We start from the raw sequence: 56,397 nt of genomic DNA on the forward strand, positions 1-56,397 counted from the left end.
GGGTGCCGTTGCCGGTGCGGCGGGCGAGGCCTGTCCGGCAGGGCCGGTGGACGGGGCGACGGCCCCTGTCACCGAGGCCGACCGGGCCGCGCCGCGGCCCGTCGCCGCGAACTCCTCCACCCGGCGCAGCAGTTCCTCCGTGCGGGACGCCGCCTGTTCGCGGTCGTAGGCCAGCAACAGGCGGCAGTCCTGGCCGTGGCCCGGGCGGACGTGCGGGAGCCAGCCCAGCCAGGACCACTCGGCCGTCCGCTCCTCCTCGGGACGGCTGCGGTCCGCGCTGATCAGCACGATCTCCAACAGGTCGGGGGAGTGCAGTGCGGCCAGCTGGGCCAGCACCGCGCGAGCCAGCCCGGACAGCCGGGGGCGCGGACCGGCCAGGCCCAGCGCACCCGCCTCGCGCAGCGCGGCGGTCACCGGTACGGCGGGCAGCACGCCCGAGCCGTCCGGTGCGCTCCGGTCGGCCGTGCCCAGCCGCACGGTCAGCGCCTCCGGGTGTCCCGGCTCCCGCTCCCACAGCCGGGGCCCGGGACCCAGCGCCGTCAGCAGCAGCGCGGCGGGATCCGGCCAGGTCTCCGGCAGCTGCCGGACATCGGCCGCCTGCACGCCGCCCGCACCGGCCTCCGTGGCGCCGTACGCCTCCGGCCGGGCATCGGGCTGTTCCCCGCGTCCACCGGCCAGCCGTCGCGCCCAGGCACCGATTCCGCCACGGCGGCGGCCGCCCTCGGGGGCGTCGGTGCCCCGGAGCGGGGTGTCCTTGCGGCCGCGGCCCTCCGCCGCGCCGGTGCGGGAAGAGGCGCTGTCCGACGCCGGGCCGCGGCTCGTCGTACCGTCGTGGGCGGCTCCGGTCAGGCCGCCCGGGCCGCCGACGCCGTACCGCCCCGCGTGGGTGTCCCCGCCACGGGAGATGGAACCGGATATGCCGGGCGCGCCGATTTCACCGCCCGGTCCGCCGGCCTCGTAGCGGCCTGCGGCCGTGTCCCCGGCGCCGGTGGTCGCGCCGGGCATCCCGGGTGCCGGGCGTTCGCCGCTCGGTCCGCCGGCCCCGAAGCCGTCGGCCCCGTCGACGGAAGCCCTGCCGGGAGCCGAACCCGGCTCCCCTGCGTCCCCGTCGCGCGTCTCGATGCTCGGTGCCCCGCCCTGGCCCGGTACCGCCGGCTGTTCGCCGCGCCGGTGCTCCCGAACCCCCGCGCCTGCGCCCGGGGCAGCCCAACTTGCCGTGCCGTACGCGTGATGGGTCGGTCCTGAGGGGCCGCCGGCGGCCGGGCCCGAGGTGGGCTCCACGCGCGCGTGCCCGGCGGCGCCCGCCGCACCCGGATCACCGGCCTCGCCGGCCGGTCCCGGGGCGAAGCGCACGCAACCCTCCCCGTCCGGCACCGTCCGTACCCGCGCCCCGGGGCCGCCGGACGGGGTGAGCCGCAGGGCGGACTCGCCGATCCTCAGCAGGGCCCCCGGAGCGAACCGCACCGCGCGGTCGCTCACACGGGTGCCGTCCAGGGCCGTGCCGTTGGTGGAGCCGAGGTCGGCCACCGAGACACGGCCGTCGGTGGCGACCGTGACCGCGCAGTGCAGGCGGGAGACGTCCGGGTCGTCCAGCGGGACGTCGGCGTCGGCGGAGCGGCCGACCGTGATCCGGCCACCGTGCAGCAGATGGACCCCGCCCGCGTCCGGGCCCGCGACCACGTGCAGCTGGGTCGGGGCGTCGTCCAGCTCGGGATGCGGCTCGGGGGCCGCCGGGGCGCCCAGGGACAGCACGGCGCCGTCGACCAGGGGAGGCTCGCCGAGGGTGCAGCGGCGCGGGTCCAGCCGCTCCGCGCCCGCGTACAGGACCACCGAGGCGCCGCCGGTGTCCCGGCCCGTGCCGCCGTCTCCGGTGACCGCCGTGGCCAGTGCCGACGCCACCGCGGCCAGGTCCGTGCCCGCGGGCGCCGTCACCAGCACGTCGCGGCTCGCGGCGCGGCCCCGCTGCGGGGACGGGCCCAGCGGGTCTACGACGGTCAGCCGGATCTGCATCGGCGCAGCGGTCCCTTCTGCCCGGGCGCGGACATCCCCCACCCCCGCACGAGCACGTCGGCCAGTACTGCACGCATCCTCGCACCTGTCACTGACAACACGCCCGCGGCCCGGTGCCAAGTGATCTTGATTGGTCAGCTCTGCCCCCAAAAGTGCCTGACCAGTAATCCGCCGGTGATCAGTTGAGATCGGTCACGTCCGGCACTGGGCAACCAGGAGTCCAAGGCGAGCGTCTTTCCTTCGAACATCGACGGGAACGTTTACGTAGTGCCCTCGGGGGCGGCACTACAGTGGGCCGGAACATCGGAACACAGGCGAACAGACAGCAGGGAGCGCGGAACGTGCGGCCAGTCGGCAGCAAGTACCTGCTCGAGGAGCCGCTCGGACGCGGCGCCACGGGCACCGTCTGGCGTGCCCGCCAGCGCGAGACCGCGGGCGCCGAGGCGGCCGTGGCCGGCCAGCCCGGCGAGACGGTCGCGATCAAGGTCCTCAAGGAGGAGCTGGCCGGCGACCCGGACATCGTGATGCGGTTCCTGCGGGAACGCTCCGTCCTGCTCCGGCTCACCCACCCCAACATCGTCCGGGTCCGCGACCTGGTCGTCGAGGGCGATCTGCTGGCCCTGGTCATGGACCTCGTCGACGGCCCCGACCTGCACCGCTACCTGCGCGAGAACGGCCCCTTCACGCCGGTCGCCGCCGCGCTGATGACGGCGCAGATCGCCGACGCCCTCGCCGCGAGCCACGCCGACGGCGTCGTCCACCGCGACCTGAAGCCCGCCAACGTGCTGCTCCAGCAGTTCGACGGCCGGATGCACCCGATGCTGACCGACTTCGGCATCGCCCGCCTCGCCGACTCCCCGGGCCTGACCCGCACGCACGAGTTCGTCGGCACGCCCGCGTACGTGGCGCCGGAGTCCGCCGAGGGCCGCCCGCAGACCTCCGCCGTCGACATCTACGGCGCCGGCATCCTGCTGTACGAACTGGTCACCGGCCACCCGCCGTTCTCCGGCGGCACCGCCCTGGAGGTGCTGCACCAGCACCTGAGCGCCGAGCCGCGCCGTCCCTCCACCGTCCCGGACCCGCTGTGGACGGTGATAGAGCGCTGCCTGCGCAAGAACCCCGACCAGCGGCCCAGCGCCGAGAACCTCGCGCGCGGGCTCCGGGTCGTGGCCGAGGGCGTCGGCGTGCACGCGAACGCCGCCCAGATCGCCGCCGCCGAGGGCGTCGGCGCCCTGCTGGCCCCGGACCCGGCCCCGACCGCCGTCCCGGGCGTGCCCGGCGCCGCCGACCCCACCCAGGTGCTGCCGACGAACGCGCCGCAGGGGGCGTTCGACCCGAACGCGGCGACCAGCGTGCTGCCGCACACCGGTGGCCCCGTCGGCGCGGCCGACCCCACCGCCGTCCTGCCGAACACCGGCGCGGCCGACCCGACGGCCGTCCTGCCGCCGATGCCGCAGGGCCAGCCGGGCCAGCAGCCCGATCAGCCGCACCCCTGGCAGACCCAGCTGCGCGCCGCCCGGGACCGCAACGAGCAGACGCAGATCCAGTACCTCGACCCCGACGAGGACCCGCTGCGCCGCCGCCCGCAGCGGCAGGTCGCCCGGCCGCAGCAGCAGCCGCGCCAGGCCCCCCAGGCGCGCCCGCAGCATCCGCAGCCGCGCGGTCGCCAGCAGCAGCCGCACGCCGGGTACGGCTATCCGCAGCAGCAGCCCCAGCAGTACGCCCCGCCGCAGCAGCCCCAGCGGTACGCGCCCCCCGCCCCGGAGCCGCAGCGGCCCGCGCGCGAGCCCCGGCCGGCGCGGCAGCGCAGCGCCAACCCGATGAAGATCCCCGGACTCGGCTGCCTGAAGGGCTGCCTGTTCACGATCGTCATCCTGGTCGTGGCCGGCTGGCTGATCTGGGACCTGACCCCGCTGCACACCTGGGTCGGCCAGGGCAGGGGCTACTGGCACGAGGTGAGCCACTTCGCCGGACAGGTGGGCCACTGGCTCAAGCAGCTGGGCTCCTCCACCGGCAGCGGCAACTGACCGCGAGTTTGGGGATTTGTCGACACCTGGCGGGTGATTTCCGTCTCCGCAGTGAAGGTTGGCTCGTTCGACGCGTAGCTTTGTCGGCTGGGAGTCGTCTGTCGGCTGGGGATCCGGGGGCACGCGACGGCAGCCGCTGTTGTCAGAGCCCCCGGAATGACGCAGCGTCGGCAACACGCGTCAGTAGGAGCAGTCTTGGCACGGAAGATCGGCAGCCGGTACACCGCCAACCAGATCCTGGGGCGGGGCAGCGCCGGCACGGTGTGGCTGGGCGAGGGACCCGAGGGGCCCGTCGCGATCAAGCTGCTACGTGAGGACCTCGCGTCCGACCAGGAGCTCGTCGGGCGCTTCGTCCAGGAGCGCACCGCACTGCTCGGCCTGGAGCACCCGCACATCGTCACCGTGCGCGACCTCGTGGTCGACGGGAACGACCTGGCGCTCGTCATGGACCTGGTGCGCGGCACCGATCTGCGCACCCGCCTCGAGCGTGAGCGACGGATGGCCCCCGAGGCGGCCGTGGCGATCGTCGCCGACATCGCCGACGGGCTCGCGGCGGCCCACGCGTCCGGGGTCGTGCACCGGGACGTCAAGCCCGAGAACGTCCTGCTGGACATGCAGGGCCCGCTCGGCCCGGGAGGCGCGCACCCCGCCCTGCTGACGGACTTCGGCGTCGCGAAGCTGATCGACTCGCCGAAGCGGACCCGGGCCACGAAGATCATCGGAACGCCGGACTACCTGGCCCCGGAGATCGTCGAGGGCCTGCCGCCGCGCGCCTCGGTCGACATCTACGCCCTCGCGACGGTGCTGTACGAGCTGCTGGCCGGCTTCACCCCCTTCGGGGGCGGGCACCCGGGGGCGGTGCTGCGCCGCCACGTGACGGAGACGGTCGTACCGTTGCCGGGCATCCCCGACGAGCTGTGGCAGCTGATCGTGCAGTGCCTCGCGAAGGCACCGGCGTCGCGGCTGCGGGCGTCCGAGCTGGCGTCGCGACTGCGGGAGCAGCTGCCGACCCTGGCCGGGATGCCGCCGCTGGACGTCGACGAGCCGGACGCGGAGTCGGACGAGGACGGCCCGGAGGAGGCCCCGGCCCCGGCCGCGCCCGGGGAGCCCGTACGGCGCCGGGGCGCGGTCTCCCTGGTGCCGGGGGCCAAGCCGGACTCCAACCGGGACACCCACACGTCGATGCGGGTGCCGGCGCCCGACGAGCTGGCGGGAGGAGCACGGGGCACGGCGCGAGCCCCCCGCGCGTCCGGCGCACCCCGCCCCGGCTCGGCCCGCCACCGCGCCGCCGCCCGGCGCCGCAGGATCACCCTGAGCGTCGCGGGGGTGGTCCTGGCCGCTGCCATAGGGGTCGGTGCGTGGGCGGCGACCTCCGGGGACGACGAGCCGCCGCAGGAGACCCACAGCACCTCGACGCCGTAGGCGCGAGGTGGGCAGAGAGGTGGGCGGAGAGGTACTCCTCACCGCTCGGCCCTGGCCGAGCGGCGGAGCCGTTACGCTGGAGGCGTGGCAGTCGTCGATGTATCCGAAGAGCTGAAGTCCCTCTCCTCGACCATGGAGTCGATCGAGGCCGTCCTGGACCTCGACAAGCTGAGGGCAGACATCGCCGTGCTCGAGGAGCAGGCGGCCGCGCCGTCCCTGTGGGACAACCCGGACGAGGCGCAGAAGATCACCAGCAAGCTCTCCCACCTCCAGGCCGAGGTCAGGAAGGCGGAGGCGTTGCGCGGCCGGATCGACGATCTCGCGGTCCTCTTCGAGATGGCCGAGGAGGAGGACGACCCGGACACCCGCGCCGAGGCCGAGTCCGAGCTGGCCTCCGTGCGCAGGGCGCTGGACGAGATGGAGGTCCGGACGCTGCTCAGCGGTGAGTACGACGCCCGTGAGGCGCTCGTCAACATCCGCGCCGAGGCCGGTGGCGTCGACGCCGCCGACTTCGCCGAGAAGCTGCAGCGCATGTACCTGCGCTGGGCCGAGCAGCGTGGCTACAAGACCGAGCTCATCGAGACGTCGTACGCGGAAGAGGCCGGCATCAAGTCGACCACCTTCTCCGTGCAGGCGCCGTACGCCTACGGCACCCTCTCCGTGGAGCAGGGCACCCACCGGCTCGTCCGGATCTCGCCCTACGACAACCAGGGGCGTCGCCAGACCTCCTTCGCCGGTGTCGAGATCCTCCCCGTCGTCGAGCAGTCCGACCACGTCGAGATCGACGAGAGCGAGCTGCGGATCGACGTCTACCGGTCCTCCGGTCCCGGCGGCCAGGGCGTGAACACGACCGACTCCGCGGTCCGCATCACCCACCTGCCCACCGGCATCGTGGTCTCCTGTCAGAACGAGCGGTCGCAGATCCAGAACAAGGCCACCGCGATGAACGTCCTCCAGGCCAAGCTGCTGGAGCGGCGCCGCCAGGAGGAGCAGGCCAAGATGGACGCCCTCAAGGGCGACGGCGGCAACTCCTGGGGCAACCAGATGCGTTCGTACGTGCTGCACCCGTACCAGATGGTCAAGGACCTGCGCACCGAGTACGAAGTGGGTAACCCGGAAGCCGTGTTCAACGGCGAGATCGACGGTTTCCTGGAGGCCGGCATTCGCTGGCGCAAGCAGCAGGAGAAGTAACTTTGTCGACATGACAACTGCCGCCCGAGAGGCGGCAGTTGTCTTTTGTCTGGGTTTTACATCACACTCACAGGCTCCAAGTCCCCCCAAACGCCGCCCCGTCGGACAATGCGCGCGCAATGGCCTTGACGTTGCTTTGAAAAATGGGAAGGCTGAAGCGTGGCATGCGTATCTCTGGGGCGCATGTGAACCGGGGGAATTGGCGCACATCTCGCCACGGCTACCTCCGTCGATCACGGCAAGCCCCGCACGCCGCCTCATTGACGAACAGCTACTGGGGGTAGCAACCATATGACGAAGAAGACGCGGATCCGGGTCGCGCGGATAGCCGCCGGCGCCGTGATCGCGGCCGGCGCCTCGCTGACCGCCGCAGGTGCCGCCTCGGCTCTGGACCTCGGCGTCCAGGCGGGTCCGATCACCCTGGGCGTGAGCGCCGACGGCAACGACGACGGCGGGACCGGCGGAGGCTGCGACCCCGTCGGTGTCTGTGACACCACGGGCGGCAGCTCGACCGGTGGCGACGACTCCACGGGCGGCACCACCACGGGTGGCGACGACTCCACCGGTGGCACCACGACCGGCGGCGACGACTCCACCGGTGGCACCACGACCGGCGGCGACGACAGCACCGGCGGCACCGCCAGCATCGGTGGCGTCATCGGCGGTGGCGACAGCACCGGTGGTGACAGCTCGACCGGCGGCAGCAGCACCGGTGGCAGCAGCACCGGTGGTGGCAGCTCGACCGGCGGCAGCTCGACCGGCGGCAGCAGCACCGGCGGCGACAGCTCGACCGGTGGCAGCAGCACCGGTGGCAGCAGCACCGGTGGTGGCAGCTCGACCGGCGGCAGCAGCACCGGCGGCGGCAGCTCGACCGGCGGCGGCAGCAGCACCGGCGGTGACACCGGCGGCAACGGCAACTCGGGCGGCAACGGCAACTCGGGCGGCAACAGCAGCACCGGTGGCAACGGCAACACCACCCCTGACGGCGGCAACAACAACGCGTCCCAGGAGGAGGGCTCCTCGGCCCTCACCGACACGGGTTCGGACACCTCGGCCCAGGGCGGCGACAAGCAGCTCGCCGAGACCGGTGCCGGGCAGACCGCGTTCCTGATCGTCGGCGCCGCGACCATGATCGCCGGCGGCATCGGCTTCCGCGTCCTGCCGCGTCTGGTGAACGGCCGGGGCGGCGCGGCCGCCTGAGCGTAGCCTCACGGTCACGTGCTGTAGGCACAGTGCAGGCGGAAGGGCCCGGAGCTTGGCGCTCCGGGCCCTTCCGGCGTTCCTGGGGTCTTCTTACGCGGTCTGGTGCGCCAGCAGCGCCACCGCGGCGATCAGCACCGCGAGCAGTGTGATCAGCGCCATCGGGTTCAGCCCGGCGAAGAAGCCCTCCTGCTGCTGCAGCCGCTCGCGATTGGCACGGCACACCGGGCACCGGCCCTCACTCACAGGCGACGCGCAGTTCGCGCACACCAACCGGTCGTACGTCATGCGCTCGCCCTCCTTGCACCGGCCATCACACATATAACGCACACGGGAACGAGAACGTTCCCCCTCCACTCTGCCAGGTTCCCGCGGAGCTTGCGCGGGGCGCCTGTAGAGGGGCGGATTCCGTCGTGGCGCGGCTGCGGGCCGTGGGGGCTGGGCGCGCCCCCCGCGGCGGAGCCGTATGTCGATACGGCCCGTGCCTCCGGGTGGGGAAACTCACCCTCGTCGAAAAGTCCCGTACAAAAACGCACAAGCCTCCCCCAACCCCGCCCGGACCCTGCACCCCCGCCCTCGGTTCGCGTATGGTCACGCACATCTACCCCCGGCGACCCGTGGTGCATCCGTGATCCGATTCGACAACGTCTCCAAGGTCTACCCCAAGCAGACCCGCCCCGCGCTCAGGGATGTGTCCCTGGAAGTGGAGAAGGGCGAGTTCGTCTTCCTCGTGGGGTCCTCCGGCTCCGGAAAGTCCACCTTCCTGCGGCTCGTCCTCCGCGAGGAGCGGTGCAGCCACGGCCAGGTGCACGTCCTGGGCAAGGACCTCGCGCGCGTCTCCAACTGGAAGGTGCCGCAGATCCGCCGCCAGCTCGGGACGGTGTTCCAGGACTTCCGCCTCCTGCCCAACAAGACGGTCGCGGAGAACGTGGCCTTCGCGCAGGAGGTGATCGGCAAGTCGCGCGGCGAGATCCGCAAGTCCGTGCCCCAGGTGCTCGACCTCGTCGGGCTCGGCGGCAAGGAGGAGCGGATGCCGGGCGAGCTCTCCGGTGGTGAGCAGCAGCGCGTGGCCATCGCGCGGGCCTTCGTCAACCGGCCCAAGCTCCTCATCTGCGACGAGCCCACCGGCAACCTCGACCCGCAGACCTCCGTCGGCATCATGAAGCTGCTCGACCGCATCAACCGGACGGGCACCACCGTGATCATGGCGACGCACGACCAGAACATCGTGGACCAGATGCGCAAGCGCGTCATCGAGCTGGAGAAGGGCCGCCTCGTCCGCGACCAGGCCCGCGGCGTCTACGGCTACCAGCACTGACCGCACGAGATCCACGGAAAGGCTTAACCAGACGCCATGCGCGCCCAGTTCGTCCTGTCGGAGATCGGTGTCGGTCTCCGCCGCAATCTGACGATGACCTTCGCCGTCATCGTCTCCGTCGCCCTGTCCCTGGCCCTGTTCGGCGGTTCGCTGCTGATGAGCGACCAGGTGAGCACCATGAAGGGCTACTGGTACGACAAGGTCAACGTCTCGATCTTCCTGTGCAACAAGAGTGACGCACAGTCGGACGTCAACTGCGCCAAGGGTGCGGTCACCGAGGACCAGAAGAAGCAGATCCTCAACGACCTGCACAAGATGCCGATCGTCGAGAAGGTCGCGTACGAGTCGCAGGACCAGGCGTACAAGCACTACAAGGAGCAGTTCGGCAACTCCCCGCTGGCCAGCTCGCTGACGCCGGACCAGATGCAGGAGTCGTACCGCATCAAGCTCAAGGACCCGCAGAAGTACCAGGTGGTCGCAACCGCGTTCAACGGGCGCGACGGTGTCCAGTCGGTGCAGGACCAGAAGGGCATCCTGGACAACCTCTTCCAGCTGCTGAACCTGATGAACCGGGCGGCGCTCGGCGTCATGGCGCTGATGCTGCTCGTCGCGCTGCTGCTGATCGTCAACACCGTGCGTGTTTCGGCGTTCAGCCGTAGGCGCGAGACCGGCATCATGCGCCTGGTCGGTGCCTCGGGCTTCTACATCCAGGCGCCGTTCATCATGGAGGCCGCGGTCGCCGGACTCATCGGCGGTGGCCTCGCCTGCATCTTCCTGGTGGTCGGGCGGTACTTCACCATCGACCACGGCATGGCGCTGTCCACCAAGCTCACGTTGATCAACTTCGTAGGCTGGGACGCGGTGTTGACCAAGCTTCCGCTGATCCTCGCCACCAGCGTCCTCATGCCGGCATTGGCGGCATTCTTCGCGCTGCGCAAGTACCTGAAGGTGTGACGCATGCCAAGAGGGGCCGTACGGACATCCGACCGTACGGCCCTTCGCGTTCCCCTAGACTCACGGCCATGTCAGGCCGCGACCTGTTCTGCCAGCCCCGCCGCATCCGCCGCGGGGCCGCCCTGACATTGGTGTTCGCGGGCGTCCTCGTCGCGGGCGCCGCCACCGGCTCCTTCCCGGACACCGGCCAGCCGGGCAGTGCCGGCCGCAAGGCCGCCGCGGGCGCCGCGCACACGGAGCTCGGGCACGAGGACGTGCAGCAGGCCGCCGCCGAGGCCATGGCCGACGGCAAGTCGCCGATGGAGGCCGCCGAGCGGGCTGTCAGCCGCAGCGGCGACCGCTGGGGCGCCGTCTACTCCGAGGGCGAGTACCAGGAGTTCCAGGAGGCCCTCGACGGCCAGTACACCGGCGTGGGCCTGTGGGCGCGGCGCGAGCGGGACGGTCGGATCGCGGTGACCCGGGTGCAGCCCGGCTCGCCCGCGGCCGACGCCGGGATCCGCAGGGGCGACCGGCTGCGCAGCGTCGACGGCGACACGGTCGACGGCCGGCCGGTCACCGAGGTCGTCTCCTTACTGCGCGGCGACGCGGAGGACGCGCCCGCCGGTACGACGGTCACGCTCGGCCTGCAGCGCGGCACGCGCGCGTGGACCGAGACCCTGCACCGGGCCCGCCTGTCCACTGACTCGGTGACCGTCCGCAGGCTGTCCGACGGAGTCACCGTCATCCAGATCGCCGCCTTCACCAAGGGTTCCGGCGCCGCCGTCCGGGCCGCCGTTCGGCAGGTCCCGGCCGACGCCGGCATCGTGCTCGACCTGCGCGGGAACTCCGGCGGCCTGGTCACCGAGGCGGTGGACACCGCCTCCGCCTTCCTCGACGGCGGCCTGGTCGCCACCTACGACGTCGACGGCGCCCAGCGCGCCCTGCACGCCCACACCGGCGGCGACACCACCCGGCCCCTGGTCGCCCTGGTCGACGGGGGCACCATGAGCGCGGCCGAGATGCTCACCGGCGCCCTCCAGGACCGGGGCCGCGCGGTCGTGATCGGTTCCCGCACCTTCGGCAAGGGCTCCATCCAGATGCCGACCGAGCTGCCCGACGGCTCGGTGGCCGAGCTGACCGTGGGCCACTACCGCACCCCCTCCGGCCACAAGGTGGACGGCCGGGGCATCACCCCGGACCTGGAGGCGGGGCCGGAGGCCCTGCCCCGGGCCGAGACGGTCCTCACCGGCCTCGGCGACGCCGATTAAGGGCTGGCCGCGGGACCCCTCCGTAGTGCGAAAATGGACGGCACTATGAGCAAGGGAATGTACGTACCCAAGGAGTCCCAGCCCAAGCAGGGCGGCGGGGCCGCCAAGGCCCGGGACGGCGAGAAGGGCGGCAAGCGCAAGATCGTCGCCCAGAACAAGAAAGCCCGGCACGACTACGCGATCGTCGACACCTACGAGGCCGGGCTCGTGCTCACCGGTACCGAGGTCAAGTCGCTGCGCGAGGGACGGACGTCGCTGACCGACGGCTTCGTCCAGATCGACCGGGGCGAGGCGTGGCTGCACAACGCCCACATCCCCGAGTACCACCAGGGCAGCTGGACCAACCACTCCGCGCGCCGCAAGCGCAAGCTGCTGCTGCACCGCGAGGAGATCGACAAGCTGGAGTCCAAGGCCCAGGAGACGGGTCACACCATCGTGCCGCTCTCCCTGTACTTCAGGGACGGCCGCGCGAAGGCCGAGATCGCGCTCGCGCGAGGCAAGAAGGAGTACGACAAGCGACAGACCCTGCGGGAGAAGCAGGACCGGCGTGAGTCGGACCGCGCGATCGCGGCGGCGAAGCGGAAGCAGCGGGGCGTGTAGCCCGGAATACGGTGGCATCGGCGCGGGTTGGTCACGTACGATGGCACCAACACCGGTTGAACCCGGTGTGTGCATTGAAAACACAACATGGGGATGATCGGTTTCGACAGCGGCTGTCGAAGCAGGGGAAGCGTGTCGAGGAAGCGGCAATGATCTCGTAAACCATATGTCGCAAAAAATAATCGCCAACACCAAGCGCGATTCCTTCGCCCTCGCTGCCTAAGTAGCGACTTGCGAAGTGTCAGCCCGGGGCTGTTCCCGACCCGGATCCTGGCATCAGCTAGGGAACTAAACCTTGATCCCGGTCACGGGGTGAAGAGGGAAACCAAACAGTGACTGGGCCCGTCGGCGACTTGTTCGCGTGATCGCCGGGGCCGAGAAAATCACAGCGGACTGCACACGGAGAAGCCCTGATTCCGCACCGTTGGACGCGGGTTCGATTCCCGCCATCTCCACTCATCCCATGTGGGCGAAGGCCCCGCTGCACCGGCAGCGGGGCCTTCGCCGTCGTTCGGGGCATACCCCCGTCATGCCCCGTACGCGTGGGCCAGCCGCGTGATGCGGGAGATCTCCGCGTCGCGCTCCGCCCGGGCGGCCCTGAACTCGTTCGGCCGGCCGGTGATCGCGGCGTTCTGGTACTCCGACTCGACGGCGAACCAGACGCCCACCAGGTTGGTGCTCTCCTTGCAGCCGACGTCGGCCCGGGCCTCGCCGATCTCCGTGCGGTCCGGCTCGGCCCGCTGGACCGAGGGCAGCTTCGACCCCGCCTCCATCGGGTTCGGTTCGTCGAAGCCGTGCGTCCGCATGCAGGCCGACCACCGGGCGAAGACCTTCCGCACCCGGGGATCGGCCAGGGAGCGGGCGAAGCTGTCGCTCTTGGTGGCCGCGACGATCCCGTCGGATCCGGCACCGGTGCCGAGCCGCCGGGCGGCCGCGCCCTCGCACCCGCCCTCGGGCAGCTTCCGGCCCCGGTACGTGGTCACCGGCCGGCGCTCGGCGTTCCTGGCGAACATGACCGTCTGCTCTGCGGCGGACGGCTTCAGCGCCGCGCTGTCGGTCACCGCCGACGACTTCGCGCGCGGCAGGTGGTACCCCCAGGTGGCGACGCTCGCGGGATCCGTCACGCCGTACCTGCGGTACATCACCGAATCGGCGGCGGAGGCCACGGGCTTCGATCCCACGGGGAAGTCGAGGCCGTACTTCTTCATGCAGTCCTCGACGATCCTGCCGTGCACCCAGCCGCGCCGCGCCGTCTGCTCGGGCGTGAGCATGTAGTCCTCGATCGGCAGGTGCAGGCTCATGACCTGCGCCGGGCCGGGCGTGGGCGTGGGAACGGGCGTGGCCGCGGCGGCCGACGGCGGGTCCTGCCGGCCCGCGCAGCCCACCGCGGTGGTGAGCGCGAGCAGCAGCGTTCCCGCCTTCAGGCCTCGCCGAAGGGTGCGTGCGGCGATCATGTTCTGTTCCTCGTCCGGATCAGACGTCGGGGCACTGGTCGTACGAGTCGTGTCCCCCGTACAGACCATCGATCGCGATGGAGGCCTCGTTGTTCCGCAGCCGCGAGGTCAGGTTGCCGCCGTAGCCGCCGATGACGTAGTTCGAGTCACCCACGTAGTTGGGGTAGACCCAGGTGCGCACGTCGCAGTACACGGGGTTCTCCATGGACGCGGCGTCGTTGCGGATGACGTGGCCGTCGCTGAAGTTGCCGGAGATCGTGGGGACCTGGATGTCGTAGTAGCCCTTCATGCCGCCCGCGTGGTTCGGCGAGTAGTAGAGGCAGAAGAAGTAGCCCTGGTCGTTGCATCGCGAGCTCGTGGGCCACGAGGAGACGCCGGTGTCCGTCGCACTCGCCTGCCCTGCGGACACGCCCAGTGCCAGCGCGGCACTCGCCGCAGCGACGCCCGCACGCCGGCCGAACTTGCTCAGAAACATGCACTTCTCCTTTGTCGAGGGGACATCCGTTGCCGCGGCGGATTGAATTCTGCATGCCGGGCGACCTCAACGCAGGCTGAAATAGGGTGGTTTGTCGCGCCCCGCAGTCGTCCCACGCCTCTGACCTGCGGTTTGGGACGCGTCCCTGAGACGGGGCGGGGCATCGGGGCAGGCGTCAACCGGTTCGACGGGAACTGCGGTTGGCGGTTCAGCGTGACGAACGCACAGCCGCAGCGATCGAGTTGATGAGCGCGGCCACGCCGGCCGCCGCGGCCGGGGCGGCGAAGGCGAGGGCGGGGGAGAGGTGGTCCGCCGCCCAGCCGCCGACTGCCGAACCGCACGCGATACCGGTGAGCAGGCCGGTGACGACGAGGCTCATGCCCTCGTTGAGCCGGTCCGCCGGGGTGCGCTCCTGCACCTGGGTCATCGCGGTCACCATCGTCGGCGCGGTCGCCATGCCGGCCAGGAGCAGCGCGCCCGCGAGGACCGTGAGCGAACCTGCGGTGGCGGCCGCCAGCCAGGGCAGGGTCATCAGCCCGGCCATCGCGAGCAGGCACCGGGAGAGGCTGAGGCCGGCCGGCTTCAGCGCCCCGTACAGCAGGCCCGCCGCGCAGGAGCCGGCCGCCTGCAGGGCGAGGACCGCACCGGCCGCCGCGCGATGCCCCTGGGCGTCGGCGTAGGCGATCGTGACGACCTCCATCGAACCGAACACCGCACCCGTCGCCACGAAGCAGGCCAGCAGCGGCGGCATCCCCGGGCTCCGCAGCGGCGACGGCGCCTTCGAACGGGCCTGCGGCGGCGGCTCGGTCGCCCGTTGCGCGGTGAACAGCAGCATGCCGGCCAGCAGCAGGACGGCCCCGGCGAGTGTGCCCGCCTCCGGGAAGAACGTTCCGGTCAGGAAGGACGCCAGCACCGGGCCGAGCATGAAGCACAGCTCGTCGGCCGCCTGCTCGAAGGAGTTCGCGGTGTGCAGCGCGCCGGGGTCGTCGCGCAGCAGATGGGCCCAGCGGGCGCGGGACAGGCCGCCGATGTTCGGGGTGGCCGCGGTGGCGGCGTACGCGGCGAACAGGGTCCAGTCGGGGGCGTCGTAGCGCACGCACAGCAGCAGCGCGAGGCTGCCGAGCACGGCCGTGAGCGTGGCCGGTACGGCGACCCGGGCCTGTCCGTGCCGGTCGACGAGCCGGGCGATCCAGGGCCCGGCCAGCCCGGTCGCCGCGAGCCCGGTGGCCGTGACGGCACCGGCGAGGGCGTACGAACCCCGGGACCCGGCGATCATCACGACCGCGCTCACACCGAACATGCCCATGGGGAGGCGGGCGATCAGGTTGCCGGCGGTGAAGGCGCGGGCGCCGGGGAGGGAGAAGAGGCGGCGGTATCCGGTGGGTTGTACTGGTCTGTTGGGTATTCGGGTGTCTTCGGCGGTCTGGTGCGGCATGGCTCTACGTTCACCCGGAGCGGATCACCGGGTCCAACACCTTCTCGGTGCCGATTCACGCAGCCGCGTTGTAAATTGCCCGTCATGCCCGCCGCCGTAGAGCCCCGCCTCCTGCGTGCCTTCCTCGCCGTTGCCGAGGAACTGCACTTCACCCGCGCCGCGGCCCGCCTGTACGTCGCCCAGCAGGCGCTCAGCCGGGATGTGCGGAGGCTGGAGCGGGAGTTGGGTGCCGAGCTGTTCGTGCGGACCACCCGGCAGGTGACGTTGACCGCGGACGGCGAGCGGCTGCTGCCGCACGCCCGGCGGGTCCTCGCCGCCCAGGACGACCTGCTCGCCGCCTTCGGCCAGGCCCGGCCGCTGCTGGTCGACCTCAACTCCGCGGGCCTGGCCACCGGCCGCCGCGTGCTGCACCGGGCCCGGGAACTCGCCCCGGACTGCGAGCTGATGGCCCGCTACGAGAGTGGCCTCACCGGAGCGGCGGCCGATCTGCTCGCCGGCCGTCTCGACGCCTCCTTCGGGCGCTTCGCCGGCCTGGACCCGGCCCTGCGCTCCGGTCTGGAGCAGCAGCCCGTGCGCCACGAGCCGATGGCCGTGGTGCTGCCCGAGGACCACCCGCTGGCCGCCCGGCCGGCGGTGCCGCTGGCGGCGCTGGCCGGGGAGACGGTGTACGCCGGTGCCGGGAACCCGCGCACCCGGGAATGGACCGACCTGGCCCTTCGTCTCTTCGAGGGGCGCGGCATCCGGCTCGCGCCTCCTCTTCCGCTGGCGGTCGGGGACGAGGAGTTCGAGCGGATCATGTCCAAGACCCGCAACCCGATCCTGGCCGTCGTGGACTTCCCGGTCATGCCCCGCACGGTGCTGCGGCCGCTCGTCGACCCCGTTCCGCTCTCGCCCGTCTCGCTCGTCTGGCGCAGGGGTCTGGTCCATCCCGCGCTGGACGCGCTCCGGAGGGCCGCGGCCGAGATCGCGAAGGCCGAGGGCTGGCTGCGACAGCCCGTCGACCGATGGATTCCGGCCATCGATGACGCTGTGATGAACCTCCACGACTGACGTACCGCTGCTCCTCCACGTCAGCTCTTCCCGGACGGAGCGGCCCCGGTGGGTGCGCGCTGTACCCGCACTTCTCCTGGCTGCCGGAGAGCTCCTGGCCGGCCCTCGCGATCACCGGGGTGTTCATCGGCAGCTGCGTCGTCCGGTTCGGCCGGCCCGAGCCACCGGGTCCCGGCCGGTCCGGGGCCCGCTCACTCGTCGAACCACACCACCAGCCGCACACCGTCGTCGCCGTGGACGCCGGCCAGGGCACCCATGACCGTCCACACCGGGTGCCAGCTGCCGTCGGGCGGGACGGCGTCGCGGCGGCGGGAGCGTTCGACCCGGAAGACCGAGGTACCGGACTCCCACTCCGTCCCCTCCGGCCACAGGCCGGCCAGGGCGGACGGGTCCGTGGTCAGGGTGTTGATCCCGGCCGCGCGGGCGAAGGCCCGGCTCCAGACCCAGGGGCTGCGAAGCCGGAGCGTGCCGTCGTGGGAGCGGTGGTACTGGGCGACGTGAGTGGCGCGGGGGAGCGCCGGTTCGTCCCAGTCGACGGACCGGGCATCGGCCCAGGACAGCCAGGTGGTGCCGAAGGCGGCCCCGCCCCAGGACTCCAGCCCGGCCCGCACCGGTTCCGACACGTCGGGCGGCAGGCCCCGGCCGGCGGCCACATGGCGCCAGCGGGCGTCGAAGTCCCGTACCCCGAAGAGGCAGGCGAAGGCCTCGTAGTCCCGGTGCACCCCGAGCATCGCGAGGTCGAGGGCCGGGCACCAGGCCGTCTCGCCGGGGGCCAGGCCCTCCCGCCAGGTTCGGCACTCGACCCAGCCGTGGATGTCCGTGCCCATGGCCGCCGATTCTTCCCTCACCGACGGCTCACCGCGCGAGTGAGAGCAACGTTCCCTTCCGGTCACCCACAGCCACAGGCAGGAAACGCGCCCTCCCTACCTTCGGGACTCATCACCGCTCATCACCCCGTACCACCCGAGCCCCGGAGCACCGTGGAGGCGTCATGACAGCCCCGAGTACAGCCCCCGCCCCGAGCAGCAGCAGGGGAGGCCGCTGGATCGAGCACTGGGATCCGGAGGACGAGACGTTCTGGAACGCGACCGGCGAGAAGGTCGCCCGCCGGAACCTGATCTTCTCCGTCCTCTCCGAGCACATCGGATTCTCGATCTGGACCATGTGGTCCGTGCTGGTGCTCTTCATGGGCCCGGAGTACGGGCTGACCCCCGCGGACAAGTTCCTGCTGACCTCGATGGTCACGCTGGTCGGCGCCGTCGTCCGCGTCCCCTACACCTTCGCCGTCGCGATCTTCGGCGGGCGGAACTGGACCATCATCTCGGCCGGTCTGCTGCTCGTGCCGACCGTCGCCGCGTTCACGGTGATGAAGCCGGGGACGTCCTTCGACACCTTCCTCCTCGTCGGCCTCCTCGCGGGCATCGGCGGCGGGAACTTCGCCTCCTCCATGACCAACATCAACGCCTTCTTCCCGTTGAAGAAGAAGGGGTGGGCCCTCGGGCTCAACGCCGGCGGCGGGAACATCGGCGTCCCGGTCATCCAGCTGGTCGCCCTCGCGATCATCGGGGCGAGCGGAGGGCCGCGCGTGCTGCTCGGGATCTACATCCCGCTGATCGTCGTCGCCGCCGTCCTCGCCGCGGTGTTCATGGACAACCTCGCCTCCGTGAAGAACGACACCGGCGCCGCCAAGGACGCGGCGAAGGACGCCCACACCTGGATCATGTCCTTCCTCTACATCGGGACGTTCGGATCCTTCATCGGCTACAGCTTCGCCTTCGGGCAGGTCCTGACGAACCAGTTCGGGCGCACCCCGCTGCAGGCCGCCTACCTCACCTTCATCGGCCCGCTGCTCGGCTCCCTCATCCGGCCCGTCGGCGGCTGGCTCGCCGACCGCTACGGCGGGGCCCGCATCACCCTCTGGAACTACGTCGGCATGGCCGCCGCGACCGCCGTGCTCGTCGTCGCCAGCATGCAGAAGTCGCTGCCGCTGTTCGTGTCGGTCTTCGTCGTGCTGTTCGTGCTGAGCGGGCTCGGCAACGGGTCGACGTACAAGATGATCCCCGGCATCTTCCAGACGAAGGCCCTGGCCAAGGGCCTCACCGGTGAGGAGGCGGCCTCGTACGGCCGGCGCCTCTCCGGCGCCTCCATGGGACTCATCGGAGCCGTCGGCGCACTCGGCGGTGTCGGCATCAACCTGGCCTTCCGCCAGTCCTTCCTCTCCTACGGCTCCGGCACCGGCGCGTTCGTCGCCTTCCTCGCCTTCTACGGCGTCTGCTTCGTGGTCACCTGGGCCGTATACCTTCGCCGCCCGGCCACGCAGCCCCAGGCCACGGCTGCCGCCGAGGCGAAGTCGCAGCTCAGCTACGCCGAGGTGTGACGTAACACCGGCGACATCGAGCCGAACCGAGCCTGTCACGAGCCGTTGACAGGCTCGTTCGGCATGCGGGCCAGGTAGGAGAGCCATGTACGACCAGAAGCAGCACCCCGAGCAGGGACCCCTCGCCGGGTTCACCGTGGGAGTGACCGCCGCGCGCCGCGCCGACGAGCTGGGCGCGCTGCTCCAGCGGCGCGGAGCCGCCGTGCTGCACGCGCCCGCCCTGCGTATCGTGCCCCTTGCCGACGACGGCGAACTGCTCGCCGCCACCAAGGAGATCATCGACCAGTCGCCGGACGTGGTGGTGGCGACCACCGCCATCGGGTTCCGGGGCTGGGTCGAGGCCGCCGACGGCTGGGGGTTCGGCGAGCAGCTGCTGGAGCGGCTGCGCGGGGTGGAGTTGCTGGCCCGCGGGCCCAAGGTGAAGGGGGCCATCCGGGCCGCCGGGCTCACCGAGGAGTGGTCGCCGTCCAGCGAGTCCATGGCCGAGGTGCTCGACCGGCTGCTGGAGGAGGGCGTCGACGGGCGCCGGGTCGCCGTGCAGCTGCACGGGGAGCCGTTGCCCGGGTTCGTCGAGGCGCTGCGGGCCGGGGGAGCGGAGGTGCTTCCGGTACCGGTGTACCGCTGGATGCCGCCGGAGGACATCGGTCTCGTCGACCGGCTGCTGGACGCCGTCGTCTCGCGCGGGGTGGACGCGCTCACCTTCACCAGCGCGCCGGCCGCCGCGTCCCTGCTGTCGCGGGCCGAGAAGCGGGGGCTGCTCGCCGAGCTCCTGGCCGCGCTGAGCCACGACGTCCTGCCCGCCTGCGTGGGCCCCGTCACCGCGCTGCCGCTGCAGGCCCGGGGCGTGGACACCGTGCAGCCGGAGCGGTTCCGGCTCGGACCGCTCGTGCAGCTGCTCTGCCAGGAACTGCCCGCGCGGGCACGGTCCTTGCCGGTCGCCGGGCACCGGGTGGAGATCAGGGGCCACGCGGTGCTGGTGGACGGCGAGCTGAAGCCGGTGCCGCCGGCGGGCATGTCCCTGCTGCGGGCGCTGTCCCGGCGCCCGGGTTGGGTGGTCGCCCGCGCCGAGCTGCTGCGCGCGCTGCCGGGCGCCGGCCGCGACGAGCACGCGGTGGAGACGGCGATGGCCCGGCTGCGCACGGCACTCGGGGCGCCGAAGCTGATCCAGACGGTGGTGAAGCGGGGGTACCGGCTGGCGCTGGATCCGGCGGCGGACGCGAAGTACGCGGACGCGTGAGAGGCCGCTCGGTGCGGTAGTTGCCGTTGAGCCGGGTGGAGCGGGGGCTTCTTCGCGCGCCCCCTCGGCTCTCGGGGGGGCGGGCCGAGCCTCCCCTTCGGCATCGGCACTCACCGCTGCCCGGGCGCCCGACTGGCCGAACCGGAGCGACGGGGCGTGAGCGGCGCGGACGGCTGCGATGTGCCGCTCGGGTTCCGCCCGGAGCGCCCGTGCACCAGCAGCGCCCGTGTCAGGAGTGCCACCGCCGCCGTCGACCCCACCGCCCGGGCCACGTTCCACGCCACCCACGGCCCTTCGAAGTGCCCGCGGAGGGCGGACGGATCCCCCTTCGCCGCGAGGGCGTTGTTCAGGGGGATGTTGAAGGCCACCGTAATGAGGAAGACCAGGGCGTAGGCCGCCAGGGCCGCCCAGGTCCAGCGGGCGGCGGGTGTGGCGCGGAGCTGCCACGCCGACCATCCCGTCAGCGCCAGCGCCCCCATGAAGCTCAGGAAGAACACCGGGTTCTGGATCACGTCGTTGATGTTGCGCATGACCTCGACGTACGTGCGGTCGTCGCTGCGGGCCAGGGCAGGCATGACCGCGCAGGCGAAGATGTAGAAGACCCCGGCGATCAGGCCCATCGCGACCGTGGCCGCGCTCAGGACGACCTTGCTGGTCCGTGTTTCCCTCGTATGCGTCATGCCTTCCAGCCAACCGGAGCAGCCCCCGACCCGGACATGGCCGAAGCGCGCACCCGCATACGCGGGCGTCCAGCTACGCCGACGCCTGCACGGCCGTACGACGTTCCGGGTACCGGGTCACCGGCAACGGGCCTGGCGGTGCAGGCAGGCCGTGCGGCGGAGGGCGCTCGGCTCACGCCGTGCGACCACGCGTGCTCCGGGTTGCCGGGCGTGCGCTCTGCCGGATGTTTTCGGCCGGGCGTCAGGCTGACGCGGGACTGTGGTGGGGAGGAGCCGCACCCGGAGACGGCGCGGCGGGCACTCGGGGGGACGAGGATGACACGCTGGCAGCCGCTGCCGGATTCGCTGCCGCGAGAGGCACGGCACCTGGTCGAGCAGATGCGCGTCCTGAAGGGCCGTACCGGACTCAGCCTTGCCGAACTGGCCCGGCGCACCGCGTACAGCAAGTCGTCCTGGCAGCGGTATCTCAGCGGGGCCAAACCGCCGCCGAGGGGAGCGGCGCAGGTGCTCGGCCGGCTGGCCGGGGCTGACCAGGCGCGGCTGCTGGCGCTGTGGGAGCTGGCCGAACAGGCATGGCAGCCCGGCGGGCCGGAGCCCTCCGGGCCGCTGCAGGATGTCGCCGCAGCCGCAGCCGCAGCCGCAGCCGCAGCCGCAGCCGCAGCCGATGCCGTGGGCGGTGCCGGGGCCGGGCCGGAGCCGGCCGGCGGCGCGTACGGGCGGTGGCGGACGGCGGCGCTGGCCGCGTTCGCCGTCATCGTGCTGCTGGTCGCGGGGCTGCTGTGGGCGCTGCCCCGCAGGGCGGGCGACCGAACGGGCGCCCGCCCTCGGGGTGTTCTCAGCCGAGCTGGTCGTAGTAGGCGAGCTTCCAGGGGCCGGTGCCCTTGATGCGCACCCGGTACTTGCCGCTGACGCGCTTGAGGGTGACGTTCCGTGCGTCACCCAGGTACGTCACGGTGCCGCCCGAGGTCGGGCCGCTGAGCCAGCGCTGGGCGAACTCCCAGCTCGGGTCGGTGACGACGCCGTCGTTCTCCGCGATGTTGTAGTGCTCCTGCCACCACTGGGTGGCCGACTCGGTCTCGGGGCCGAAGGTGCCGTCGATCTGGTTCTTCTTGAAGGTGTGGGTGTCGCCGTCCTCGTCCTGCCACTGGGCGCCGTCCGCGTACAGGACGGTCTGCCAGAGGGCCGTGGCGTTGCTCTCCGCGTAGTTGTCGACGCCGAGGTCCTCCTCGTCCTGGAAGTCGTCGGCGACGGCTCCGTTGCCGTCGATGCCGTGGTACGAGGCGGCACTCGCGCCGGGTGCCAGGGCGATGCCGGTCGCTCCGGCGCCCAGCAGCGCGGCCGTCGCCATCGCGACGACCCGGGTGCGCATGCTCATGAACGTTTCCTTTCTGAACCGCCGTCCCCCGCGGTTCCCCCTGGGGCGGCTCCGGTGCTTTCGCAGGACACAGCGTCATGGCCGCGGGCAGGGGCCACGAGCCCTGCCCGGGTTTCTGGACCGGAAGGGGCCGACCCGTGCTCCGGGCTCCGGCATCCCCGCCGGGGACGGGCCGGGCGGGGAACGCCGTGGGCCGGACGGGACGGCGCGGCGAAAGGCGGGTGTGCCACCGGCGGTACGAGGGGTTCCGCAGTCGTGTGCGGGCAGGCACTGTGAAGGGGAGCGACGGAACGTTCCCCTGTCCTAGGCGGTGACAGGCACATGGCACTGGGTACGGCCACGGTCCCGTACGAGCTGCGGTTCGACGCCGGGCGGATCTGTCTGGATCTCCTCGCGACCACCCACCCGGTCGAACGGCTGGACGCCGTAGAGCCGTTGCGTGCCTGGATCGGCGGGTCGGGGCTGGTGCCGCCGGGCACCCCGCTGGTCCACGCCGATGTCTCCTGGCTGGCGGGGTTCCGGGAACTGCGCGGGTGCATCGGCCAGTTGGTGCGCACCGCGCCACCGGCGGACTCGCGGCCGTACGAGCGCGCTCTCGTCCGGCTCAACGAGGTCGCCGCCCGTTCCGCAACCCCGGTCCCGTGTGCGGTGCGCGGCGAGGACGGCACGCTGGTGCGGAAGTTGGCGCAGGCGCCCGGGTGCGCGGGGCTGCTCGCGGTCGTCGCGCGGGACGCCGTCGAGCTGCTCACCGATCCGATGGCGCGGGCGGCCGTGCGCGAGTGCGAGGGGGACAACTGCCCCATCGTGTACCTCGACACGTCCCGGGGGCGCAGGAGGCGATGGTGCTCCAGTGAGGTCTGCGGGAACCGTGAACGGGTTGCCCGGCACCGACGGCGGGCAGCTCTCGCGCAGGCCTGAGTGTCCGGTACGGTCCTTCTGTCGCATTGCGCCCTTGCGGTGACCGGAGTGATTTCCGCAACACCGCGCGGCGCCTGGTTTGTTGACGGTCCGGCGCGGGCAGCTCCGCCACCTCCGGCGATGTGTCGGAAATGTAAAGATCACGCGGTGGGAATGTGTGTGCATGTCCCGCTCGTCACGCCCCTCTCGAGAAAAATCCCAGCTCGCTTTGAACATCACGTCGCACCTGTCCGTACAGGTGGGCGAGCGACCGACTGGGGGAACCCCCGGACACCGGAGGTGGGCGTGCGCAAGGATGCGGCCGTGGCCAATGAACGTGGAACGAGGGCCCGACATCGCATGTCCTCACAGCCCTCGGAACCGGATGAGGAGCTGATGCGTGCGCTGTATCGCGAGCACGCCGGACCTCTGCTTGCGTATGTCCTCAGGCTGGTCGCCGGAGACCGGCAGCGCGCCGAGGACGTCGTGCAGGAAACGCTCATCCGTGCCTGGAAGAACGCCGGTCAGCTCAATCGGGCGACCGGTTCGGTACGCCCCTGGCTGGTGACGGTCGCGCGCCGCATCGTCATCGACGGCCACCGCAGCCGGCAGGCCCGGCCGCAGGAGGTCGATCCGTCGCCGCTGGAGGTCATCCCCGCGGAGGACGAGATCGACAAGGCGCTGTGGCTGATGACGCTGTCTGACGCGCTCGACGACCTGACCCCGGCCCACCGGGAAGTGCTCGTCGAGACGTACTTCAAGGGGCGTACCGTCAACGAGGCGGCCGAAACCCTGGGCATACCCAGTGGAACCGTCCGTTCTCGGGTTTTCTACGCCCTTCGGTCGATGAAGCTGGCACTGGAGGAGCGGGGGGTGACGGCGTGATGAGCATGTACGGGGGGTTCGGCACGGGTGGTTCGGGTATGTCTGGGTCCATGCAGGGATCACAGGCTCCGAACGAGCACGAAACCGTCGGCGCCTACGCCCTCGGGATCCTCGACGACGCCGAGGCAACCGCTTTCGAGGCCCACCTCGCGGGCTGTGAGTGGTGCGCCCAGCAGCTGGACGAGCTGGCCGGGATGGAGCCGATGCTGGCCGCCCTCGCGGACCTGCCCGGCTCCGGCAGCACGCCCGCGATCGGCGAGTCGCTGTCCGCCAAGCCGAGCCCAAGACTGGTCGAGAAGCTGGTCGACGAGGTCTCCGAGCGCCGTGCGCTGAAGCGGCGCAAGGGCTTCTACCTGGTCGCGGCCGCTGCCGCGCTGATCATCGCGGGCCCCGTGGCCGTCATGGCGACGAGCGGCGGAGGCGACTCGGGGCAGACCGCCACGCCGCTGGCGGCCACGGCCCAGACGACCTTCAACCAGCTGCCAGACAAGGTCTCGGGCACGGACAGCACGACCGGCGCCAGCGCGACCGTCGCCATGGGCGAGAAGAACTGGGGCACCTCGACGGTCCTCGAGCTCAAGGGCATCAAGGGGCCGCTCAAGTGCTCCCTGGTCGCCGTCGCCAAGAACGGCGAGCGCCAGACGCTGGGCTCCTGGTCCGTCCCGAAGTGGGGCTACGGCATTCCGGACGCCAAGACGCCGGAGGCCAAGAACCCGCTCTACATCGGCGGTGGCACGGCCCTCAAGCCGAACGAGATCGACCACTTCGAGGTCGTGACGTTCGACGGGAAGAAGCTCGTCCAGGTGGACGCGTAGCCTCTGTGGGCCCCCTTCGCGTACGGTTGACGGCTGCCCAGCACGTCAGAAGGGGGCCCGGTGGCCGCTCAGGCTCAGCAGGAAACCGCGCTCGACTCGGTCCGGGACCGGGAGATCAGCGTCGAACAGGAACACCTCGACCGGGTGTACCGACGCCTCGAGGAAAAGATCCACGAGGCGGAGTTCCTCATGAACGACGCGGCCAAGCGCGGCCAGGTCGGCACACCCGGAGCGCTCGCCGAGCGGGACGCCCAGGTCTTCCGGGCCGGTATCCACCTGAACCGGCTCAACAACGAGTTCGAGGACTTCCTCTTCGGCCGGATCGACCTGCTGCTCGGCAGGGACGGCAAGAAGGGCCCCGACGGGGCGTACACGGCGGTGGAGCCGGCCGAGGGCGCGGTCCGGCCCGACAACACCGCCGACATCGCCGAGACCCTGCACATCGGCCGGATCGGCGTGCTCGACGAGGACTACTCGCCGCTGGTCATCGACTGGCGGGCACCGGCTGCCGCGCCCTTCTACCGGTCCACCCCGAAGGACCCCGGCCGGGTCGTCCGGCGCCGGGTCATCCGTTCCAAGGGCCGCCGGGTCCTCGGGGTCGAGGACGACCTGATGCGCCCGGAGCTGACGGCGTTCCTCGGCGACCGCGAGCTGCCCGTCATCGGCGACGGCGCCCTGATGGCCGCCCTCGGTCAGGCCCGCAGTCACACCATGCGGGACATCGTCTCCTCCATCCAGGCCGAGCAGGACCTGGTCATCCGCGCGCCCGCCGCCTCCGTCACGTACGTCGAGGGCGGCCCGGGCACCGGCAAGACCGCGGTCGCCCTGCACCGCGCGGCCTACCTGCTCTACCAGGACCGCAGACGCTACGCGGGCGGCATCCTGATCGTCTCGCCGACCCCGCTGCTGGTCGCCTACACGGAGGGCGTGCTGCCCTCGCTCGGCGAGGAGGGCCAGGTCGCCATCCGCGCGATCGGCTCCCTCGTCGACGGCGTGGAGGCCGCGCTGTACGACTCCCCGTCCGCGGCCCGTGCCAAGGGCTCCTACCGGATGCTGAAGGTGCTGCGGAAGGCCGCCCGGGGCGCGCTGGAGCTGGGGCCGGCCGCTCCGGTGGGACAGCTCGCCCTCGACGAGGACAACGAACAGCAGGCCTTCGACGGCCCCCCGTCCCGCCTCCGCGTCGTCGCCTTCGGGCGCCGCCTCGAACTGGAGGCCGCCGAGCTGGAACGTATCCGCCGCACCGCCCTGGGCGGCACCGCGCCGGTCAACCTGCTCCGCCCGCGCGCCCGCAAGCTGCTCCTGGACGCCCTGTGGGCGAAGTCCGGCGCGGCCGGCCGGCACTCCGACCCGGAGCTGGCCGCCGAGCTGCGCTCCTCCTTCGACGAGGACGTCGCCGGCGAGGACGTCTTCATCGCCTTCCTCGACGCCTGGTGGCCCGAGCTGACCCCGAAGGGGGTCCTCGCCGCCATGGCCGACGAGCGGCGGCTCGGCCGCTGGGCCCGCCGGATCCTCAACCCCGGCGAGGTCCGCAGGGTCGCCCGCTCGCTGAAGCGGGACGGGTACACCGTCCACGACATCGCCATGCTCGACGAGCTCCAGGCGATCCTCGGCGCCCCGCCCCGGCCTAAGAAGAGGCGCGACCTCGATCCGCTGGACCAGCTCACCGGCCTGGAGGAGCTGATGCCGGTGCGCGAGGAGACCCAGCGCGAGAGAGCCGAGCGTCTCGCGCAGGAGCGCACCGAGTACGCACACGTCATCGTGGACGAGGCGCAGGACCTCACGCCGATGCAGTGGCGCATGGTCGGCCGCCGCGGCCGGCACGCCACCTGGACGGTCGTCGGCGACCCGGCGCAGTCCTCCTGGTCCGACCCGGACGAGGCGGGCGAGGCCCGTGACGAGGCCCTCGGCACCCGCCCCCGGCGCCGCTTCCAGCTCACCGTGAACTACCGCAACCCGGCCGAGATCGCCGAGCTGGCCGCCAGGGTGCTCGCCCTCGCCATGCCCGGCTCCGAGGCGCCGTCCGCCGTACGGTCCACCGGGGTCGAGCCTCGCTTCACCGTCGTACGGGACTCCCTGGAGAAGACCGTGCGCGCGGCGGCCGAGCGGCTCCTCGGCCTGGTGGACGGTACGGTCGGCGTGGTCGTCGCGATGAACCGGCGCGAGGAGGCCCGGCGCTGGCTGGCCGGGCTCGGCGACCGGGTGGTGGCGCTCGGCAGCCTGGAGGCCAAGGGCCTGGAGTACGACGCGACGGTCGTCGTGTCCCCGGCGGAGATCGCCGACGAGTCCCCGGCCGGCCTGCGGGTGCTGTACGTGGCGCTGACCCGGGCCACCCAGCAGCTGACGGTGGTCTCGGGAGAGCGGGACGAACCGGACGCGGCGGGGGTGCCCGACCTGCTGCGGGACTGAAAGCTGTGAAGTCGGCCGACGGGAATGGCCTTACGGGATCCGTTTGTTAGCCTTGGTGTGGCACCGGCCCGATCCAAGCCCCCGGGCCCAACCTTCGTCCCTCAGAGGGACCACTTGCCGCGAGGCGAGCATGGCGGGCCGGTGTCATGAACGTGTGGGAGGCCCACATCACCCTGTGATGTGGGCCTCTTTCATTGCCTGATCTAATCTCGTATGGTGGAAGTGATTTTCCGAAATCACGCACCCGCCGTGAACAAAACGTCCGCAATTCAGGGCGGCTATCACGTACTCACCGGTAGGTGCGACGATCGGACGGCACAACTCGCGACACGGTGAAAGCAGAGGAAGTCGGCCATGGCAACGGCGCCCAGCGTCTCCTACTCGATGACTATCCGGCTGGAGGTGCCCGCGAGCGGAACAGCCGTCTCGCAGCTCACCAACGCCGTGGAGTCCTCCGGAGGCTCGGTCACGGGCCTCGACGTCACCGCGTCCGGCCACGAGAAGCTCCGTATCGACGTCACCATCGCGGCCACCTCGACCACGCACGCCGACGAGATCGTCGAGAAGCTCCGCGGCATCGAGGGCGTCACGCTCGGCAAGGTCTCCGACCGTACGTTCCTGATGCACCTCGGCGGCAAGATCGAGATGCAGTCCAAGCACCCGATCCGCAACCGTGACGACCTCTCGATGATCTACACGCCGGGTGTGGCCCGCGTGTGCATGGCGATCGCCGAGAACCCCGAGGACGCACGCCGCCTCACCATCAAGCGCAACTCGGTTGCGGTCGTGACGGACGGCTCCGCCGTGCTGGGCCTCGGCAACATCGGCCCCAAGGCCGCGCTGCCCGTCATGGAGGGCAAGGCGGCCCTCTTCAAGCGCTTCGCCGGCATCGACGCCTGGCCGCTGTGCCTGGACACCCAGGACACCGACGCCATCGTCGAGATCGTCAAGGCGATCGCCCCCGGCTTCGCCGGCATCAACCTCGAGGACATCTCCGCGCCCCGCTGCTTCGAGATCGAGGCCCGCCTGCGCGAGGCCCTCGACATCCCCGTCTTCCACGACGACCAGCACGGCACCGCGATCGTCGTCCTCGCCGCCCTGACCAACGCACTTCGCGTCACCGGCAAGGCGATCGAGAACATCCGGGTCGTCATGTCCGGCGCCGGCGCGGCCGGTACGGCCATCCTCAAGCTGCTGATCGCGGCGGGCCTGAAGAACGCCGTCGTCGCCGACATCCAGGGCGTCGTGCACGCCGACCGCGCGGACCTGGTGGACGCCCCGGCCGACTCCCCGCTGCGCTGGATCGCCGACAACACCAACCCCGAGGGCCTGACCGGCACCCTGAAGGAGGCCGTGCGCGGAGCCGACGTCTTCATCGGCGTCTCCGCCCCGAACGTCCTCGACGGCGACGACGTGGCCGCCATGGCCGAGGGTGCCATCGTGTTCGCGCTCGCGAACCCGGACCCCGAGGTCGACCCCGCAATCGCCCGCCAGACGGCGGCTGTTGTGGCCACCGGCCGCTCCGACTTCCCGAACCAGATCAACAACGTGCTGGTCTTCCCGGGTGTCTTCCGCGGTCTGCTGGACGCGCAGTCCCGCACGGTCAACACCGAGATGATGCTCGCCGCCGCGAAGGCCCTCGCCGACGTGGTGACCGAGGACGAGCTGAACCCGAACTACATCATTCCGAGCGTCTTCAACGACAAGGTCGCGGGCGCGGTCGCCGGAGCGGTGCGCGACGCGGCCAAGGCGGTCGGAGCGGCGTCCTAGCCGTTCGTACCGTAGGGTTCAGATGCTGTGAGACCGACTGTGCAGGGGCTGTGAGGATCGACACGGCAGCCCCCGCACCGGCGCGTCGTGGAACCCCCCACCGGCGGGTGCCCTCTAGGGTGACGGCCGAGCAGGCGCTTTTCGTGTGACTCCCTAGGGTGTTCTCACGACTCCTACGGGTGCCGGATTGGCTTTCCCGCCGCAGGTAGGGGCAGGATGCGTCTCTGGGCGCGAGCGCATCGGCATCGATCTCACCTCACGCCTCAACGGCAAGAAGAACACGGGAGTAACAACATGAACCGCAGTGAGCTGGTGGCCGCGCTGGCCGACCGTGCCGAGGTGACCCGCAAGGACGCCGACGCCGTGCTGGCCGCGTTCGCCGAGGTCGTCGGCGACATCGTCTCCAAGGGCGACGAGAAGGTCACCATCCCCGGCTTCCTGACCTTCGAGCGCACCCACCGTGCCGCTCGTACCGCGCGCAACCCGCAGACCGGTGAGCCCATCAACATCCCGGCCGGCTTCAGCGTGAAGGTCTCCGCGGGCTCCAAGCTCAAGGAAGCGGCCAAGGGTAAGTGACCTTGCCGTTCCTGTGTCCACGGGACGGCACAGGGCAGTAGGACGCTGATGGGGCGGCACCCGGTCTTCCGGGTGCCGCCCCATCGTGGTTCTGCTCGAAACCCCTGCTAGCCGAGTGCCTTGCCCGGCAGCTCCACCTTCGCCCCGAGCTCCATCAGCTTCTCCATGAAGTTCTCGTAGCCGCGGTTGATCAGTTCGATGCCGTGGACCCGGGAGGTGCCCTCGGCCGCGAGGGCCGCGATCAGGTACGAGAAGCCGCCGCGCAGGTCGGGGATGACCAGGTCGGCGCCCTGCAGCTTGGTCGGTCCCGAGACGACCGCGGAGTGCAGGAAGTTGCGCTGGCCGAAGCGGCAGTCGGAGCCGCCCAGGCACTCGCGGTAGAGCTGGATGTGCGCGCCCATCTGGTTGAGCGCGGAGGTGAAGCCGAGCCGGGACTCGTACACCGTCTCGTGGATGATGGACAGGCCCGTGGCCTGCGTCAGGGCCACCACCAGCGGCTGCTGCCAGTCGGTCTGGAAGCCGGGGTGCACGTCCGTCTCCAGCGCGATGGACTTCAGCTGGCCGCCCGGGTGCCAGAAGCGGATGCCCTCGTCGTCGATCTCGAAGGCACCGCCCACCTTCCGGTAGGTGTTCAGGAACGTCATCATCGAGCGCTGCTGGGCGCCGCGGACGTAGATGTTGCCGTTGGTCGCGAGGGCCGCCGAGGCCCAGGAGGCGGCCTCCAGACGGTCCGACAGGGCGCGGTGGGTGTATCCGCCGAGGCTGTCCACACCGGTGATGCGGATCGTGCGGTCGGTGTCCATCGCGATGATCGCGCCCATCTTCTGCAGAACGCAGATGAGGTCCTCGATCTCCGGCTCGACGGCCGCGTTGGACAACTCCGTGACGCCCTCGGCCAGTACGGCCGTCAGCAGCACCTGCTCGGTCGCGCCGACGGACGGGTACGGCAGCCGGATCTTCGTACCGCGCAGCCGCTGCGGCGCCTCCAGGTACTGGCCGTCCGCGCGCTTCTCGATGGTCGCACCGAACTGCCGCAGCACGTCGAAGTGGAAGTCGATGGGCCGGCCGCCGATGTCGCAGCCGCCGAGGCCCGGGATGAAGGCGTGGCCGAGACGGTGCAGCAGCGGACCGCAGAAGAGGATCGGGATACGGCTGGAACCCGCGTGGGCATCGATGTCAGCGACGTTCGCGCTTTCCACATGGGTCGGATCGAGTACCAGCTCACCGGGCTCCTCACCCGGTCGGACCGTCACCCCGTGCAGCTGCAGCAGGCCGCGTACGACGCGCACGTCACGGATGTCCGGAACGTTGCGCAGTCGACTCGGCGCGCTGCCCAGCAGGGCGGCGACCATGGCCTTCGGTACGAGGTTCTTCGCACCGCGGACACGGATCTCGCCCTCCAGCGGGGTTCCGCCGTGGACAAGCAGGACATCGTCGTTGACGGTCATGTATCTCGCGTTCCGATGAGTCGGGCAGGGGCCGGCCGATCACTTAGCGCGGGGGCCGGAGAGACAGGGTAATCGCCGATCGCCCCCCTGCCGTAAGCCCAAGTACCGCCCAGCCACGTCATAGCTGTGTCACAACACGAACCGTTCCGCATCGGGCACATGGGGTCACCGTGCGCGGGGCTTGCGCCCATGCGCCCGCCCGCTTCCCGCCGCCGCCCTCGAACGGGGCCCTGTGGGGCCGCACCACCCCATTCAAGCTGCGTTCACTCCCACACCCCGATTGGCTCCCCACACCGGGGAAAGATGCGGGATCATGTCTGGCATGACCGAGGTGTCCTCGCTCACAGGGCGGCTGCTCGTGGCCACGCCCGCCCTGGCGGACCCGAACTTCGACCGTGCGGTGGTGCTCCTTCTCGACCACGACGAGGAGGGCTCTCTCGGTGTCGTCCTCAACCGCCCCACCCCGGTGGACGTGGGCGACATCCTGGAGGGCTGGGCCGATCTCGCGGGCGAGCCCGGCGTGGTCTTCCAGGGCGGACCCGTCTCGCTGGACTCGGCGCTCGGCGTCGCGGTCATCCCGGGCGGCGCCAACGGGGACCGCGCCCCGCTCGGCTGGCGGCGGGTGCACGGCGCGATCGGCCTGGTCGACCTGGAGGCCCCGCCGGAGCTGCTCGCCTCGGCCCTCGGCTCGCTGAGAATCTTCGCCGGATACGCCGGCTGGGGCCCCGGTCAGCTGGAGGACGAGCTGGTGGAGGGCGCCTGGTACGTCGTCGAGTCCGAGCCGGGCGACGTGTCCTCGCCGGCCCCGGAGCGACTCTGGCGCGAAGTGCTCCGCCGCCAGCGCAACGAGCTGGCGATGGTGGCCACGTACCCGGACGACCCATCGCTCAACTGATGCCTGTGAGCTTCAGTACTCTTGCTGATATGAGCACTCTTGAGCCCGAGCGCGGGACTGGTACGGGGACCCTCGTAGAGCCGACGCCACAGGTGTCCCACGGCGACGGCGACCACGAGCGCTTCGCCCACTACGTCCAGAAGGACAAGATCATGGCGAGCGCCCTCGACGGCACCCCCGTCGTGGCGCTGTGCGGCAAGGTGTGGGTGCCCGGCCGCGACCCGAAGAAGTACCCCGTGTGTCCCATGTGCAAGGAGATCTACGAGTCCATGGGCAGCGGCGGCGACGACAAGGGCGGCGACAAGAAGTAGGGATCTCCCCGCCCGGCTGAGGACGGCAAGGCCCCCGGGACGCGTCGAGACGCGTCCCGGGGGCCTTTGTGCTTTCTGGTCACAGAGTGGTTGAGACCTCTTGTCGCCATGTTCATGTTGTCCATAGCCTCCATGGTGTTGTGCAGAGCAAAACGTTCATTGCATGTACTGCAATCTGAGGCCAGGTGGCGGAGGGTCAAGGGGATCAACTTCACTGGCGGTCCGGAGCAGTTGGAGCTCCTGTGGTGATGCTGCTGATCCTGCTCACCGTGGCGCTGGGTTACCTGCGGATCCTGCGCCGTGAGGGGGAGGAGCTGTGAATCTTCTTCGGGTGCGTGTGGCGCGGCCGTGGCGGTTCGTTGCAGATCGAGTCCGACCGGCCCCGGCCCCGGCCGTGGACGCTGTCGCCGTCCCTGGACTCGGTCCGACGGGTCTTCGGGCAGCAGGAATTCGGCCGTTACTTCGCCAACAGCGTGGTGGTGGCGGGCAGTGTGGTGATCGCCTCGGCGGCGATCGCGTTTCTCGCCGCGACCGCCGCGGCGCGATTCCGTTTCCGCTTCCGGACCACCTTGTTGATCAAGCTGAGGGGGTTCGTGAAAGCCGTGCCGGAAGCGCTGGAGGAGGCCGCGTACCTGGACGGGGCGAGCCGCGGGAGATTCCTCTGGCAGATCCTTTTCCCGCTCGTTTTCCCGGGCTTGGTGGCCACGAGCGTGTTTTCCTTCATCCCGGCCTGGAACGACTTCCTGTTCGCCAAGTCCTTCGTCATCGGCGGCACCTCGCAGTCGACCCTGCCGGTGGCCCTGCTGGTCTTCTTCGTACTCGTACAGCGACGCCTGGTCTCGGGGCTGGGCGGAGCGGTTAAGGACTGACGTGACTGACAAGGTGGATCTGATTCCGGCTCCGGCGCGCTGTTCCCGGAACATCGCCGGCCGTACGAGCCTCGGCAGTGGCACGGCCCTTGAGGCGCGGCCGGGCACGGAGGGCGTCGCGCGCTGGCTGCGCGCCACGGTCGGTGCCGCGACCGGACTGCCGTTTCCGGAGGTGGGCGAGGGCGCCGACCGGCTCGTGCTGAGCATCGAGCCCGACCTGCCGCCGGAGGGCTACCGGCTGGTCGGCGACGACGGCCCGTACCGCATTCAGGGCGGCAGCGCGGCCGGTGTCTTCTGGGGAGCGCAGACCTTCCGACAGCTGCTCGGCCCCGACGCGTTCCGCCGGGCGCCGGTGCGGCCGGGGCGGGAGTGGGACCTGCCGAGGGTCACCGTCGAGGATTCCCCCCGCTTCCGCTGGCGCGGTCTCATGCTCGACGTCGCCCGGCACTTCATGCCCAAGGAAGGCGTCCTGCGCTACCTGGACCTGATGGCCGCGCACAAACTCAACGTCTTCCACTTCCACCTGACGGACGACCAGGGCTGGCGGGTCGAGATCCGGCGCCATCCCAGGCTGACCGAGGTCGCCTCCTGGCGGGCGCGGACGAAATTCGGACACCGGGCCTCGCCGCTGTGGGAGGAGAAGCCGCACGGGGGTTACTACACCCAGGACGACATCCGGGAGATCGTCGCCTACGCCGCCGAGCGGCATATCACCGTCGTCCCGGAAATCGACGTGCCGGGCCACTCGCAGGCCGCCGTCGCCGCGTATCCGGAACTGGGCAACACCGACGTCATCGACACCACCGCACTGACCGTGTGGGACACCTGGGGGATCTCGTCCAACGTACTCGCCCCCACCGACACCACCCTGCGCTTCTACGAGGGGGTGTTCGAGGAAGTCCTGGAGCTGTTCCCGTCGGAGTTCATTCACATCGGCGGCGACGAATGCCGCAAGGAGCAGTGGAGCGAGTCGGTGGCCGCCAAGACCCGCATCACGGAACTCGGGCTCGCCGACGAGGACGAGTTGCAGTCCTGGTTCATCGGGCACTTCGACAAGTGGCTTACCGCGCGCGGGCGTCGGCTCATCGGCTGGGACGAGATCCTCGAGGGCGGACTCGCGCCGGGAGCGGCGGTGTCCTCCTGGCGCGGCTACGGGGGCGGTGTCGCGGCCGCGCGCTCCGGGCACGACGTCGTCATGTGCCCGGAGCAGTACGTCTATCTGGACCACCGGCAGGCCCCGGGCGAGGACGAGCCGGTGCCGATCGGCTTCGTGCGCACCCTGGAGGACGTGTACCGGTTCGAGCCGGTTCCGTCCCAGCTCAGCGAGGAGGAGGCCCGTCACGTGCTGGGTACCCAGGCCAACGTCTGGACCGAGGTGATGGAGGACGCCGCGCGCGTGGACTACCAGACGTTCCCGAGGCTCGCCGCCTTCGCGGAGGTCGCCTGGAGCCGGCTTCCCGCCCCGCAGGAGCGGGACTTCGCGGACTTCGAGCGTCGTATGGCCGCCCACTACGGGCGGCTCGACGCCCTCGGCGTCGCCTACCGGCCGCCCACCGGGCCGCGGCCGTGGCAGCGGCGCCCCGGTGTGCTCGGCCGGCCGCTGGAGGGACCGCCTCCGAACAGATAACGGAAAAAATCTGTCGGGATCACCGAAGAGTGGCAATCGGAATATGCCGCTGAAGCCGTGCGAAAGCGGACCATCTCCCCGATGAGGTGGGCGAATGCCTCCTAGCGGACCCCCGCGTTCGGGTCTTGCGAAGATGTGCCAGAGTTGCCACGTCCGCCCTGTGAGCACGTACCGTACGGCCACACAGGAGGGACCAGGTGGGGCAGCGGGAAGGGGCAGCCGGTTTGACCACGCACGCACCGCAGGCGGCGCAGGCCGTCACGCTGCCCACGACACTGGACGAAGCCGTGGCGGCTCTCACCGCCATGCCCACGGCCGTCCCCGTGGCGGGCGGCACCGACCTGATGGCCGCCGTCAACTCCGGCCAGCTCAGGCCCGCCGCCCTGGTGGGCCTCGGGCGGATCAGCGAGATCCGCGGCTGGCAGTACCAGGACGGCCACGCGCTGCTCGGCGCGGGCCTCACCCACGCGCGCATGGGCCGCCCCGACTTCGCGGCCCTGATCCCGGCGCTCGCCGCCGCCGCGCGCGCCGCGGGCCCGCCGCACATCCGCAACGCGGGCACCCTGGGCGGCAACATCGCCACCGCCGCCCCCACCGGGGACGCGCTGCCGGTGCTGGCCGCCCTGGAGGCGACGCTGATCATCGCGGGCCCGGGCGGAGCCCGCCGGGAGATCCCGGTGTCGCACCTGCTGGCCGGCGTGGAGATGCTGCGCGGCGGCGAGCTCATCGGCTACGTGCGCGTGCCGCTGCTGCACGCCCCGCAGGTCTTCCTCAAGGCGACCGGACGCACCGGCCCGGGCCGTGCGGTGGCCTCCGTGGCGCTGGTGCTCGACCCGGCCCGGCGCGGGGTGCGGTGTGCCGTCGGTGCCATAGCGCCGATGCCGCTCAGGCCCCTGGAGGCCGAGCAGTGGGTCGCCGGGCTCATCGACTGGGACAACGACCGCGCGCTCGTCCCGGAGGCCCTTAACGCCTTCGGGGAGTACGTCGCCGCGGCCTGCATCCCCGACCCCGTCCCGGAGCCGGACGGTTCCGTGGCCCCGCTTCCGCCCGCCGTACTGCACCTGCGGCGCACCGTCGCCGCGCTGGCCCGACGAGCACTGGGGAGGGCGCTGTCGTGACCGACGACCAGCACGGAGAGGCCACGCCCCAGGGGGGCGGCGGCCGCTGGGACCCGCTGCCCCAGGGCGACTACGACGACGGCGCCACCGCCTTCGTCAAGCTCCCCGAGGGCGGCATCGACGCCCTGCTGTCCGGTGACAGTCCGCTGGCCGCACCCGGCCACGGCTACGTGCCGCCGCAGATAACGGCGACCCACGGGACGAGCGACCCGTCCGCCACCGGCAGCTGGACCATGCCCGCCGACGGCCACCAGTGGCCCGACCCGAACGCCGTGCCCCAGGAACAGGCGGCCGACGACCGGTTCACGTACCACCCCGCGGCCACCCAGCAGTGGACCTTCGAGGAGCCCGCGGCCCCGTCCGGGCCGGGGCACGACGTCACCGGGCAGTGGTCCATCCCGGTCGCCGGCGGCGATCTCCCCGACGAGTCGGGCGAGTTCACCACGTCCTCGCTGGTCGAGCAGTGGGGCGGCACCCCGCCGGCCACCCTGCCCGGCGGCGCGCCCGCGCCCTGGGCGACGGAGACCGCGGGCGGGCCCTGGGGGCAGCCGGAGCCCGGCGCCGAACCCCGCACGGCCGACGCGTCCCCGGCGCCGGAGTACGCGCCCACGGCGCCGTACGCCGCCACAGCGCCCGCACAGGCCCCTGAGGGCCCCGCTGACGGCCCGGCGCAGCACGGCGAGCCCGCGGCCCCGACGGCCGCACAGGAGGCCGTGGAAACGCCGGACACGGCCGCACCCCCGGCCCCGGCGGACCCCGTGCCCCCGGCCGACACGGCGGACACAGCGCCGGAAGCCGCCGAAGCGGACCCGGCCGGCCAGCCGGAGGACACCGGGACCGAGGACCCCGTCGAGCCCGCGGCACACGCCCCGGCCCCCGAGGACCCGGCGGCCTCCGGGCACGACGACCCCGAGGACCCCGCCCAGGCCGCCCAGGGGCCGCAGGACGACCACCCCCTCGCCTCGTACGTCCTGCGCGTCAACGGCGCCGACCGGCCCGTCACCGACGCCTGGATCGGCGAGTCCCTGCTGTACGTCCTGCGGGAGCGGCTCGGCCTCGCCGGCGCCAAGGACGGCTGCTCGCAGGGCGAGTGCGGCGCCTGCAACGTGCAGGTGGACGGGCGCCTGGTGGCCTCCTGCCTGGTCCCGGCGGTCACCGCCGCCAGCGCCGAGGTCCGTACCGTCGAGGGCCTGGCCGTCGACGGGCAGTCCTCCGACGTGCAGCGGGCGCTCGCCCGGTGCGGTGCCGTGCAGTGCGGTTTCTGCGTGCCGGGCATGGCGATGACCGTGCACGACCTGCTGGAGGGCAACCCGGCGCCGACCGAGCTGGAGACCCGGCAGGCCCTGTGCGGCAACCTGTGCCGCTGCTCCGGCTACCGGGGCGTCCTGGACGCCGTCGGGGAAGTCGTCGCCGAACGCGAGGCGCACACCGGCGCCGCCGCTGAGACGGCCGCGGACGAGGCACGTATTCCGCACCAGGCGGGCCCGGGCTCCGGCGGCGTCAACCCGTCGGCGTTCGAGACACCCGGTGTCTTCGACAGTCCCGGCACCTTCGGTACACCGGGACCGCACGAGCAGCACTACGGCCAGGACGGAGGCCAGGCGTGAGCAACGAAGCCGCCACCGCGACCACCGCGGCCGAAGCGGCCCCGGCGGCCGAGCCGCTGCCGCACGGCCTCGGCGCCTCGCTGCCGCACGCCGACGCCCGTGCCAAGACCGAGGGCACCTTCCCGTACGCGGCCGACCTGTGGGCCGAGGGCCTGCTGTGGGCGGCCGTCCTGCGCTCCCCGCACGCGCACGCGCGCATCGTGTCCATCGACACCACCCACGCGCGCGAGATGCCCGGCGTACGGGCCGTCGTCACCCACGAGGACGTGCCAGGGACCCCCCGGTACGGCCGGGGCACGCCCGACCGCCCGGTGTTCGCCTCCGAGGTCGTGCGCCACCACGGCGAGCCCATCGCGGCCGTCGCCGCCGACCACCCGGACACCGCGCGGATGGCCGCCGCCGCCGTCATCGTCGAGTACGAGGTGCTCGACCCGATCACCGACCCGGAGCAGGCCTTCGAGGCCGAGCCCCTGCACCCCGACGGCAACCTGATCCGGCACATCCCGTTGCGCCACGGCGACCCGGACGCGGTCGGGGAGGTCGTCGTCGAGGGCCTGTACCGCATCGGCCGCCAGGACCCGGCCCCCATCGGTGCCGAGGCCGGTCTCGCCGTGCCGCGGCCCGACGGCGGCGTGGAGCTGTACCTGGCCTCCACCGACCCGCACACCGACCGCAACACGGCCGCGGCCTGCTACGGCCTGTCCCCTGATCGGGTGAAGATCGTGGTCACCGGGGTGCCGGGCGCCACCGCCGACCGCGAGGACCAGGGCTTCCAGCTCCCGCTCGGCCTGCTCGCCCTCAAGACCGGCTGCCCGGTGAAGCTCACGGCCACCCGCGAGGAGTCCTTCCTCGGCCACGCCCACCGCCACCCGACCCTGCTGCGCTACCGTCACCACGCCGACGCCGACGGCAGGCTGGTCAAGGTCGAGGCGCAGATCCTCCTCGACGCGGGCCCCTACGCCGACACCTCCGCCGAGTCCCTCGCCGCCGCCGTCTCCTTCGCCTGCGGCCCGTACGTCGTCCCGAACGCCTTCATCGAGGGCTGGGCCGTGCGCACCAACAACCCGCCCTCCGGCCATGTGCGCGGCGAGGGCGCCATGCAGGTGTGCGCCGCCTACGAGGCGCAGATGGACAAGCTCGCGAAGAAGCTGGGCGAGGACCCGGCGGAGCTGCGCCTGCGCAACGTGCTCGCGACCGGGGACGTCCTGCCGATCGGCCAGACGGTCACCTGCCCGGCGCCGGTGGCCGAACTCCTCCAGGCGGTCCGCGACTACCCCCTCCCGGCCCTGCCCAAGGACACGCCCGAGGAGGACTGGCTGCTGCCCGGCGGCCCCGAGGGCGCGGGCGAGCCGGGCGCGGTGCGCCGGGGCGTCGGCTACGGCCTGGGCATGGTGCACATGCTCGGCGCCGAGGGCGCCGACGAGGTCTCCACGGCGACCGTGAAGGTCCACGACGGTGTCGCGACCGTGCTGTGCGCGGCCGTGGAGACGGGGCAGGGCTTCACCACCCTCGCCCGCCAGATCGTCCAGGACACGCTCGGCATCGACGAGGTGCACGTGGCACCGGTCGACACCGACCAGCCCCCGGCCGGCGCGGGCTGCCGCGGCCGCCACACCTGGGTCTCCGGCGGCGCGGTGGAACGCGCGGCCAAGATGGTCCGCACGCAACTGCTGCAGCCCCTGGCGCACAAGTTCGGCATGTCGACGGAGCTGCTCCAGATCACCGACGGCAAGATCACCTCGTACGACGGCGTGCTGTCGACCACCGTCACCGAGGCGCTGGACGGCAAGGAGCTGTGGGCCACCGCCCAGTGCCGCCCGCACCCCACCGAGCCGCTCGACGCCGAGGGCCAGGGCGACGCCTTCGTCGGCCTCGCCTTCTGCGCGATCCGCGCGGTGGTGGACGTGGACATCGAACTCGGCTCGGTCCGGGTGGTCGAGCTGGCGGTCGCCCAGGACGTGGGCCGGGTGCTGAACCCGGCGCAGCTGGCCTCGCGCATCGAGGCGGGCGTCACCCAGGGCGTGGGCATCGCCCTCACCGAGAACCTGCGGACGCCGCGCGGCCTGATCCGCCACCCCGACCTGACCGGTTACGCCCTGCCGACCGCGCTGGACGCGCCGGACATCCGGATCGTGAAGCTGGTCGAGGAGCGGGACGTGGTCGCCCCCTTCGGTGCCAAGTCGGTCAGCGCGGTCCCGGTGGTGACGTCACCGGCGGCGATCGCCTCGGCCGTGCGCGCGGCGACGGGCCGCCCGGTCAACCGCCTCCCGATCCGGCCGCAGGCCGCGGTGGTGACCCCGTGACCACGCCCCCCGAGGAACCGCGCTACGAACCCCCGCCCAGCGTGGGCAAGCTGTTCCTGTGGATCCTGATCTTCGCCGTGGCGGCCCTGGCGGTCGTGCTGGGCGGCATCTACTTCACCTGAGGGGCGGAGGCGTCGTCATCACCGGGGTGATGACGTCCGGCCGGTCGACGGCCGCGTGACTCCTGGCGGGAGTGGAACGGGCAAGGGGCGCCCGACGTCCTTTCCGACGGGCGTTGTCAGTGGTGCGGCGTAGTGTTCCGGGCAGTGGGGGGACCGCCGCTTTCCGAGGGAAGCCGGAGGGCGGCCGGGCATGCCCAGCCCAGGGACCGACGCACCGAGGAAGATCGCGGGGGAGCGATGAGCACGACCGATGCCGGGGTGCCGGCGATCACGCTGACCGAGGCGGAGCTGGACCGGTACGTCACGCACGGGCCGACGCGCGGTCTGCTCACGGGCCCCGGACTGCCCACGGACACCGACCTGTTGACGTTCTCCCCGCTCCGCACGCACGGCCTGCGCACCTTCGGTGACGCCACGGACGGCCCCTTCCACCTGGCGGAGGAGCTGCGCGGCCGCCTGGTGATAGGCGAACTCCTCAACCCCGCGGGCATGGAGCGCGAGTCGATCCTGCTCGACGGCGACACGGGCGAGCTCACGACCGCGTACCTCTTCGCCCCGTCCGACCCCCGCCCCTTCGCCCCCTCCCTCGACACCCTCCTGCGCTTCGCCGCCGTCACGGAGGAACTCGCGGGCCTGCGAGGCCGTTTCTCCTCGCTGTCGGGTCAGTACGGCCCCAAGACGGTGACCGAGGCCTCCCGCCGCCTCCTGACGCTGTTCGAGGAGGGCACGGACGGCGAGGTCCCGCCGTACTGGAAGGCGGCGGCGCTGATCCGCCCGCTCGCCCTCATCGCCGGCCCCGGCACGACCTCCGGCCTCACCCTGGACGTCCCCGGCCGCGTCCTGGACCAGGAGTTCGGCCACGGCCGGGTGGCCCGCTTCGAGGAGGTGGACTTCCCCACCACGCTCACCCACGAGCCGACCCGCCGCTTCCTGCGCGAGACGGGCCTGCCGGAGGAGGCGGTCCTCTTCCACGCCGACACGGACGTCCCGCTGCCGACCCTCACCGAGTACTTCACCGGCGAGCGGGCCGAGGACTACCCACTGGAGGATCTCCCGGCCCACTCCGACCACCTGATCCGCCTCGGCTACCTGGTCGAGGACAACAGCCTGGTGATCGACGGCAGAACGGGCGCGATCCTCACCTTCAGCGAGCCGGAGGCGACGCTCTACCCCCTGAACACCGACGTCTCCACCCTGGCCTTCACCCTCTGGCTCCTGCACCACGAGCGCACGATCGACGAACACCTGGGCAACGAACTGACCACGGACGCCTACGACCAACTGGCCGCGGCGATGATCCGGACCCTGGCCTCGATCGACCCCACGGCCCCGTCCCGGAACACCGACTGGCACTACTGGACGGAACTGTTCCAGGACGAGGCGGGCGGGGTCCTCTGAGGCGTGCGGCGCCGAGACCGGACTCTCAGCCCATGGCGCTCTTGATGATGGCGAAGGGGGCACCGGCGGGGTCGAGGAACATGGCGAAGCGGCCGACCCCCGGCGCGTCGGTGGTCGGGATGAGGACGGTGGCTCCGGCAGCGGTGGCCTTGGTGAATGTGGCGTCGCAGTCGCTCACCTCGAAGTACGGATGCCACTCCGGCGTCGATCCGGCGTCGAGGTTCTCCCGGGGCAGCTGCATCAGCCCGCCGTGGTTCCCCTCCTCGCCGGCACCGGACGGGGCCAGAACCGTGTACGTCAGCTCCGGGCCCATCCGTACATCGTTCATCCGCCAGGAGAAGACCGACCCGTAGAACGCCTTCACCGCGTCGGCGTCGGAGGTGTAGAGCTCCACCCAGGACAGGCTGTCGGGGACGCCGACAGCCTCCAGGCCGTTCGTCTCGCCCGGCTGCCAGACGGCGAAGTCCGCGCCCGTGGGGTCGGTGAAGGCAGCCGTCCGCCCGAAGGAGAAGACGTCCGCCGGAGCGACCCGGACCCGGCCGCCCCCCTGTTCCACGGCCTTGGCGGTGGCGTCGGCGTCCGGCGTGTGGAAGTACACCGTCCAGGAGGGGCTCGCCCCCTCTTCGGTCAGCGGACCGAGGCCCGCGACCGTCTTCCCGTCCTGCTGGAAGAAGCCGTAGCCGCCCGCCTCCGGTCCCGCCGACCGGAAGTCCCAGCCGAAGACGGCGGAGTAGAAGGCGGCGCTCGCGTCGGTGTCCGGGCTCCCCAGATCCAGCCAGTTCGGAGCGCCCGGCACGTACTCGGTCGTCAGCATGGTGTGGTCCTCCACCGTGGGTTCGGCACACAGCCGCCCGCCGCACCGGCTCGGGCGAACCGCGTTTCTCGGGTCCGCACGGAGAAACGAACACGGATCTCCCGGGTTGCGGCCCATCGAGCCGGCAACCGGGACGGACGAACCCGAAGGGCGGCACCCCTGCGCGGGTGCCGCCCTTCGTCTCGCCTGGTCAGGCAGTGGAGGCCGTGGCGGGAATCGAACCCACGTAACTCGCTTTGCAGGCGAGCCCCTAAACCACTCGGGCACACGGCCGTGATCATCTTCTGTTGTTCGGCCGTGGCGGGAATCGCACCCGCGTAACTCCCCGCGCGGAGCTCGCTGATGGATGCAGCGCAGGCGAGCCCCTGAACCACTCGGGCACACGGCCGTGTTTCGTGGAATGAACGTACGGGGCGGCGAGAGAGGGGTTCAAGGGAAACCCCGCCGCTGCAATGGGACTGCCACACCGCGTTCATGAAACGGCGGGCGTACGACCAAGGTCGCAGGTGGGGCGGGACCACCGACAGGGGTCACGTGCCGTTGTGGGCCTTACGCTGGCGAGCATGAGTGCCCTCGAGTCCCCTGACACCGCAGTTGTGGATGATGCCGCCGGCAGAGCCGGCGGTGTGCTGAGCCGGGCCTATCGGGCGCTCAGTGTCGGGATCGTGTCCGTCGTGCTGCTCATCGCCTTCGAGGCGACCGCCGTAGGGACGGCGATGCCCGTCGCGGCGCGGGAACTGGACGGCGTGGCGCAGTACGCGTTCGCCTTCTCGGGGTACTTCACGACCAGCCTCTTCGGAATGGTGCTGGCCGGGCAGTGGTCCGATCGCAAGGGCCCGCTCGGGGCGCTGACCTCAGGGATCGCGGCTTTCGCCGCGGGGCTCGTCGTCGCCGGGACGGCGCAGAGCATGTGGGTGTTCATCCTGGGCCGGGCCGTGCAGGGCTTCGGCGGCGGGCTGGTCATCGTCGCGCTGTACGTCGTCGTCGGCCGTGCCTACCCCGAGCGGCTGCGGCCCGCGATCATGGCGGCCTTCGCCGCCGGGTGGGTCGTACCGTCCATCGTCGGCCCCCTCGCCTCGGGCGCCGTGACGGAGCACCTCGGCTGGCGGTGGGTCTTCCTCGGCATTCCGGTGCTGGTCGTCTTTCCGCTCGCGCTGGCGCTGCCGCAGATACGGCGGAGGGCGTCGGGCCCGGTGGCCGGCAGCGAGGACTCCGGCTCCTTCGACCGGCGCCGAATCCGGCTCGCCCTCGCCGTCTCCCTCGGTGCGGGACTCCTCCAGTACGCCGCCCAGGACCTGCGCTGGCTCTCCGTGCTCCCCGGCCTCGCCGGGGCCGCCCTGCTCGTGCCCGCCGTCCGCGGCCTGCTGCCGCGCGGCACCTACCGCGCCGCCCGCGGGCTGCCCTCCGTCGTGCTGCTGCGCGGGGTGGCCGCCGGGTCCTTCATCGCCGCGGAGTCCTTCGTCCCGCTGATGCTGGTCACCCAGCGGGGGCTGTCGCCGACGCTGGCCGGGTTCTCGCTTGCCGCGGGCGGGGTGACATGGGCGCTGGGCTCGTGGGTGCAGTCCAGGCCGCGCATGGAGCGGTACCGGGACCGGCTGATGACGGTCGGGATGGTGCTGGTCGCCGCCGCGATCGTCACCGCGCCGAGCGTCCTCGTGCAGGCCGTGCCCGTCTGGACCGTCGCCGTCGCCTGGGCCTTCGGCTGCTTCGGCATGGGGCTGGTGATCGCCTCGGCCAGCGTGCTCCTGCTCCAGCTGTCCGCCCCCGAGGAGGCCGGCGCCAACTCCGCCGCCCTGCAGATCTCCGACGCCCTGTCCAACGTGGTCCTCCTGGCCGCGACCGGCGCCGCCTTCGCCGCCCTGGGCGGCGGCAGCACCTCGGCCACGACGGCCGACCCCACCCGGCCCGCCGCCTTCGCCGCCGTGTTCCTGCCAATGGCGGGGGTGGCGCTGGTGGGGGCGTGGGTGACGACGCGGCTGCGGGAGCGGTGAGCCTGCGGCAAATCGATCGCCGAGCGATGCCGCCTGGCTCTAGCCTTCCCGCATGCACGAGCCTTCCCGCATGCACGAGCTGACCCTCTCCCTCGACCCTGCACTCCGGCAGGCGCTGGACGACCTCGCGGACGCGTCCGGGCGCCGTACCGAGGAGGTGGTGCTGGAGGCCGTACGCCGGTGTCTGGACGAGGAAGGGGCGGCCGTCCGCACCCACGCCGAGCGTCTCGCGCTGCGCCACGCCGGCCTGTTGCGGAGGCTGGGCGAATGAGCCGCCACCTCACCGTCGCCGACGTCACCGCCATCGCCGAGATCGCCTTCGGCGGCCGACCGCCCGAGGCGCGGGAACCCGGGCTGCTGGCCTCCGCCGTGCACCGGCCCCGCGCCCGGATGTTCGGCACGGCCGCCTACGAGGACCTGTACGAGCAGGCCGCCGCCCTGCTGCACGCCCTCGCCGCCAACCACCCCTTGGTCGACGGCAACAAGCGCACCGCCTGGCTGGCCACGGCCACCTTCCTCGCCCGCAACGGGGTCGATCTCGCCGACGTCGACCAGGACATCGCATACGACCTGGTCATCGACGTGGCTTCCGGCGACCTCAGCGACATTCCCCGGATCGCGGGGCGGCTGCGGCAGTTGTGACGTGGGTCCCACCCGCGGGTGACCCGGCCTCGTCCGGGCGTTGACGGGGGTGGGGCGCCGGTAGGGTGGCCCGGTTGTCATACGTAGCCGAGCCGCCCGCCCGTCACCCGCCACCACCCTGACCGACGCTCCCCCAGCGCCGAAAGCCTGGGGGGACCCCAGCGTGCGGCCCCTTCGATTCGACCCCCCATCCACGGAGACCGTGACTACCACCGCCGCTTCCTCGACGCACTCCCACCACCTCTCGCCCGCCTTCCCGGGCCGCGCGCCCTGGGGTACCGCCAGCAAGCTGCGTGCCTGGCAGCAGGGGGCGATGGAGAAGTACATCCAGGAGCAGCCGCGTGACTTCCTCGCGGTCGCCACGCCCGGCGCCGGCAAGACGACCTTCGCGCTGACCCTCGCCTCCTGGCTGCTGCACCACCACGTCGTGCAGCAGGTGACCGTGGTCGCGCCGACCGAGCACCTGAAGAAGCAGTGGGCCGAGGCCGCCGCGCGGATAGGGATCAAGCTCGACCCCGAGTACAGCGCGGGCCCGCTCGGCAAGGACTACGACGGGGTCGCCGTCACGTACGCCGGTGTCGGCGTGCGCCCCATGCTGCACCGCAACCGGGTCGAGCAGCGCAAGACGCTCGTGATCCTCGACGAGATCCACCACGCCGGTGACTCCAAGTCCTGGGGCGAGGCGTGTCTGGAGGCGTTCGAGCCCGCGACCCGCCGGCTCGCGCTGACCGGTACGCCGTTCCGGTCCGACACCAACCCCATTCCCTTCGTCACGTACGAGGAGGGGACGGACGGGATCCGGCGGTCGGCAGCCGACTACACCTACGGGTACGGCAACGCCCTCGCCGACCATGTCGTCCGGCCGGTGATCTTCCTCAGCTACAGCGGCAACATGCGCTGGCGTACGAAGGCCGGTGACGAGATCGCCGCCCGGCTCGGCGAGCCGATGACCAAGGACGCGATCAGCCAGGCCTGGCGTACCGCGCTCGATCCGCGCGGCGACTGGATGCCGAGCGTGCTGCGCGCCGCCGACCAGCGGCTGACCGAGGTCAGGAAGGCCATCCCGGACGCGGGTGCGCTGGTCATCGCCTCGGACCAGGACTCGGCGCGGGCGTACGCCAAGCTGATCCGGGAGATCACCGGCTCCAAGGCGACTCTGGTGCTGTCCGACGACGCCGGCGCCTCGAGCAGGATCGACGAGTTCAGCGGCAACAACGACCGCTGGATGGTCGCGGTGCGGATGGTGTCCGAGGGCGTCGACGTGCCCCGGCTCGCGGTGGGGGTGTACGCCACCACCATCTCGACTCCGCTGTTCTTCGCGCAGGCCGTCGGGCGTTTCGTGCGGTCCCGGCGGCGCGGCGAGACCGCCTCCGTGTTCCTGCCGACCGTGCCCGACCTGCTGACCTTCGCCAACGAGATGGAGAAGGAGCGGGACCACGCCCTCGACAAGCCGAAGAAGGAGGGTGAGGAGGACCCCTACGCCGAGTCCGAGAAGGAGATGGACGAGGCGAACAAGCAGCAGGACGAGGACACCGGCGAGCAGGACATGCTGCCCTTCGAGGCGCTGGAGTCCGACGCCGTCTTCGACCGGGTGCTGTACGACGGTGCCGAGTTCGGGATGCAGGCCCACCCCGGGAGCGAGGAGGAGCAGGACTACCTCGGCATTCCCGGGCTGCTGGAGCCCGAGCAGGTGCAGTTGCTGCTGCAGAAGCGGCAGGCCCGGCAGATCGCGCACAGCCGCAAGAAGCCGGACTCCGAGGCCGACCTGCTCGAACTGCCCGCCGAGCGGCGGCCGGTGGTCAGCCACAAGGAGATGATGGAGCTGCGCAAGCAGCTCAACACGATGGTCAGCGCGTACGTCCACCAGAGCGGCAAGCCGCACGGGGTGATCCACACCGAGCTGCGGCGGGTGTGCGGGGGGCCGCCGAGTGCGGAGGCGACCGCGGGACAGCTGCGGCAGCGGATCGCCAAGGTTCAGGAGTGGGCCACCCGCATGAGGTGACCCCACGTCCGTGTGGGTATCGCGTCCGTGCGTGTATGCGGACGAATGCTGGCAGTCCGTCCCCGCCCTTGACCGGATTCTGGACGGAGGCTTCCGCTCAGCGAACCGGCTTCGCTACTGTCCCGCTACGCACACGCCCCGTGGCAGCGCCGCCGCGGAGCGCAGCCGTGAAGCGACATGGTCCGGAGCCGCCGGGCCGTCCTGCCGATCGGCGGCCTCTGAAGCGCGTCGCCGACGGGACTCGGTCACGCATCCGCCGCCCAGAGGTTGCCGACCTCACCACCAAAGGAGTGGGCGTCGTGACCGCGGAGACCTCCCAGACGCTCGACCGGGGACTACGTGTCCTCAAGTTGCTGGCCGACACGGACCATGGCCTGACCGTCACCGAGCTTTCCAACAAACTCGGCGTGAACCGGACCGTGGTGTACCGGTTGCTCGCCACGCTGGAGCAGCACGCGCTCGTACGCCGTGATCTGGGCGGGCGAGCCCGGGTCGGGCTCGGGGTGCTGCGGCTCGGCCGACAGGTGCATCCGCTGGTACGGGAGGCCGCGCTGCCCGCGCTGCGCTCGCTCGCCGAGGACATCGGGGCGACGGCGCATCTGACGCTGGTGGACGGGACGGAGGCGCTGGCCGTCGCCGTGGTCGAGCCGTCGTGGACGGACTATCACGTGGCCTACCGCGCCGGTTTCCGGCATCCGCTGGACCGGGGAGCCGCGGGCAAGGCGATTCTCTCCGCGCGCCAGTCGCCGTCCGTCGATCCCGGGTACACGCTGACGCACGGCGAGCTGGAGGCGGGTGCCAGCGGGGCCGCCGCGCCGCTCATCGGTGTGACGGGTGTCGAGGGCAGTGTGGGTGTGGTGATGCTCGCGGACTCCGTCCCGGAGAGGGTGGGGCCGCGGGTGGTCGACGCGGCGCGGGAAGTCGCCGAAGCGTTGCGCTGAGCGCTGCTTTTGGCGGGGTGCGTTCGGTTTCGGGTGCGGGTGTGTGGGGGCTGGTCGCGCCCACGCGGCGGAGCCGCATATCGATGCAGCCCCGCGCCCCTTTGATGCGTACCGCTCGCCACCGAGGCACTGTCGGGCCAGTGCTTTGGCCATCCCGCCAATGGTCGACCTCGACCTTTGGCCGTTCCCCCCACCTCCTGCTGACCGCCCCTCCGCATCATCAAGGGCCATACAGCCCCGATGCGGAGGGAACGGCACGGTGGAGAGAGTCGAGAGCCGGCCACAGGCCGGACAGCGGACAGCGCGCGGAGGCCGGCTCACCCGGCGACAAGCCGTGGGCACGCTCGTAGGTGAGGCCGCTGCCAGTCCGCTCAAGCGGACCATGGGGGTCGCCCAGCTCACGCTGCTCAGTGTGGGGGCCACGCTCGGTACCGGGATCTTCGTCGTGCTCGGGCAGGCCGTACCGGAGGCCGGTCCCGCGATCGTCGTGTCCTTCGTGCTCGCCGGCGTCACCGCCCTGTTCTCGGCGCTCTCCTATGCCGAGCTGGCCAGCATGATCCCCGGGTCGGGTTCGTCGTACAGCTACGCCTACGCCACCCTCGGCGAGCTGGTCGCCTGGGTGTGCGGCTGGTGTCTGATCCTGGAGTACGGGGTGTCCGTGGCCGCCGTGGCCGTGGGCTGGGGGCAGTACGTCAACGAGCTGCTCGACCTGGCCTTCGGCGTCACGCTGCCCGACTCGCTCAGCGCCCCGCCCGGGCTCGGCGGCACCCTCAACATTCCGGCCGCCCTCATCGTCGTACTCGCGATGGTGGTCCTGCTGCGCGGGGCCAAGGAGAGCGCGGTCGCCAACACCGTCATGGTCGGCGTCAAGATCGCCGCGCTCGTGATGTTCTGCGCCGTCGCCTTCACCGCCTTCCGGGCCGGGAACTTCCACCCCCTCTTCCCGCTCGGCGCCGCCGGCATGAGCGCCGGTGCGGCCTCCCTCTTCTTCTCCTACATCGGCTTCGACGCCGCCTCCACGGCCGGTGAGGAGGCCAGGAACCCCCAGCGGGACCTGCCGCGCGCGATCATCCTCTCCCTCGTCCTCGTCACCGCCCTGTACGTCCTCGTCGCCGTCGCCGCGCTCGGTGCCATGCCGTGGAAGCAGTTCGCGGGGACCGAGGCGACCCTGAGCCAGGTCCTCGTGCGGTCCGTCGGGGGCGGGAACCTGTGGCCGATCCTGCTGTCGGTCGGGGCCGTCGTCGCCACCACCAGCGTGGTGCTCACCGTGCAGTACGGGCAGATCCGCATCCTGTTCGCGATGGCCCGGGACGGGCTGGTGCCTGAGCTGTTCGCCAAGGTCCACCCGCGTACCGGGGTGCCGCGCGCCAACACCGTCATCGTCTCCGGTTTCATCGCCGTACTCGCCGCCCTCGTCCCGCTCGGCAGCCTCGCCGACGCCACCAGCATCGGCACGCTCTTCGCGTTCATGCTGGTCAACCTGGCCGTCGTCATCCTGCGCCGGCGCAGCCCGGGCGCCCCGCGCTCCTTCCGGGTCCCGCTCTCGCCCGTCACGCCCCTGCTCGGCGTCGGCTTCTGCGTCTACATGCTGTTCAGCCTGGGCACCGACACCTGGATCGCCTTCGGGGCGTGGATGGCGGCCGGGCTCGTGATCTACGGCCTCTACGGCATCCGGCACTCCAAGCTCGACGCACCGCACGAGGACCCCGCATGACCGCCCTGGATCTCACCACCGACGTCGTCACGCTCACCCGGGCCCTCGTCGACCTTCCCTCCGAGAGCGGACAGGAGGAGCGGATCGCGGACGCCGTGGAGACGGCCCTGCGTGCCCTGTCCCACCTCACCGTCGACCGGGTCGGCAACTCCGTCGTCGCCCGCACCACCCTCGGCCGGTCCGAACGCGCCGTGCTGGCCGGTCACCTGGACACCGTCCCCGCCGCCGGGAACCTGCCCTCCCGGCTCGACGGCGGGCGCGTCCACGGGCTCGGCGCCTGCGACATGAAGGGCGGGGTGGCGGTGGCGCTGCGGATCGCCGCGACCGTCACCGAGCCCGTCCGCGACCTCACCTACGTCTTCTACGAGTGCGAGGAGGTCGAGGGGGAGCGCAACGGGCTCGCCCGGATCGGCGCCGCGCGGCCGGAGCTGCTGGAGGAGGCCGGTCTGGCGATCCTCATGGAGCCCTCCGACGCCGGTGTCGAGGCCGGCTGCCAGGGCATCCTCACCGCCGACATCGTCGTCAAGGGCGCCCGCGCCCACACCGCCCGCGCCTGGCAGGGCGTCAACGCCGCCCACAAGGCCGCCCGGGTGCTCCGGCGGCTCGACGAGCACACGCCCGAGCGGGTCGTCGTGGACGGGCTGGAGTACCGGGAGGGGCTGAGCGCGGTCGCGGTGCGCGCCGGGGTCGCCGGGAACGTCGTACCGGACGAGTGTGTCGTCACCATCAACTGCCGGTTTGCACCCAGCCGTTCGGCCGAGGAGGCGGAGGCGTACGTGCGGGGGCTGTTCCCGGAGTACGAGGTCCGGGTCACCGAGGTCGTCGCGGGCGCCCTGCCCCGTCTGGACCGGGTCGGCGAGCTGGTCGCCGCGCTCGGCGCCGAGCCCCGGCCCAAGCTCGGCTGGACGGACGTGGCCCGGTTCGCCGCGCTCGGCGTGCCCGCCCTCAACTACGGCCCCGGGGACCCGTCGCTGGCCCACACAGCGGGCGAGTACGTTCCCGTCGAGCACCTGCAGCAGTGCGAGGAGCGGCTCAGGCGGTGGCTCCGCTGAGCCCGGCCAGTGCCCTCAACTGAAGCCACAGCACCAGCCGTTCGTCGGGGTCGTCCAGGTCGACCCCGGCGTGCTGCTGCAGCTGCTTGAGCCGGTAGCGGCAGGTGTTGGGGTGCACGGCGAGGAGCTTGGCCGCGCCCGCCATGTCGCAGCCCGCGTCGAACCAGCACACCAGCGTGCGGGCGTACTCCGTACCGTTCTCCGCGTCGTACGCCAGTACCCGCCGCCACGCGCCCGCGCTCAACTCCCGCCGCTCGCCCATCACTTCGGCCAGTCGCAGCAGGGTCACGCGCGGGCGCACCTCGTCCACCGTGGCGACCGGCAGCTCCGCGTCGAGCACCCGCAGCACCAGGTCCGCGTCCGCGCGGGAGTCCGCGAGGCCGGCCGCGTCCGGCACCACCTCGCCCAGCGCCGCCCGCACCGGCACCCGAAGCGCCTGCCCGGCCCGCCCGACGATGTCCTCGGCCAGCGACCTGTGACCGTGTCCACCTGTTCGCCTCCGCGGCGCTTCAGTCGGTGTCGAGCGACCGACCGTGCTCAGCCCTTCGGGCCTGCGCGCTCCCCCACTCTCGACTTCGCTCGAGCGGGGGGACCCCCATGATCGCTCGACACCGGCGCGCCCCTGCGGCTGGGCTCCGGGCGCCGGGAGCACGGCGTACACCACCCCGTCCACCAGCACGCACGCGTGCCGCCCGTAGCGCGCCTCGCACTGCAGGCGTACGACGTCCAGCAGGCGCAGCGCGGTCCGTTCGGCGTCCGGCACGCTCGCGGCGGAGTCCAGCACGAACGCGGCCACCCGGGCCGGGCCCGGGACACCGAGCCGCTGGGCGGCCGTCGGCGCGTCCGTCGTGCCCTCCAGCAGGCGGCGCAGCAGGTCGCTGCCCCGGTGCCGGGCCAGTTCGCGGGCCGCGCGGGCCCGGAGCAGGAGCAGGGCGGCGGTGGAGGCGCCCTGGACGAGGGTGTCCTCGGCGTCGGGGGCGAGCGAACCGCCGTCGATCACCCAGACGGAGCCGAGCGTCTCCCCGCCGGCCCGCACCGGCATCGCGAGCCGGGGCAGGCCCGAGCCGGTCAGCGCGGGCAGCCGCACCGGCCGGTCGGCCGCGAACAGCCGCCGGTACTGCTCGGTGTTCTCCGCGCTGGCCGGCACCTGCAGGCCGAGGATGCCCTGCCGCCGGTCCTCGTCCACCGGCTGCCCGGGGACGGTCGAGTAGGCCAGGATCCGCTGCCGCGGGTCCTCGATCGCCGTGGCCCCGCCGGTCCCCGCCGCGATCGCGTCGGCCAGCGCGAACAGGTCACCGAGGCCGGTGTCGGAGGCGGCGGCGGGCCGCGCGCCGATGGCCGAGGCCAGCAGCAGGTGCACCCGGTGCCAGGCCGCGTCCTCGGCGACCGACAGCAGTGCCACACCGTGCGCCTCGGCCTCCCCGACCGGCCCGTCCGGGCCTCGCACCACCACCCCGGTCAGCCCGGCCTCCGCCGCCGCCCGCACCAGGGGCCCGGCCTCTGCCGCCCGCACCCCGACCGCCAGCAGCAGCCCGCCGGGCAGCCGGGGGAGCGGGGTCCGGCCGTCGTGGAGCACCGCCTCGGTGACCGGTACGCCCTGCCCGGCGGGGGCGGTGTGCAGGTGCACGGCAGGGCCGCCGACGACGTCCAGGAGGTCGCCGAGGGTGCACGCGTCCATGGGAGTCCTCGCGGGGTCGGCTTGGCTGATGCTGAAACGAACGTACGCATCCCTTGGCCGCTCGCACAACACGTGGCTCCGCGTAGCCTCCGAGACTCGTCCCATGACAGCAGGAGTCATGACCACAGGTGTCACCATCCGCACCGTCCACGACGTCGCCGGGCTCGCGGCCGTGGCCGACCACTTCAGCGACGTCTGGCACACCCCCCGCACCGCGCCGCCCTACCCGGCCGAGGTGCTGCACAGCCTGGTGCACGCCGGTGGCGCCGTGCACGCCGTGTACGACGGGCAGCGACTGGCCGGGGCCGCCGTGGCCGTGCTCGCGGCGGAGCGCAGCACGTACTCGCTGGTGGCGGCCGCCGACCGCGGCCTCGGACACGCAGTGAAGCAGGCGCAGCGCGACTGGGCCGTCGGGCTCGGCGCCCGCACCATGCGCTGGACCTTCGACCCGCTGGTCGGCCGCAACGCCCGCTTCAACCTGGTCAAGCTGGGCGCCGTCGGCACCGAGTACCTGGTCGACTTCTACGGCCCCATGACGGACGGCGTGAACGACGGCGACGAGAGCGACCGGCTGACGGTCACCTGGGATCTGACGGCGCCGCGACCGCCGTACGACGTGGACGTCCACGGCCCGGTGACCCGGACCGCCCCCGACGGCGGCCCGCTCGCCCGCCGCGACCTCGCCGACCGGTACGTCTGGTGCCGGGTCCCCGACGACATCGTCGCGCTCCGCGCGGCCGACCCCGCGCTCGCCCTGCGCTGGCGGCACGCCGTGCGCGAGGTGTTCCTGGAGTCCTTCGTGGCGGGCTTCCGGGCGACGGGCATGTCCCGCGACGGCTGGTACACGCTCACCCGGACGGAGGCGGCCGCATGAAGCTGGAGCGCGTGGAGATCGTGCACGTGGCGATCCCGCTGGTCACGCCCTTCCGCACGTCCTTCGGCACCATGACGACGAAGGACACCTTCCTCCTGCACGTCGTCACGGACGAGGCCGAGGGCTGGTCGGAGTTCGCCGCCGACCCCGAGCCGCTGTACTGCTCGGAGTTCGTGGCCGGCGCCGAGATCGTGCTGCGCGACTTCCTGCTGCCCCGTGCGGCCGCCCTGCCGCACCTCACGACGGCCGCCCTGGCCCCCGCCACGGCGAAGGTCAAGGGGCACGAGCTGGCGAAGGCGGCCCTGGAGACCGCGGTGCTCGACGCCGAGCTGCGGGCGTACGGCATGCCGCTCGCGACCTACCTCGGCGCCGTACGGGACCGGGTGCCCGCCGGGGTCTCCGTCGGCATCAAGAACTCCGTGCCCGAGCTGCTGGACGACGTCGAGCGCTACCTCGCCGAGGGGTACGTCCGCATCAAGCTGAAGATCGAGCCCGGCTGGGACGCCGAGCCGGTCCGGGCGGTCCGCGAGCGCTTCGGCGCCGGGCTGCCCCTCCAGGTCGACGCCAACACCGCCTACACCCTCGCGGACGCCGAACACCTGCGACGGCTGGACGAGTTCGGGCTGCTGCTGATCGAGGAGCCGCTGGAGGAGAACAACCTCCACGCCCACGCGCAGCTCCAGAAACGCCTGACGACCCCGGTCTGCCTGGACGAGTCCCTGCACCACGCCCGCGACACCGCCGCCGCGATCGCCATGGACGCCTGCCGGGTGGTGAACGTCAAGCCCGCCCGGGTCGGCGGCTACCTGGAGGCTCGCCGCGTCCACGACGTGGCCCACGCGCACGGCGTCCCGGTGTGGTGCGGCGGGATGCTGGAGACGGGCATCGGCCGCGCCCCCAACCTGGCCCTGGCCGCCCTGCCCGGCTTCACCCTGCCCGGCGACACCTCGGCCTCCTCGCGCTACTTCGCCGAGGACATCACCGAGCCGTTCGTCCTGGAGGCCGGCCACCTCCCGGTGCCGACCACGCCCGGGATCGGCATCGAGCCGCTGCCGGACGCGCTGCGCCGGTTCACCCGGGAGCGCCGGGACCTGTACGCCGCATAGGAGGCGGGGGGAGGCGGGTGGCCGTCACGTAGATTGATTACGTGCTCTCACGTCTCACGCGTTCCCAGGCCGTCGCCGTCTGCGCCGTGCCCGTCGTGGCCCTGCTCGCCACGGCGGTCCTCGCGCCGCTGCCGTTCTCGGTGGCGCAGCCCGGGATGACGGCGAACGTGCTCGGGAAGAACCAGGGCACCCCGGTGATCACCGTCTCCGGTGCGCCCACCCGGACGACCGGCGGGCAGCTGCGGATGACGACCATCGAGGCGACCGGCCCGGACGCCCGGGTGTCCCTCAAGGACGTGATCGGCAACTGGTTCCGCACGGACCGGGCCGTGATGCCCCGCGACGCGGTCTACCCGAGCGGCAACAGCGTCAAGGAGATCGAGAAGCACAACGCGGAGCAGATGCAGCAGTCCCAGGACGCGGCGACCCAGGCGGCGCTGAAGTACCTGGACCTGAGAGCCGACAAGGTCAAGGTCGACCTGAAGCTCGCCGACGTGGGCGGGCCCAGTGCGGGGCTGCTGTTCACTCTGGGGATCATCGACAAGCTGAACGGCGACGGCAGCGGCGGCGACCTCACGGGTGGCCGCACCATCGCCGGTACGGGGACGATCGACGCCACCGGGCACGTCGGCGCGGTCGGCGGGGTGGCCCTGAAGACGCAGGCCGCCCGGCGGGACGGGGCCACCGTCTTCCTGGTGCCGAAGGCCGAGTGCCGCGACGCCAAGGCCGAGCTGCCCGAGGGGCTGCGGCTGGTCCCGGTGACCACGCTCAAGAGCGCGGTGGACTCCCTGATGGCGCTGGAGAAGGGGAAGGGCTCGGTTCCGAGCTGTTAGGCGACGTTCCGGGCTGCGTCGGCCGAGGCTCCGGGCTGCCGGTCGACGCCCCGAGCTGTCAGGCGACGGCCGGAGTCGGCTTCGGGGTGGCCGCGAGTCGCAGGCCGACCTCCACGAGGGTCCAGCCGACGCGGGTGCGCAGTTCGACCGGGGGCTTCGCCTCGGTGGCGAGGCGGTGGGCGGCGGCCTCGGCGTTCAGGTCGGCGACGTGCTGCTGGGCGAGCTGGGTGGTGAGCTGCATGGCGGGGCCTCTCAGTCCGTCTCAGTCGGTCTCGATGGGGAACAGGTGCGTGTGGATGCGTACTTGCTCGGAACCGGGCGTGTCCGTGTCGGTGCCGCGGCTGCGGTAGTCGTCGATCAGGGCGTGCATCTTCGCGACGAGTTCGGCGGCCAGCTCGGGTGTGAGCCGTAGCGTCGCGTCGCTCATGTCGGAGCCGCGGGACCAGTCCGCGGACCACTGGTCCCGGGTGCTGAGCCAGGTGGCCAGCTCGCGGGCGTGGGTGCCGGCGACCTCGTGCAGGAACACCTCGGCCAGTCCTCTGACCTCGGGGCCGGCGCCCTCGAACTCGTCGGTGTCGAAGACGATCCCCTGGTCCACGGCCCGCCACCAGCGCTCCCGGCCCTTGCCGTGCTCGGGTGCGTCCTCGACGAAGCCGTGGGCGGCGAGCTGGCGCAGGTGGTAGCTGGTCGCGCCGCTGGACTCGCCGAGCCGCTCCGCCAGTTGGGAGGCGGTGGCGGGTCCGCGTTGGCGCAGTGTGTCCAGCAGCTGCATCCGCAGCGGGTGCGCGAGCCCCCGCAGCGAGCGGGGATCCAGCCGGCGCTGTTTCCGTTCCTCGTGCTCCGTCATGCGTACAAAGATAGCTATGCAAAGAGTCCTTTGCAAGGACTTCTTTGCATCGAATCCGGCCCCCGCGGCCGCAGCAGCGCCTCCGCCAGCGAGGCCAGCCAGTCGACCAGCAGGGCGAGGGCGAGGGTGAGGACCGTGCCGAGCACCAGCACCGGCATCCGGTGGTCGGCGATGCCCGTGGTGATCAGCACGCCCAGGCCGCCGCCTCCGCCGAACGCCGCCAGGGTGGCCGTACCGACGTTGAGGACCAGGGCCGTACGGACGCCCGCGAGGATCAGCGGGGCGGCGAGGGGGAGTTCGACGCGGGTGAGGACGGCGAGCGGGGACATGCCGATACCGTGGGCCGCCTCCAGCAGGGCCGGGTCGTTGGCCTTCAGGCCCGCGAGGGTGTGGGCGAGGGCGGGCAGGACCGCGTAGACGGCGATGCCGATCAGGACCGCCCTCGTGCCCGAGCCGAGCACGATCACCAGCAGCGCGAGCAGGCCGATCGCCGGCGTCGCCCGGCCCCAGCCGGCGACCGTCATCGCCGCCGGGGTGACCCTCCGGAACGCCCGGCGGGTCAGCAGGACACCCAGCGGGATCGCGACGGCCAGGACGAGGAAGGTCGAGAGCGCCGTCAGCCGCACGTGCTGCCACAGCGCCCCGGAGACCCGTCCGCCGGACAGCGCGTCCGCGGAGACGGGGTCGAGGTCGGCCTGCCGGAACCACAGCCAGGTGCCGAGCAGCAGGGCGACCAGGAACGCGGGCAGCAGGGTCAGCCGCTGCCAGGTCAGACGGCGCGCGGGCGGGTCCGGCCGTGGCGAC

Annotated in this window: 51 protein-coding genes, 2 tRNA genes and 1 other RNA gene (2 of these 54 running past the window's edge); 38 read left to right on the plus strand and 16 right to left on the minus strand. The window is 72.0% G+C overall.

The features are described 5' to 3' along the window. Positions 1–2,010, minus strand: partial view of an FHA domain-containing protein gene (locus tag ACIF83_RS00215; protein ID WP_399722409.1) — the 5' portion only. The gene continues 1,665 nt to the left of window position 1, outside the view; 2,010 of the gene's 3,675 nt are visible here — the first part of the coding sequence; it begins with the start codon at positions 2,008–2,010; its stop codon lies beyond the left edge, outside the window. Positions 2,011–2,351: 341 nt separating this feature from the next. On the opposite strand from ACIF83_RS00215, the gene ACIF83_RS00220 reads away from it, so the two are divergent. The 4 genes from ACIF83_RS00220 (at position 2,352) to ACIF83_RS00235 (ending at position 7,850) form a co-directional block, all read left to right on the plus strand. Continuing rightward, positions 2,352–4,037, plus strand: a complete 1,686-nt coding sequence (locus ACIF83_RS00220) for a serine/threonine-protein kinase (protein ID WP_393463779.1) — start codon at positions 2,352–2,354, stop codon at positions 4,035–4,037. A gap of 195 nt (positions 4,038–4,232) precedes the next feature. Further along, positions 4,233–5,459, plus strand: coding sequence for a serine/threonine-protein kinase (locus ACIF83_RS00225; RefSeq protein WP_393463782.1), 1,227 nt, complete (start codon positions 4,233–4,235; stop codon positions 5,457–5,459). A gap of 84 nt (positions 5,460–5,543) precedes the next feature. Then, a complete protein-coding gene (gene prfB / locus ACIF83_RS00230) occupies positions 5,544–6,650 on the plus strand; it encodes a peptide chain release factor 2 (RefSeq protein ID WP_393463785.1) in 1,107 nt (368 codons plus the stop codon). Between the two features lie 291 nt (positions 6,651–6,941). Further along, complete coding sequence (locus tag ACIF83_RS00235) at positions 6,942–7,850, plus strand: hypothetical protein (RefSeq protein ID WP_399722414.1); 909 nt, start codon at positions 6,942–6,944, stop codon at positions 7,848–7,850. Positions 7,851–7,943: 93 nt separating this feature from the next. On the opposite strand, the gene ACIF83_RS00240 is transcribed toward ACIF83_RS00235, so the two are convergent. Beyond that, entirely contained in the window at positions 7,944–8,138 is a 195-nt protein-coding gene (locus tag ACIF83_RS00240) for a hypothetical protein (protein ID WP_393463791.1), read from the minus strand. A 340-nt stretch (positions 8,139–8,478) separates the two neighbouring features. Here ACIF83_RS00240 and ftsE point away from each other — a divergent pair, with 340 nt between their 5' ends. The 5 genes from ftsE (at position 8,479) to ssrA (ending at position 12,427) form a co-directional block, all read left to right on the plus strand. After that, a complete protein-coding gene (ftsE, locus tag ACIF83_RS00245; RefSeq protein WP_145882577.1) occupies positions 8,479–9,168 on the plus strand; it encodes a cell division ATP-binding protein FtsE in 690 nt (229 codons plus the stop codon). Positions 9,169–9,204: 36 nt separating this feature from the next. Beyond that, positions 9,205–10,122 carry a permease-like cell division protein FtsX gene (gene ftsX, locus ACIF83_RS00250; RefSeq protein ID WP_393463795.1) on the plus strand — a complete coding sequence of 306 codons (918 nt, stop codon included), beginning with the start codon at positions 9,205–9,207 and terminating at the stop codon, positions 10,120–10,122. A gap of 68 nt (positions 10,123–10,190) precedes the next feature. Continuing rightward, positions 10,191–11,369 (plus strand): S41 family peptidase, encoded by a 1,179-nt coding sequence (locus tag ACIF83_RS00255; protein ID WP_399722418.1) that lies wholly within the window; start codon positions 10,191–10,193, stop codon positions 11,367–11,369. A 57-nt stretch (positions 11,370–11,426) separates the two neighbouring features. Then, entirely contained in the window at positions 11,427–11,969 is a 543-nt protein-coding gene (smpB, locus tag ACIF83_RS00260; protein WP_393466871.1) for an SsrA-binding protein SmpB, read from the plus strand. Between the two features lie 89 nt (positions 11,970–12,058). Continuing rightward, positions 12,059–12,427, plus strand: a transfer-messenger RNA (tmRNA) gene (ssrA, locus tag ACIF83_RS00265). 69 nt (positions 12,428–12,496) lie between these two features. On the opposite strand, the gene ACIF83_RS00270 is transcribed toward ssrA, so the two are convergent. The 3 genes from ACIF83_RS00270 to ACIF83_RS00280 all read right to left on the minus strand — a co-directional run bounded on the left by ACIF83_RS00270 (position 12,497) and on the right by ACIF83_RS00280 (position 15,333). Further along, positions 12,497–13,423 carry a hypothetical protein gene (locus ACIF83_RS00270; protein WP_399722421.1) on the minus strand — a complete coding sequence of 309 codons (927 nt, stop codon included), beginning with the start codon at positions 13,421–13,423 and terminating at the stop codon, positions 12,497–12,499. A gap of 19 nt (positions 13,424–13,442) precedes the next feature. Then, a complete protein-coding gene (locus ACIF83_RS00275) occupies positions 13,443–13,898 on the minus strand; it encodes a hypothetical protein (protein ID WP_393463803.1) in 456 nt (151 codons plus the stop codon). Between the two features lie 208 nt (positions 13,899–14,106). After that, the gene (locus ACIF83_RS00280) at positions 14,107–15,333 is read right to left on the minus strand and encodes an MFS transporter (protein ID WP_399722425.1); all 1,227 of its coding nucleotides are present in this window, start codon (positions 15,331–15,333) and stop codon (positions 14,107–14,109) included. Between the two features lie 84 nt (positions 15,334–15,417). On the opposite strand from ACIF83_RS00280, the gene ACIF83_RS00285 reads away from it, so the two are divergent. Then, entirely contained in the window at positions 15,418–16,383 is a 966-nt protein-coding gene (locus ACIF83_RS00285) for a LysR family transcriptional regulator (RefSeq protein WP_393463809.1), read from the plus strand. Positions 16,384–16,574: 191 nt separating this feature from the next. Here ACIF83_RS00285 and ACIF83_RS00290 read toward each other — a convergent pair whose 3' ends face one another. Beyond that, positions 16,575–17,210, minus strand: a complete 636-nt coding sequence (locus ACIF83_RS00290; RefSeq protein WP_399722428.1) for a hypothetical protein — start codon at positions 17,208–17,210, stop codon at positions 16,575–16,577. Positions 17,211–17,374: 164 nt separating this feature from the next. Here ACIF83_RS00290 and ACIF83_RS00295 point away from each other — a divergent pair, with 164 nt between their 5' ends. Further along, complete coding sequence (locus ACIF83_RS00295) at positions 17,375–18,760, plus strand: nitrate/nitrite transporter (protein WP_393463815.1); 1,386 nt, start codon at positions 17,375–17,377, stop codon at positions 18,758–18,760. Between the two features lie 85 nt (positions 18,761–18,845). Next, complete coding sequence (locus ACIF83_RS00300) at positions 18,846–19,997, plus strand: uroporphyrinogen-III synthase (RefSeq protein ID WP_398139038.1); 1,152 nt, start codon at positions 18,846–18,848, stop codon at positions 19,995–19,997. 110 nt (positions 19,998–20,107) lie between these two features. On the opposite strand, the gene ACIF83_RS00305 is transcribed toward ACIF83_RS00300, so the two are convergent. After that, positions 20,108–20,677 carry a DUF1772 domain-containing protein gene (locus ACIF83_RS00305; RefSeq protein WP_399722433.1) on the minus strand — a complete coding sequence of 190 codons (570 nt, stop codon included), beginning with the start codon at positions 20,675–20,677 and terminating at the stop codon, positions 20,108–20,110. A 315-nt stretch (positions 20,678–20,992) separates the two neighbouring features. Between ACIF83_RS00305 and ACIF83_RS00310 the strand changes: the two genes are divergently transcribed. Continuing rightward, complete coding sequence (locus tag ACIF83_RS00310; RefSeq protein WP_399722436.1) at positions 20,993–21,562, plus strand: helix-turn-helix domain-containing protein; 570 nt, start codon at positions 20,993–20,995, stop codon at positions 21,560–21,562. On the opposite strand, the gene ACIF83_RS00315 is transcribed toward ACIF83_RS00310, so the two are convergent. Next, complete coding sequence (locus ACIF83_RS00315) at positions 21,513–22,052, minus strand: peptidoglycan-binding protein (protein ID WP_393463827.1); 540 nt, start codon at positions 22,050–22,052, stop codon at positions 21,513–21,515. The two genes, ACIF83_RS00310 and ACIF83_RS00315, sit on opposite strands and share 50 nt — an antisense overlap. Positions 22,053–22,373: 321 nt before the next feature. Between ACIF83_RS00315 and ACIF83_RS00320 the strand changes: the two genes are divergently transcribed. The 6 genes from ACIF83_RS00320 (at position 22,374) to ACIF83_RS00345 (ending at position 29,401) form a co-directional block, all read left to right on the plus strand. Then, positions 22,374–22,970, plus strand: a complete 597-nt coding sequence (locus ACIF83_RS00320; protein ID WP_399722439.1) for a CGNR zinc finger domain-containing protein — start codon at positions 22,374–22,376, stop codon at positions 22,968–22,970. Between the two features lie 279 nt (positions 22,971–23,249). Beyond that, positions 23,250–23,834: a sigma-70 family RNA polymerase sigma factor gene (locus tag ACIF83_RS00325; RefSeq protein ID WP_079071569.1), complete on the plus strand. Its 585-nt coding sequence runs from the start codon at positions 23,250–23,252 to the stop codon at positions 23,832–23,834. Positions 23,835–23,884: 50 nt separating this feature from the next. Further along, positions 23,885–24,649 carry a zf-HC2 domain-containing protein gene (locus ACIF83_RS00330; protein WP_393463834.1) on the plus strand — a complete coding sequence of 255 codons (765 nt, stop codon included), beginning with the start codon at positions 23,885–23,887 and terminating at the stop codon, positions 24,647–24,649. A 60-nt stretch (positions 24,650–24,709) separates the two neighbouring features. Beyond that, positions 24,710–27,055, plus strand: a complete 2,346-nt coding sequence (locus tag ACIF83_RS00335; RefSeq protein ID WP_399722444.1) for a HelD family protein — start codon at positions 24,710–24,712, stop codon at positions 27,053–27,055. A 354-nt stretch (positions 27,056–27,409) separates the two neighbouring features. Next, positions 27,410–28,825 carry an NAD-dependent malic enzyme gene (locus ACIF83_RS00340; protein WP_393463840.1) on the plus strand — a complete coding sequence of 472 codons (1,416 nt, stop codon included), beginning with the start codon at positions 27,410–27,412 and terminating at the stop codon, positions 28,823–28,825. A gap of 294 nt (positions 28,826–29,119) precedes the next feature. Then, complete coding sequence (locus ACIF83_RS00345) at positions 29,120–29,401, plus strand: HU family DNA-binding protein (RefSeq protein ID WP_018549700.1); 282 nt, start codon at positions 29,120–29,122, stop codon at positions 29,399–29,401. 107 nt (positions 29,402–29,508) lie between these two features. Here the strand turns inward: ACIF83_RS00345 and murA are convergent, their stop codons facing one another. Beyond that, complete coding sequence (murA, locus tag ACIF83_RS00350) at positions 29,509–30,849, minus strand: UDP-N-acetylglucosamine 1-carboxyvinyltransferase (RefSeq protein WP_393463844.1); 1,341 nt, start codon at positions 30,847–30,849, stop codon at positions 29,509–29,511. 322 nt (positions 30,850–31,171) lie between these two features. On the opposite strand from murA, the gene ACIF83_RS00355 reads away from it, so the two are divergent. The 9 genes from ACIF83_RS00355 (at position 31,172) to ACIF83_RS00395 (ending at position 41,099) form a co-directional block, all read left to right on the plus strand. Beyond that, positions 31,172–31,744 carry a YqgE/AlgH family protein gene (locus ACIF83_RS00355; protein WP_186581645.1) on the plus strand — a complete coding sequence of 191 codons (573 nt, stop codon included), beginning with the start codon at positions 31,172–31,174 and terminating at the stop codon, positions 31,742–31,744. A 29-nt stretch (positions 31,745–31,773) separates the two neighbouring features. Continuing rightward, positions 31,774–32,055 carry a DUF3039 domain-containing protein gene (locus ACIF83_RS00360; RefSeq protein WP_031159440.1) on the plus strand — a complete coding sequence of 94 codons (282 nt, stop codon included), beginning with the start codon at positions 31,774–31,776 and terminating at the stop codon, positions 32,053–32,055. 359 nt (positions 32,056–32,414) lie between these two features. After that, positions 32,415–32,924, plus strand: a complete 510-nt coding sequence (locus tag ACIF83_RS00365; RefSeq protein ID WP_399722450.1) for an ABC transporter permease subunit — start codon at positions 32,415–32,417, stop codon at positions 32,922–32,924. Between the two features lies 1 nt (position 32,925). Beyond that, on the plus strand, positions 32,926–34,551 hold the full coding sequence (locus tag ACIF83_RS00370; protein WP_399722453.1) for a beta-N-acetylhexosaminidase: 1,626 nt from the start codon (positions 32,926–32,928) through the stop codon (positions 34,549–34,551). Positions 34,552–34,775: 224 nt separating this feature from the next. Next, entirely contained in the window at positions 34,776–35,669 is an 894-nt protein-coding gene (locus ACIF83_RS00375; protein ID WP_399722456.1) for an FAD binding domain-containing protein, read from the plus strand. Further along, positions 35,666–37,276: a 2Fe-2S iron-sulfur cluster-binding protein gene (locus tag ACIF83_RS00380; RefSeq protein WP_399722459.1), complete on the plus strand. Its 1,611-nt coding sequence runs from the start codon at positions 35,666–35,668 to the stop codon at positions 37,274–37,276. Before ACIF83_RS00375 ends, ACIF83_RS00380 begins: the two co-directional genes overlap by 4 nt. Then, the gene (locus tag ACIF83_RS00385; RefSeq protein WP_398139028.1) at positions 37,273–39,579 is read left to right on the plus strand and encodes a xanthine dehydrogenase family protein molybdopterin-binding subunit; all 2,307 of its coding nucleotides are present in this window, start codon (positions 37,273–37,275) and stop codon (positions 39,577–39,579) included. The genes ACIF83_RS00380 and ACIF83_RS00385 overlap by 4 nt, the downstream gene beginning before the upstream one ends. Continuing rightward, the gene (locus ACIF83_RS00390; RefSeq protein ID WP_393463861.1) at positions 39,576–39,701 is read left to right on the plus strand and encodes a hypothetical protein; all 126 of its coding nucleotides are present in this window, start codon (positions 39,576–39,578) and stop codon (positions 39,699–39,701) included. The genes ACIF83_RS00385 and ACIF83_RS00390 overlap by 4 nt, the downstream gene beginning before the upstream one ends. 237 nt (positions 39,702–39,938) lie before the next feature. Next, on the plus strand, positions 39,939–41,099 hold the full coding sequence (locus ACIF83_RS00395; RefSeq protein WP_393463864.1) for an SUKH-4 family immunity protein: 1,161 nt from the start codon (positions 39,939–39,941) through the stop codon (positions 41,097–41,099). A gap of 25 nt (positions 41,100–41,124) precedes the next feature. Here the strand turns inward: ACIF83_RS00395 and ACIF83_RS00400 are convergent, their stop codons facing one another. The 3 genes from ACIF83_RS00400 to ACIF83_RS00410 all read right to left on the minus strand — a co-directional run bounded on the left by ACIF83_RS00400 (position 41,125) and on the right by ACIF83_RS00410 (position 42,301). Beyond that, entirely contained in the window at positions 41,125–41,913 is a 789-nt protein-coding gene (locus ACIF83_RS00400) for a VOC family protein (protein WP_399722463.1), read from the minus strand. Positions 41,914–42,111: 198 nt separating this feature from the next. After that, a tRNA-Cys gene (locus ACIF83_RS00405) sits at positions 42,112–42,186 on the minus strand. 19 nt (positions 42,187–42,205) lie between these two features. After that, positions 42,206–42,301: transfer RNA gene (locus ACIF83_RS00410), tRNA-OTHER, on the minus strand. 175 nt (positions 42,302–42,476) lie between these two features. Between ACIF83_RS00410 and ACIF83_RS00415 the strand changes: the two genes are divergently transcribed. From ACIF83_RS00415 to dapE, 7 genes are all read left to right on the plus strand, one after another. Continuing rightward, positions 42,477–43,904 (plus strand): MFS transporter, encoded by a 1,428-nt coding sequence (locus ACIF83_RS00415; RefSeq protein WP_393463870.1) that lies wholly within the window; start codon positions 42,477–42,479, stop codon positions 43,902–43,904. Positions 43,905–43,956: 52 nt separating this feature from the next. Continuing rightward, positions 43,957–44,175 carry a hypothetical protein gene (locus tag ACIF83_RS00420; protein WP_399722468.1) on the plus strand — a complete coding sequence of 73 codons (219 nt, stop codon included), beginning with the start codon at positions 43,957–43,959 and terminating at the stop codon, positions 44,173–44,175. Beyond that, positions 44,172–44,546 carry a type II toxin-antitoxin system death-on-curing family toxin gene (locus ACIF83_RS00425; RefSeq protein ID WP_393463876.1) on the plus strand — a complete coding sequence of 125 codons (375 nt, stop codon included), beginning with the start codon at positions 44,172–44,174 and terminating at the stop codon, positions 44,544–44,546. Before ACIF83_RS00420 ends, ACIF83_RS00425 begins: the two co-directional genes overlap by 4 nt. A gap of 202 nt (positions 44,547–44,748) precedes the next feature. Further along, positions 44,749–46,548, plus strand: coding sequence for a DEAD/DEAH box helicase (locus tag ACIF83_RS00430; protein ID WP_393463879.1), 1,800 nt, complete (start codon positions 44,749–44,751; stop codon positions 46,546–46,548). A gap of 299 nt (positions 46,549–46,847) precedes the next feature. Beyond that, positions 46,848–47,489, plus strand: coding sequence for an IclR family transcriptional regulator (locus ACIF83_RS00435; protein ID WP_399722471.1), 642 nt, complete (start codon positions 46,848–46,850; stop codon positions 47,487–47,489). Positions 47,490–47,649: 160 nt separating this feature from the next. Beyond that, positions 47,650–49,203 (plus strand): amino acid permease, encoded by a 1,554-nt coding sequence (locus ACIF83_RS00440; protein ID WP_399722474.1) that lies wholly within the window; start codon positions 47,650–47,652, stop codon positions 49,201–49,203. Then, complete coding sequence (dapE, locus tag ACIF83_RS00445) at positions 49,200–50,255, plus strand: succinyl-diaminopimelate desuccinylase (RefSeq protein WP_399722477.1); 1,056 nt, start codon at positions 49,200–49,202, stop codon at positions 50,253–50,255. The genes ACIF83_RS00440 and dapE overlap by 4 nt, the downstream gene beginning before the upstream one ends. Here the strand turns inward: dapE and ACIF83_RS00450 are convergent. Next, a complete protein-coding gene (locus tag ACIF83_RS00450; RefSeq protein WP_399722480.1) occupies positions 50,236–51,933 on the minus strand; it encodes a PucR family transcriptional regulator in 1,698 nt (565 codons plus the stop codon). The genes dapE and ACIF83_RS00450 overlap by 20 nt on opposite strands. Before the next feature lie 118 nt (positions 51,934–52,051). Here ACIF83_RS00450 and ACIF83_RS00455 point away from each other — a divergent pair, with 118 nt between their 5' ends. Genes ACIF83_RS00455 through ACIF83_RS00465 form a run of 3 tightly spaced genes read left to right on the plus strand, consistent with a single transcriptional unit; the run spans position 52,052 to position 54,746 of the window. Further along, positions 52,052–52,807 carry a chorismate synthase gene (locus tag ACIF83_RS00455; RefSeq protein ID WP_399722483.1) on the plus strand — a complete coding sequence of 252 codons (756 nt, stop codon included), beginning with the start codon at positions 52,052–52,054 and terminating at the stop codon, positions 52,805–52,807. Continuing rightward, entirely contained in the window at positions 52,804–53,913 is a 1,110-nt protein-coding gene (menC, locus tag ACIF83_RS00460; protein WP_393463897.1) for an o-succinylbenzoate synthase, read from the plus strand. Before ACIF83_RS00455 ends, menC begins: the two co-directional genes overlap by 4 nt. Before the next feature lie 41 nt (positions 53,914–53,954). Further along, positions 53,955–54,746 carry a S16 family serine protease gene (locus ACIF83_RS00465; RefSeq protein WP_399722486.1) on the plus strand — a complete coding sequence of 264 codons (792 nt, stop codon included), beginning with the start codon at positions 53,955–53,957 and terminating at the stop codon, positions 54,744–54,746. Between the two features lie 58 nt (positions 54,747–54,804). Here the strand turns inward: ACIF83_RS00465 and ACIF83_RS00470 are convergent, their stop codons facing one another. The 3 genes in view from ACIF83_RS00470 to ACIF83_RS00480 are tightly spaced (at most 21 nt apart) and all read right to left on the minus strand, a layout consistent with a single transcriptional unit that may run on beyond the window. Then, positions 54,805–54,987, minus strand: a complete 183-nt coding sequence (locus ACIF83_RS00470; RefSeq protein WP_398139018.1) for a hypothetical protein — start codon at positions 54,985–54,987, stop codon at positions 54,805–54,807. A gap of 21 nt (positions 54,988–55,008) precedes the next feature. Then, entirely contained in the window at positions 55,009–55,593 is a 585-nt protein-coding gene (locus tag ACIF83_RS00475) for an ArsR/SmtB family transcription factor (RefSeq protein ID WP_393463906.1), read from the minus strand. 14 nt (positions 55,594–55,607) lie between these two features. After that, positions 55,608–56,397 carry the 3' portion of an ABC transporter permease gene (locus ACIF83_RS00480; RefSeq protein ID WP_399723129.1) on the minus strand. It continues 221 nt past the right edge of the window, so the window shows 790 of its 1,011 coding nt (coding positions 222–1,011); its start codon lies off the right edge, out of view; its stop codon occupies positions 55,608–55,610.

This window comes from Streptomyces sp. NPDC085866 (genome assembly GCF_044541035.1).
Taxonomy (GTDB): Bacteria; Actinomycetota; Actinomycetes; order Streptomycetales; family Streptomycetaceae; genus Streptomyces.

What these genes read in the sequence shown, in the direction of transcription:
- ACIF83_RS00235 (WP_399722414.1), top strand. Translation starts at nt 6,942, where the DNA reads ATGACGAAGAAGACGCGGATCCGGGTCGCGCGGATAGCCGCCGGCGCC.
- ACIF83_RS00240 (WP_393463791.1), bottom strand. Translation starts at nt 8,138, where the DNA reads ATGACGTACGACCGGTTGGTGTGCGCGAACTGCGCGTCGCCTGTGAGT.
- ftsX (WP_393463795.1), top strand. Translation starts at nt 9,205, where the DNA reads ATGCGCGCCCAGTTCGTCCTGTCGGAGATCGGTGTCGGTCTCCGCCGC.
- ACIF83_RS00255 (WP_399722418.1), top strand. Translation starts at nt 10,191, where the DNA reads ATGTCAGGCCGCGACCTGTTCTGCCAGCCCCGCCGCATCCGCCGCGGG.
- smpB (WP_393466871.1), top strand. Translation starts at nt 11,427, where the DNA reads ATGTACGTACCCAAGGAGTCCCAGCCCAAGCAGGGCGGCGGGGCCGCC.
- ACIF83_RS00270 (WP_399722421.1), bottom strand. Translation starts at nt 13,423, where the DNA reads ATGATCGCCGCACGCACCCTTCGGCGAGGCCTGAAGGCGGGAACGCTG.
- ACIF83_RS00275 (WP_393463803.1), bottom strand. Translation starts at nt 13,898, where the DNA reads ATGTTTCTGAGCAAGTTCGGCCGGCGTGCGGGCGTCGCTGCGGCGAGT.
- ACIF83_RS00280 (WP_399722425.1), bottom strand. Translation starts at nt 15,333, where the DNA reads ATGCCGCACCAGACCGCCGAAGACACCCGAATACCCAACAGACCAGTA.
- ACIF83_RS00285 (WP_393463809.1), top strand. Translation starts at nt 15,418, where the DNA reads ATGCCCGCCGCCGTAGAGCCCCGCCTCCTGCGTGCCTTCCTCGCCGTT.
- ACIF83_RS00290 (WP_399722428.1), bottom strand. Translation starts at nt 17,210, where the DNA reads ATGGGCACGGACATCCACGGCTGGGTCGAGTGCCGAACCTGGCGGGAG.
- ACIF83_RS00295 (WP_393463815.1), top strand. Translation starts at nt 17,375, where the DNA reads ATGACAGCCCCGAGTACAGCCCCCGCCCCGAGCAGCAGCAGGGGAGGC.
- ACIF83_RS00300 (WP_398139038.1), top strand. Translation starts at nt 18,846, where the DNA reads ATGTACGACCAGAAGCAGCACCCCGAGCAGGGACCCCTCGCCGGGTTC.
- ACIF83_RS00305 (WP_399722433.1), bottom strand. Translation starts at nt 20,677, where the DNA reads ATGACGCATACGAGGGAAACACGGACCAGCAAGGTCGTCCTGAGCGCG.
- ACIF83_RS00310 (WP_399722436.1), top strand. Translation starts at nt 20,993, where the DNA reads ATGACACGCTGGCAGCCGCTGCCGGATTCGCTGCCGCGAGAGGCACGG.
- ACIF83_RS00315 (WP_393463827.1), bottom strand. Translation starts at nt 22,052, where the DNA reads ATGAGCATGCGCACCCGGGTCGTCGCGATGGCGACGGCCGCGCTGCTG.
- ACIF83_RS00320 (WP_399722439.1), top strand. Translation starts at nt 22,374, where the DNA reads ATGGCACTGGGTACGGCCACGGTCCCGTACGAGCTGCGGTTCGACGCC.
- ACIF83_RS00330 (WP_393463834.1), top strand. Translation starts at nt 23,885, where the DNA reads ATGCAGGGATCACAGGCTCCGAACGAGCACGAAACCGTCGGCGCCTAC.
- ACIF83_RS00340 (WP_393463840.1), top strand. Translation starts at nt 27,410, where the DNA reads ATGGCAACGGCGCCCAGCGTCTCCTACTCGATGACTATCCGGCTGGAG.
- ACIF83_RS00345 (WP_018549700.1), top strand. Translation starts at nt 29,120, where the DNA reads ATGAACCGCAGTGAGCTGGTGGCCGCGCTGGCCGACCGTGCCGAGGTG.
- murA (WP_393463844.1), bottom strand. Translation starts at nt 30,849, where the DNA reads ATGACCGTCAACGACGATGTCCTGCTTGTCCACGGCGGAACCCCGCTG.
- ACIF83_RS00355 (WP_186581645.1), top strand. Translation starts at nt 31,172, where the DNA reads ATGACCGAGGTGTCCTCGCTCACAGGGCGGCTGCTCGTGGCCACGCCC.
- ACIF83_RS00360 (WP_031159440.1), top strand. Translation starts at nt 31,774, where the DNA reads ATGAGCACTCTTGAGCCCGAGCGCGGGACTGGTACGGGGACCCTCGTA.
- ACIF83_RS00395 (WP_393463864.1), top strand. Translation starts at nt 39,939, where the DNA reads ATGAGCACGACCGATGCCGGGGTGCCGGCGATCACGCTGACCGAGGCG.
- ACIF83_RS00400 (WP_399722463.1), bottom strand. Translation starts at nt 41,913, where the DNA reads ATGCTGACGACCGAGTACGTGCCGGGCGCTCCGAACTGGCTGGATCTG.
- ACIF83_RS00415 (WP_393463870.1), top strand. Translation starts at nt 42,477, where the DNA reads ATGAGTGCCCTCGAGTCCCCTGACACCGCAGTTGTGGATGATGCCGCC.
- ACIF83_RS00420 (WP_399722468.1), top strand. Translation starts at nt 43,957, where the DNA reads ATGCACGAGCCTTCCCGCATGCACGAGCTGACCCTCTCCCTCGACCCT.
- ACIF83_RS00425 (WP_393463876.1), top strand. Translation starts at nt 44,172, where the DNA reads ATGAGCCGCCACCTCACCGTCGCCGACGTCACCGCCATCGCCGAGATC.
- ACIF83_RS00440 (WP_399722474.1), top strand. Translation starts at nt 47,650, where the DNA reads ATGGTCGACCTCGACCTTTGGCCGTTCCCCCCACCTCCTGCTGACCGC.
- dapE (WP_399722477.1), top strand. Translation starts at nt 49,200, where the DNA reads ATGACCGCCCTGGATCTCACCACCGACGTCGTCACGCTCACCCGGGCC.
- ACIF83_RS00450 (WP_399722480.1), bottom strand. Translation starts at nt 51,933, where the DNA reads ATGGACGCGTGCACCCTCGGCGACCTCCTGGACGTCGTCGGCGGCCCT.
- ACIF83_RS00455 (WP_399722483.1), top strand. Translation starts at nt 52,052, where the DNA reads ATGACCACAGGTGTCACCATCCGCACCGTCCACGACGTCGCCGGGCTC.
- menC (WP_393463897.1), top strand. Translation starts at nt 52,804, where the DNA reads ATGAAGCTGGAGCGCGTGGAGATCGTGCACGTGGCGATCCCGCTGGTC.
- ACIF83_RS00470 (WP_398139018.1), bottom strand. Translation starts at nt 54,987, where the DNA reads ATGCAGCTCACCACCCAGCTCGCCCAGCAGCACGTCGCCGACCTGAAC.
- ACIF83_RS00475 (WP_393463906.1), bottom strand. Translation starts at nt 55,593, where the DNA reads ATGACGGAGCACGAGGAACGGAAACAGCGCCGGCTGGATCCCCGCTCG.